The organism is Paenibacillus sp. P4_A9 (assembly GCF_056402415.1).
Map to the genome: position 1 here is coordinate 1 of NZ_JBFUHL010000045.1, position 44,669 is coordinate 44,669.

34 protein-coding genes and 1 pseudogene are annotated in these 44,669 nt (G+C 44.3%); 25 read left to right on the forward strand and 10 right to left on the reverse strand.

The genetic code is table 11. The features are described from left to right. The 6 genes from AC1DVJ_RS22745 to AC1DVJ_RS22770 all read left to right on the forward strand — a co-directional run. The coding region (locus tag AC1DVJ_RS22745) for an ABC transporter substrate-binding protein (protein ID WP_477593578.1) at positions 1-876 on the forward strand (876 nt) is incomplete at its 5' end. Between the two features lie 185 nt (positions 877-1,061). Then, complete coding sequence (locus AC1DVJ_RS22750; RefSeq protein ID WP_477593580.1) at positions 1,062-2,711, forward strand: S-layer homology domain-containing protein; 1,650 nt, start codon at positions 1,062-1,064, stop codon at positions 2,709-2,711. A 113-nt stretch (positions 2,712-2,824) separates the two neighbouring features. Further along, positions 2,825-3,694, forward strand: coding sequence for an AraC family transcriptional regulator (locus AC1DVJ_RS22755; protein WP_477593641.1), 870 nt, complete (start codon positions 2,825-2,827; stop codon positions 3,692-3,694). A 239-nt stretch (positions 3,695-3,933) separates the two neighbouring features. Then, positions 3,934-6,435 (forward strand): hypothetical protein, encoded by a 2,502-nt coding sequence (locus AC1DVJ_RS22760; RefSeq protein WP_477593582.1) that lies wholly within the window; start codon positions 3,934-3,936, stop codon positions 6,433-6,435. Positions 6,436-6,474: 39 nt separating this feature from the next. Then, positions 6,475-12,375, forward strand: coding sequence for an InlB B-repeat-containing protein (locus AC1DVJ_RS22765; protein ID WP_477593584.1), 5,901 nt, complete (start codon positions 6,475-6,477; stop codon positions 12,373-12,375). 279 nt (positions 12,376-12,654) lie between these two features. Then, entirely contained in the window at positions 12,655-13,545 is an 891-nt protein-coding gene (locus AC1DVJ_RS22770) for a helix-turn-helix domain-containing protein (protein WP_477593586.1), read from the forward strand. Here the strand turns inward: AC1DVJ_RS22770 and AC1DVJ_RS22775 are convergent. Genes AC1DVJ_RS22775 through AC1DVJ_RS22785 form a run of 3 tightly spaced genes read right to left on the reverse strand, consistent with a single transcriptional unit; the run spans position 13,542 to position 16,238 of the window. Beyond that, entirely contained in the window at positions 13,542-14,777 is a 1,236-nt protein-coding gene (locus AC1DVJ_RS22775) for an NAD(P)/FAD-dependent oxidoreductase (RefSeq protein WP_477593588.1), read from the reverse strand. The genes AC1DVJ_RS22770 and AC1DVJ_RS22775 overlap by 4 nt on opposite strands. A gap of 9 nt (positions 14,778-14,786) precedes the next feature. After that, positions 14,787-15,113, reverse strand: a complete 327-nt coding sequence (locus tag AC1DVJ_RS22780; RefSeq protein ID WP_477593590.1) for a MocE family 2Fe-2S type ferredoxin — start codon at positions 15,111-15,113, stop codon at positions 14,787-14,789. A gap of 21 nt (positions 15,114-15,134) precedes the next feature. Further along, entirely contained in the window at positions 15,135-16,238 is a 1,104-nt protein-coding gene (locus AC1DVJ_RS22785; RefSeq protein WP_477593592.1) for a fatty acid desaturase family protein, read from the reverse strand. A 273-nt stretch (positions 16,239-16,511) separates the two neighbouring features. Here AC1DVJ_RS22785 and AC1DVJ_RS22790 point away from each other — a divergent pair, with 273 nt between their 5' ends. Continuing rightward, on the forward strand, positions 16,512-17,411 hold the full coding sequence (locus tag AC1DVJ_RS22790) for a sugar phosphate isomerase/epimerase family protein (protein ID WP_477593594.1): 900 nt from the start codon (positions 16,512-16,514) through the stop codon (positions 17,409-17,411). A 50-nt stretch (positions 17,412-17,461) separates the two neighbouring features. After that, positions 17,462-18,679: a formaldehyde dehydrogenase, glutathione-independent gene (gene fdhA / locus AC1DVJ_RS22795; protein ID WP_477593596.1), complete on the forward strand. Its 1,218-nt coding sequence runs from the start codon at positions 17,462-17,464 to the stop codon at positions 18,677-18,679. Positions 18,680-18,760: 81 nt separating this feature from the next. Here fdhA and AC1DVJ_RS22800 read toward each other — a convergent pair whose 3' ends face one another. Together AC1DVJ_RS22800 and AC1DVJ_RS22805 are read right to left on the reverse strand one after the other, a co-directional pair. Further along, positions 18,761-19,552: a response regulator transcription factor gene (locus tag AC1DVJ_RS22800; protein ID WP_477593598.1), complete on the reverse strand. Its 792-nt coding sequence runs from the start codon at positions 19,550-19,552 to the stop codon at positions 18,761-18,763. After that, positions 19,549-21,369, reverse strand: coding sequence for a sensor histidine kinase (locus AC1DVJ_RS22805; protein ID WP_477593600.1), 1,821 nt, complete (start codon positions 21,367-21,369; stop codon positions 19,549-19,551). The genes AC1DVJ_RS22800 and AC1DVJ_RS22805 overlap by 4 nt, the downstream gene beginning before the upstream one ends. Before the next feature lie 143 nt (positions 21,370-21,512). Here AC1DVJ_RS22805 and AC1DVJ_RS22810 point away from each other — a divergent pair, with 143 nt between their 5' ends. The 9 genes from AC1DVJ_RS22810 to AC1DVJ_RS22850 all read left to right on the forward strand — a co-directional run bounded on the left by AC1DVJ_RS22810 (position 21,513) and on the right by AC1DVJ_RS22850 (position 31,021). Then, positions 21,513-22,805: an ABC transporter substrate-binding protein gene (locus AC1DVJ_RS22810; protein WP_477593602.1), complete on the forward strand. Its 1,293-nt coding sequence runs from the start codon at positions 21,513-21,515 to the stop codon at positions 22,803-22,805. A 105-nt stretch (positions 22,806-22,910) separates the two neighbouring features. Continuing rightward, positions 22,911-23,789 (forward strand): carbohydrate ABC transporter permease, encoded by an 879-nt coding sequence (locus AC1DVJ_RS22815; protein WP_477593604.1) that lies wholly within the window; start codon positions 22,911-22,913, stop codon positions 23,787-23,789. Continuing rightward, on the forward strand, positions 23,786-24,607 hold the full coding sequence (locus AC1DVJ_RS22820) for a carbohydrate ABC transporter permease (protein WP_477593606.1): 822 nt from the start codon (positions 23,786-23,788) through the stop codon (positions 24,605-24,607). Before AC1DVJ_RS22815 ends, AC1DVJ_RS22820 begins: the two co-directional genes overlap by 4 nt. A 222-nt stretch (positions 24,608-24,829) precedes the next feature. After that, the gene (locus AC1DVJ_RS22825) at positions 24,830-24,970 is read left to right on the forward strand and encodes a DUF3502 domain-containing protein (RefSeq protein ID WP_477593609.1); all 141 of its coding nucleotides are present in this window, start codon (positions 24,830-24,832) and stop codon (positions 24,968-24,970) included. A 289-nt stretch (positions 24,971-25,259) separates the two neighbouring features. Continuing rightward, complete coding sequence (locus AC1DVJ_RS22830) at positions 25,260-26,540, forward strand: Gfo/Idh/MocA family protein (protein ID WP_477593611.1); 1,281 nt, start codon at positions 25,260-25,262, stop codon at positions 26,538-26,540. Positions 26,541-26,582: 42 nt separating this feature from the next. Further along, positions 26,583-27,341 (forward strand): SDR family NAD(P)-dependent oxidoreductase, encoded by a 759-nt coding sequence (locus AC1DVJ_RS22835; RefSeq protein ID WP_477593613.1) that lies wholly within the window; start codon positions 26,583-26,585, stop codon positions 27,339-27,341. A gap of 4 nt (positions 27,342-27,345) precedes the next feature. Next, positions 27,346-28,338 (forward strand): ROK family protein, encoded by a 993-nt coding sequence (locus AC1DVJ_RS22840; protein ID WP_477593615.1) that lies wholly within the window; start codon positions 27,346-27,348, stop codon positions 28,336-28,338. Between the two features lie 22 nt (positions 28,339-28,360). After that, the gene (locus AC1DVJ_RS22845) at positions 28,361-29,092 is read left to right on the forward strand and encodes a sugar isomerase domain-containing protein (protein WP_477593617.1); all 732 of its coding nucleotides are present in this window, start codon (positions 28,361-28,363) and stop codon (positions 29,090-29,092) included. 12 nt (positions 29,093-29,104) lie between these two features. After that, positions 29,105-31,021 (forward strand): DUF8034 domain-containing protein, encoded by a 1,917-nt coding sequence (locus tag AC1DVJ_RS22850; protein ID WP_477593619.1) that lies wholly within the window; start codon positions 29,105-29,107, stop codon positions 31,019-31,021. 92 nt (positions 31,022-31,113) lie between these two features. Here the strand turns inward: AC1DVJ_RS22850 and AC1DVJ_RS22855 are convergent, their stop codons facing one another. After that, positions 31,114-31,359 carry a hypothetical protein gene (locus AC1DVJ_RS22855; RefSeq protein ID WP_477593621.1) on the reverse strand — a complete coding sequence of 82 codons (246 nt, stop codon included), beginning with the start codon at positions 31,357-31,359 and terminating at the stop codon, positions 31,114-31,116. A 143-nt stretch (positions 31,360-31,502) separates the two neighbouring features. Between AC1DVJ_RS22855 and AC1DVJ_RS22860 the strand changes: the two genes are divergently transcribed. Further along, a complete protein-coding gene (locus AC1DVJ_RS22860) occupies positions 31,503-31,721 on the forward strand; it encodes a hypothetical protein (RefSeq protein ID WP_477593623.1) in 219 nt (72 codons plus the stop codon). A gap of 94 nt (positions 31,722-31,815) precedes the next feature. Here AC1DVJ_RS22860 and AC1DVJ_RS22865 read toward each other — a convergent pair whose 3' ends face one another. The 3 genes from AC1DVJ_RS22865 to AC1DVJ_RS22875 form a co-directional block, all read right to left on the reverse strand. Next, positions 31,816-33,165: an MATE family efflux transporter gene (locus tag AC1DVJ_RS22865; protein ID WP_477593625.1), complete on the reverse strand. Its 1,350-nt coding sequence runs from the start codon at positions 33,163-33,165 to the stop codon at positions 31,816-31,818. Between the two features lie 259 nt (positions 33,166-33,424). Further along, positions 33,425-34,300, reverse strand: coding sequence for a sugar phosphate isomerase/epimerase family protein (locus AC1DVJ_RS22870; RefSeq protein ID WP_477593627.1), 876 nt, complete (start codon positions 34,298-34,300; stop codon positions 33,425-33,427). Between the two features lie 18 nt (positions 34,301-34,318). Beyond that, positions 34,319-35,062: a phytanoyl-CoA dioxygenase family protein gene (locus tag AC1DVJ_RS22875; RefSeq protein ID WP_477593629.1), complete on the reverse strand. Its 744-nt coding sequence runs from the start codon at positions 35,060-35,062 to the stop codon at positions 34,319-34,321. Between the two features lie 152 nt (positions 35,063-35,214). Here AC1DVJ_RS22875 and AC1DVJ_RS22880 point away from each other — a divergent pair, with 152 nt between their 5' ends. The 3 genes from AC1DVJ_RS22880 to AC1DVJ_RS22890 are packed head-to-tail and all read left to right on the forward strand — an operon-like array spanning position 35,215 to position 36,833. Beyond that, positions 35,215-36,036, forward strand: a complete 822-nt coding sequence (locus AC1DVJ_RS22880; protein WP_477593631.1) for a helix-turn-helix domain-containing protein — start codon at positions 35,215-35,217, stop codon at positions 36,034-36,036. A gap of 25 nt (positions 36,037-36,061) precedes the next feature. Next, positions 36,062-36,397, forward strand: a complete 336-nt coding sequence (locus AC1DVJ_RS22885) for a hypothetical protein (RefSeq protein ID WP_477593633.1) — start codon at positions 36,062-36,064, stop codon at positions 36,395-36,397. Beyond that, positions 36,390-36,833, forward strand: coding sequence for a hypothetical protein (locus AC1DVJ_RS22890; protein ID WP_477593635.1), 444 nt, complete (start codon positions 36,390-36,392; stop codon positions 36,831-36,833). The genes AC1DVJ_RS22885 and AC1DVJ_RS22890 overlap by 8 nt, the downstream gene beginning before the upstream one ends. 153 nt (positions 36,834-36,986) lie before the next feature. Here the strand turns inward: AC1DVJ_RS22890 and AC1DVJ_RS22895 are convergent, their stop codons facing one another. After that, a complete protein-coding gene (locus AC1DVJ_RS22895; protein WP_477593637.1) occupies positions 36,987-38,729 on the reverse strand; it encodes an S-layer homology domain-containing protein in 1,743 nt (580 codons plus the stop codon). A 140-nt stretch (positions 38,730-38,869) separates the two neighbouring features. On the opposite strand from AC1DVJ_RS22895, the gene AC1DVJ_RS22900 reads away from it, so the two are divergent. The 4 genes and pseudogenes from AC1DVJ_RS22900 to AC1DVJ_RS22915 form a co-directional block, all read left to right on the forward strand. Then, entirely contained in the window at positions 38,870-39,268 is a 399-nt protein-coding gene (locus AC1DVJ_RS22900; protein ID WP_477593638.1) for a hypothetical protein, read from the forward strand. A 340-nt stretch (positions 39,269-39,608) separates the two neighbouring features. Then, positions 39,609-39,947: pseudogene (locus AC1DVJ_RS22905) on the forward strand (fibronectin type III domain-containing protein); the annotation flags it as partial. 381 nt (positions 39,948-40,328) lie between these two features. Next, positions 40,329-43,769, forward strand: coding sequence for an S-layer homology domain-containing protein (locus tag AC1DVJ_RS22910; RefSeq protein ID WP_477593643.1), 3,441 nt, complete (start codon positions 40,329-40,331; stop codon positions 43,767-43,769). A 155-nt stretch (positions 43,770-43,924) separates the two neighbouring features. Next, positions 43,925-44,669 (forward strand): phosphotransferase (locus tag AC1DVJ_RS22915; RefSeq protein ID WP_477593639.1); only part of this gene is annotated, 745 nt, incomplete at its 3' end.

Below are 44,669 nucleotides of genomic sequence, written 5' to 3' on the forward strand. Positions count from 1 at the left end.
CCGATGTTCGGACTTGAAACATTAGGCGATTCGAAGACCCCGGGAGATTTGTATCTAAAAGATGGAAGTAAGGTTGTCAATCAATACGAAACGCCAGAATTCAAAGCGTATATTACAATGATGAGAGATTGGTTCAGTAAAGGATATTTACGGAAAGACGCAGCTACCTTGAAAGATACTACGGCCGATAGTAAAGCTGGAAAGAATGCCATAGCTTTAGGTCAGATCGATATTGATTCTGTCGCATTTACGCAAGCTGGCATGGATGCGCCAGGAAGGATGTCTTACGCAAATCCAGAAACAAAGTCTTACGACTTCCAATTCGTGAAGCCGCTTCTTACAACCGATAAAGCTGCAGCTACGATGACGGCTATCTCTGCAAATTCGCCAAACAAAGAAAGAGCCATGATGCTCCTCAATCTGCTTAACACTGACAAAGAAATTTACAACACACTTGTCTGGGGCGTTGAGGGTAAACATTACAAGAAAGTCGCGGATAACCGAATCGAAGCGATTAAAGACAGCGGCTTCCAAATGGGTTCCCCTTGGGAATTTGGCAATATGTCACTCTCTTATTTGTCAGATGGCGACCCAAAAGGAAACGATCAGAAGTTTACACAAATGTGGGTAGATCTCAATAAAAACGCAACACCATCCAATGCGCTAGGTTTCGTATTTGACTTTACACCGGTTAAAGCAGAGAAGGCTAATGTTGACGCTGCCATCGATGAACTATATTATGCAATCTCCACTGGTTCCGTAGACCCTGAGAAGTATTTGCCGCAATTCTTGGATAAGTTGAAAAAAGCAGGCTCCGACAAAATTATTGCTGAGAAGCAAAAACAATTAGATGCCTGGAAAGTGACTAGTAAGTAAAAGTACACCTTTGATTATCTGTTTTATCAATCCATCGCCCATAAACTTCGGAAAAAGTATTAAAAGACTTCACAAGTATTGTTATAATTCATTAAACTGATCGTTAATAATGGGGTGAACTCAAGTTCTCCCCATTATTAATTATGCTTGTTACCCAAGGGTATAAAGAAAGGATGACTTTTTCAATGATAAAAAAACTGCTCGCCTATATGCTGGCATTGCTTTTGATTGTGACTACATTTCCCCAAAATGTCATACATGCAGACGCAGGCCCGCAGTTTAAATTGACAATTTCAAACGAAAGCCCGAAGGCAGGAACCAAATTTCAAGTAACGGTGAATGGAAAACAGTTAAGTGATCTGTACGCGTATGAGGTTAATCTAACTTACGATTCGAGCAAGATAGAGTTTGTGAGTGGTGACAGCCAAAGCGGCGGCTTTGCTATAAAACCGATTGTGGACGGGAACAAAATTCAAATCGCACATACACAAATTGGTGATACACCAGGTCAAAACGGAAATGCACTATTAGCCACATTAACCTTTCGCGCAGTGAGTGAAGAAGCAACCGATATTGTGCTGAACACCGTGAAACTAGTGAATTCGCAGTTAGATTCTACACTTAAGTCAGTTGGCGAGAAGGTATCGGCAAATGGCAAAACGAAATCAAGTCGGATCACCCTCACACCTGTAGTGAAGGTCGACTCTGCAACAAACATTGCAACGTCAACCGTTGATGCGACTGCTTGGGAACAAGCTCAAAAGCAAGCCGAGTCTGATCCAAGCGGAAAAGGAACGATCAGCCTTGAATTTCCACAAACAACCGATGCAAAAACCTATTTGCAGCAGATACCTTCTTATTTAATGTCAGCCGATAAGAAACAATATCAAATTGAAATTAATACACCTATCGCCTCTATTGTTATTCCAAGCAATATGTTTCGAGAAGGTGAGTTGACTGATAGCCAGACCGAGCTGCTTATCTCTCGAGCAGATACCAGCAAGCTGGACGCAAGTGTACAGAATAAAGTCGGATCTCATCCAGTAATTGAGCTCTCCGTTCAATCCGGCGGCCAAACCATTGCCTTCAATAACCCGAAAGCCCCTGTAATCGTAAGCGTACCTTATTCTCCTACTACGGAGGAAGAGAATAATCCAGAGCATATCGTCGTCTGGTATATTGATGGAGAAGGCAACATTAATTCCGTAAAGAATGGAAAGTATAATTCTGCTACAGGGTTAGTAACTTTCTCGACTACACACTTCAGCACGTATGCAATTTCGTTCGTTCAAAAATCATTTGATGATATCTCTTCCGTGGACTGGGCCAAGCATGCCATTGAAGTTTTGGCATCCAAAGGAGTCATTAATGGTACGACAGATACTCAATTTAGTCCGTTGCAGCAAGTAACCCGAGCTGATTTCCTATTGCTGTTATTGCGTACGCTTGATTTGCAAGGGCCTTTGGGCGAACGATTTGCAGATGTTAACGAGGGCGAATATTATGACGAAGCAATAAGGATTGCCAGAGGCTTAGGAATTGCAAACGGAAGCGGTGATAACCAATTCAATCCTCAGGCCTCCATTACAAGAGAGGATATGATGGTGCTGACGGAAAAGGCGCTTAGAATAAGCGGTCAGCTGACAACCGATGCTTCGGAAGCCGATCTTGGCTCATTTACAGATACGCCAGAAATTTCGAGTTACGCTACAAACAGTATCGCTGCTCTTGTCGAGTCAGGGTTAATCAACGGCTACGACAACAAGCTTTACCCGAAAGGAACAACGACTCGCGCGGAGGCGGCGCAATTAATGTACAACATTTATAACTATTAAACSCRAATGAATAATACGGCAGAACGGAAAAAGGGATGGAGAGATTCATCCCTTTGTTCTCTGTTCTCGAACGCCTACTCGAGGGAATAACGAGGTGAATTAAATTGAAAAAAGTGAATAAAAGTGATTTGTTTAAGCAAGATCGAATAGAATTTACATTTAAGTCAGAAAACGGGCTGGTTGAATTTAAACTGGGCAGAATTAATCACCTTAAAGCTTCCAAGCCTATTGAAACTCATGTTCATAAAGGCTCGATTGAAGTTACTTACCTTGTAAAAGGAAGACAAATATATGAGGTAGAGAATAATGAGTATGAATTTAACAGTGGAGAGGTTTTAATTGTCTTTCCTGATGAAGTTCATAGCTCTGGGTCATATTTCGAGGATAAATCACTTTTTTATTATTTCGTGATAAATATAGAAGAAAGTAATAACTTCATGGGATTTTTTAATGAGGATGGGGAAAAATTACTAAATGCGTTAAAGGTAATTAAAAAAAGGCGGTTTCGTGCATGTTATAAGTTCGAAGAATTATTTGACAGAATAATTGAATTGTATTTCACTCAGAGTCCTTATAAGGATTTCCTGATTCGGTGCTGGATTGCTGAATTTATTATTAAGTTGTCAGAAAGTGAAAAGTCTATAAATTGTAGAGAACAGGATGACTTGAAGCCGGTACTGGGATACATACAAAAAAATATTTTCAATACAATAATGATTTCTGATTTAGCAGATATCATGCATATGTCAGAATCATATTTTGCAAAGTTATTTAAAGAAAAAACCGGGATTTCTCCACATGAATACATTTTGAGAAATAAAATAGAAATATCAAAGAACTTAATTTTAAAGAATGATTATGGTGTAACGCATATAGCACATATGCTGGGATTTTCTTCAAGTCAGTATTTTTCTACGGTTTTCAAGAGATTTACAGGTGTTAGTCCGAGCACATTCAGGAATGAAAGGGTTAAACTGATATAAACTGAAACCTATGTTTGATCGCTAACAGTAGATGATTCCTGTATTGCACAGGGGTCATCTATTTTTATTGTCCCTGCAATTCGTATTCTAGCATATAAAAAAGGTAAACTTGTTTGAATTTCTATTAAGTTAAAAATTAAACGCAACATCTCTTCAAATCAGTTTTAATTAGTACATAACATAATATTTGGATAGTGCTTAGCTAATTGAATTGGCATGCAGGCACACGGAGGGTGAACATGAATCTGGGAGGAATTAACAGGCAATCGATGATGGACACTTCCGTTGAAGACGGTAACCGTGAATGGTGCTATCTTGCAAAGTCAACAACAACGATCGGGGTACCATTTCAGCCTGATGTAACACAGGTGACCTTCGATGGAGCTTTGTTTACAAAGCATGCAGAATTATGCTTCTTTTACGGTAAACCGCTAAAACCTCTTTTTGCAAGACAAAAAACCTTTCTTGAAGGTTGGATTCCGGTAGTGCTATATGACTGGACTGAGGGCAATGTGCGTTATGACATCGAGATGTTTGCAGATCAGCTGGATGGTGAGGACGAGAGCAACACGATAAATTTTGTCAAAGTAATGATTAAGAATAAGGGGGCAGATCGAACAAAAGCAGCATTTTCTTCTGCAAGCCGTAACACAGGAAAAGACTATAGATTTCAAGGCTTGGATTATGTCACTAACGAGTACATAAAGATGGATTTTTCGGAAGAATGGATATACAAAATCCATGATAATAAGGCTATACGTGATAATAAAATTGTATATATTTTTTCCCAGTGCTCTTATAACGAGGCAATACCGGGAGAACTATATTCAGGAGAGTTTTGCGGCAAGGAATTTGATGTTAAAGAGGAGTCAGCCGTATGTCTTGCACATTATGAAAAAGAGCTTGATCCAGGCGAAATAATTACACTGATTTTTAAGATGCCAAGAGTTCMTGTGGAACTATCAGATGTGGAATTTATCGAGAAAATGGATAAGGCTGATTACGAATTCTATCGAAAAAAAACCATTTGTTATTGGGAAAACTTGATGCAGCAAGGCGGTAGCTTTTCGTTTCCGGAAAAACGTGTTCAGGAGGCTCAGCTTGCGAGCCTTGTCCACCTGTTGCTAGCAACTAGAACAAGAAATGGAGAACGCTTTCAGACAAGTGGGCTGCCTTATCCGAATTTTTTTATGATTGACTTTATCGACATGAGATTAGCCTTTGACCTTAAAGGATGGAATGGGCTGGCGAGAACGAGTTTTGATCAAATTTTTAAAAGGCAATTGGAAGACGGATTGTTTTGTGATACAAGCTTATCGCACGGAAAAAAACTTTGGTCTTCTCACGGACATATGCTCTATACATTAGCACATCATTGTTTGATAACTAGGGATTTTAATTATGCAAAAGAAATATATCAAAGAATTAAAGATGCTGTTAAATGGATCGAGATGGCTAGGAAAGAAAATGAGTATGGCTTAATGCCACCGGCATATCCCTATGATGCAGAGATGATAAATGGCCATTATACCTCTCATAACCTCCTCTCTATACTTGGGCTCAGGGCTGCTATCTCCCTTGCAAGAGCGTTGGAAATGGAAGAAGATTCGATTGCGTGGAACAAACTTCATTATGAGTATTTATCTTCGTTACTAAATGCTATTCAAGCATCCTGCGGCGATGATGGTTATGTACCACCTGGACTTTATCCATATTTAACAGGGAAAGCTGCTTCAGAAAATTTTGAGGAATACCAAACAAATTGTGATTGGGAAAATATTCTATTGGTATATCCAACTGAGATACTTGAACCTGGCGACAAGCGGGTGCAGGCAACATTAGACAAGATGAGAATGGGTTATGCAGAAGGCGTAATGACTTATAGACATGGTCTGTATTTGCACCAATATATTACAACAAATCTGATTGAACAGTATATTGTTCTGGGTGAATCAGAAAAGGCTTTGATTGACTTATATCATGTATTAGTTCACTGCGGATCAACCCACGAGGGTTTCGAAAATTTGGTATTTCCATGGACGGACCGCCATGTAGAACCAAAATGCCCTACACCTCATGCCTGGGCTGCGGCCAAAGTTGCTCTGGTGCTTCGTAATATGCTGGTCATGGAGCATGGCGGGGCTGCAGGGCTGGAACCAAATAAAAGAAATTTATACTTATTTAGCGTTATATCTCCTGAATGGGCAAAGGCCAATCAAGAAGTTTCATTTGAAAACGCACCTACGGAGATGGGGATTGTTTCTGGAAAAATGGTTTTTAACCATATAGGGGCCCATATAGAAATACACAATGAATTTCATACGCTGCCGGCAAGCATTAAAATCAGAATCCCATATTTCAAGGAATTTATTGATTGCAGGACGGATGCAGAAGTTTGGGAATTAAAGGACAACTGCATTTCTCTCAGTCCGGATGTGTCTTTTGTTGACGTTGTTTGGAAAGAAAAAGAGGGAGCAGGTTTAAATACCTTTGAAGAATTACTTGTAGCTTACCGTTCATCTAACAGCTTTGCAGGAGTGGACGACAATGGCTACCCGATAATAAAAGAAGGGGAACCGTTTATTACCGATGATGAGAAAAGGGAGGATGTACAAATTCTAAACTTTAATCTTGTACTAGAAGCATTTGAGCATGAATATCGCAGAAGGTGTAATGAATTTTTGAGTAACGGGGGAGCTCTCAAAAAAGTAGAAGCACCGGGTATGTTAACTGGTGATTAATATGGGGCAGTTTTGATATACAAATAGGAGGTAATCAAAATGAAAACAAGAAAGTCGATACTTTCATTACTCATCGCAGGTTGCATGCTTGTTACATCGCTTGTTCCATTAACAGCTGCCAGTGCTGCAACTCAAACGCCGGCCGGTAATCTTGCATATGGAATAACACCTACATTCGGCAATTTCAGCGGTACTCTTTCAACCTCCAACTTCCAGCAAGCAAACAATATACCGCAATTGACATCCGGTTCGCTCAACAGCGATAACTGGGTTTCAACGGCAACCACAACACACGGTCCTGCTTACATGCAGATCGACCTTAGTAGCGTTAAAGCGGTTAACGACATTAAAACATGGCAGTATTATAAAAGTGCACCTCCTCATGCGAGGGATTTTTATCAGGCTGTCCAGATTTCAACCGATGCCACAAGCTGGACAACAGTTTATAACAATGACTCAACCAATGCGGGGGGTATAAAATCGCTCGGCACAAATCTCAGCGGCGGTTACAACACCATCACTTATGAAACTGTGAACGGCAATGACATCCCGATTCCTATGACAAATGTGCGGTATGTTCGTTTTTGGTCGGCCGGATTTATATGGGACGACACCAGGGCCGTCGCAGGAGATCAGCCACTTTGGGTTCAACTTGAGGTGTTCAGCAACTTAAACGTAACCATTGACCCGAACTATGCAGGCAGCACAACATCGACAGTATCCGTTCCTTCTGGTACTACCGTCTCAGTTCCTGCAACACCGGTTAATCCAAATCCAGGTTATGTGTTTGCCGGCTGGACATTAAATGGCGGTCCATATAATTTCACCACTCCGGTAACATCGAATATCACATTACAAGCCAGCTGGAATAATGTTGGCACCAGCAATGTTACATTCAACTATAACGATGACGTTACAGCTCCGTCTGTCGTTCAGGTTACCAACGGCAATACAGTAACCATGGCTCAGAATCCTACAAGAAGCGGTTACAACTTTGCCGGCTGGAAATTGAACGGCGTACCCTATAACTCTACAACTCCAATYACTTCTGATATTACTCTTACAGCAACATGGGTTCCGACTCAAACTGCTGATGCATTTAAAATCAACATGGGTGCGGTAAATATGTACCTCAATGGCCAAGGGCAAATTACTAATATTGTCAGCACAATCAACGGACAAGATTATGTTCCTGTCGGACATGGTGACTCCTATCTTATTTCTTTGATTGCAAACAGTGCATCTCAGAAACCAACTTCTCTGACATATGACAGTGCAACAAGTACATTGAAATTCACCTTTGCAACAATCAATACGCAAGTAGATGTTAAGGTTGTAGACAAAGGTGATTACTCAACATTTACGGTATCTAATCTTATTGCTCCGCCAAGTGTTAATATGGAAACATTGCTGTGGGGCCCTCTTAAAACAACCATTTCAAGTGTCGTGGGTGAATCTCTCGGAGTCGTGTATGACCACAACTTTGCAATCGGTATTCACGACCTCAATGACAAAACCATTGGCGGCTGGCCGCAGGAATGGGCAAGCCTAACATATCCGCCAGGATACACACATCAAGATAATACATACCTAAGTGGCATGTCCTGGCAAACTCAGGCAGCAGTGGTTGCTCCTTTTGGAAGTTTTCTGCAGTCTTTCACAAACGATTACACACATCCAACAGATCGTATTGTAGGCGGTTACGCATGGGTTAATAATGATAAAGTTAACCAAACTGACTTCACAATGAATTCATTTGGTGTAATTGCCAAAGAGCGTGTTCCTGCACTTACCAATTCCGCTTATCCGCAGGATGCCAGCATTGTCGGTTCTTCAATTGCTCTGTTTGGCAGTAAGTCAACAAATATCCTGAATACAATCGAGGATATTGAGCTTAGCGAAGGCTTGCCTCATCCTACAGTTAACGGACAGTGGCAAAAAACCGCTTCTGCTGTGCTGGGTTCCGAAATAAGTACCGGTAGCCTTAATACCTCTAATGTAGATACAGTCACTAAAGCCGCATATGCTGCGGGTATAAATTACGTCTATAACATTGTTGGCGCAGTCGGTCCGTATGATCACAACGGTTCTTATAGATTTAATAACAGCTGGGGTCATTCCGATCAAAATGCTAAAGCTCAGATGTCTGATGTTGCCGCCAAATATGGTGTGTACCTAGGCTCACACACGATGGCGGATTACATCGGAAATGGCGGCGATAATGATACGCAATATTTGACCACATACGGTGCAAATCCCGACCTTGCATACGCACAAACAACAGTGCTGACACGTCCGGTATCAGCTTCCGACACAACGATTTACGTTGCAGACGCTACGTTGTTTGGAAACATTGTTAGAGATGCTCCTGGAAAGTACATGCGCGTTGGATCGGAAATTGTCCAATATACGGGGGCTACTCGGATCGCTCCAAACGAGTGGGAAATTACCGGGTCCACACGCGGTGCACGAGGAACAGGTGCATATGTTTCTTCCTACTCCGCAGGCGCAACTGTAGCAAGGCTTTGGCTTTCACAATATAGTGCTTTCTTGGGCGGCGAAAGTATTTCAAAACAAATTGCTATGCGTGCAGCACAAGCATTTAATGACTCCGGCATCAGAGATATATCTGCCGATGGTCTCGAGGATATTTACAAAAACGGATATATGCAATTGGCATTAAATCAGTTTTATTCCACTCTTTACAAAAATTTAATCAACAAGGACAATTTCTACCTCGTTAACAGTATAATGACTGCAAACGCGTGGGATATCATCGCCCGCGAGGGTTGGAACGGCTCAGTAACCGTTAACATCCCGAATTTCAATTTATCCGCACCATCCGACCAAGCAGATCCTGTTACAGACTCCAGAGCTTACATGATGCAACGCAACCTGTTGAATCAAAAGTACGGAGTTGGTATCGGAAGCATACAACAAACAGGCAGAGAACTTTCACTCGTAGCAGCACTTGATGCCGGCTTTGGCATGGGTTCAGTAGCAAGTCTCACACCGGCACATTTGGCGAGCATCAAAGCCTGGAAAGACGCAATGGTTAACCACGCATTCAGCGAACAACAAAAACAAAACTTCCTAAGCGCATACTATGCTAATAATACGAACTCATGGCTGATGACCACCGTAACACCAGGCAAAGAGTGGACATTGCAGCAAACAAACAGCAGCGGTACTGCTATTGGTTCGCCGATTACCTTAAATGCAGGTGGCAATATCAACATCGCAAGCGGTTCAAACGGTAATGTTGCAACAAATGTTTCCACAGCAAACGTAACTGGTATTAACCCAGCTTACACGAATAAATTGGCAGCATCCTTCGCGGGTGAAACAATTTCCGCAGCACAACCAGGCGAGACAGTAATCGTTAGTCCACAAGCTAATGATGGATATGTTCTTAGCTCTTTGACTGTAAAAGATGCAAGCGATAACAATGTTCCTGTAACCTTATCCGATGCAACATTTGGCAACTACTCCTTCGTGATGCCTATCGGCAATGTTACTATTGCGCCTGTATTCACACGTACAACAACTTTCAATGTAATCGCTGACAGCAGCGTAAGCAATGGCACAATCACAACGGATTTGACAAGTGCATCAAATGGACAAATCGTTAGTGTTATTACAACTCCGGCTGCAGGCTACAAACTCGTTCCAGGTTCAGTCGTTGTAAAGGATACTTCAAACAACACAGTTACAACAGATACTGTAAACCAGTTCGTTATGCCAGCAAGCGATGTAACAGTAACAGCACAGTTTGCCCCTGTATCGTCATTCAACATCACAATCGATACAGGTATTCAAAATGGCTCAATTAGCGTGGCACCATCTGCTAAAGAAGGTGATAAGGTCACAGTTACTGCAACACCGAACGCTAATTATAAGTTCCAACAAGTTACTGTATACAATGCAAGCGGCGATGTGATTATCGTTGATAACCATGCAAACGATGCTACATTCATAATGCCTGCTAGCAACGTAACCGTTACAGCTTCTTTCATTCCGACAAATACTGTAATTATTGCCTCTGGTATCACAAACGGCGCTCTCACCATCAACAAGGCAAACGCAGCAAACGGCGACAATGTTGTTGTCTCCATTACACCTGCCCAAGGCTATAAAATGGTTCCGGGTTCACTGATTGCTCTTGATGCAAACGGCGCAGGCGTTCCATTAACCGTTACTGCCGATCAGTCAAAGTATGATTTCACAATGCCTGCTTCCGCAGTGACAGTTACAGCACAGTTTATTGCATCGGCAAGTCGCACTCTCACAACTGCTGTGTCAAACGGAACAGTTACACTGACCAAGACAACTGCAAACGTAAATGATCCTGTTTCCTTCACGGTAACACCGAATGCGGGCTATCAAATCACTTCTGTCTATGTGCTTGACTCAGCAGGTGACCCTGTTGCACTGACAGATAACAGTGCATTCCAGAACAATAGCTACTTGGTCGCAAATCCCTCTGCCCTTTCTGTAAGCGGCACATTTACAATGCCGGACGCTAGTGTTTCGGTAAATGCATATACAGTGGCCATGCAGATTCCGACCATTACAGCAAACAACATGACAAAAGCATACAATGGCTCAGCAATTGACCTTACACCAATGTTCACAATTGACACGAATGCGGGAGCCCCAACCTACTCAATCGGTTCAGGCTCAACAGGCGCCGGTTCAATCARCGGCAGTATGCTGACCGTTACAAAAGCCGGAACATTCACAATCAATCTTACAACAGCGGCAACAGGTACTTATTTAGAGGGTTCTGCAACAGCTACCTTAGTGGTAAGTCCTGCAACTCTTACTGGAATAACAGCGCCGGCATCCATCAACGGGGTTGCAAACGGAACGGCGAAGACGGCAGCAGCTCTTGGCTTGCCAGCGACTGTGGAACTGGTAACCGATACGGCAGGAAGCCTGAACGCCAATGTGGCATGGGATGTGAATGCATCATCCTATGATCCATCATCACAAGCTGGGCAGACGTTTACCGTGAACGGAACGGTAACTTTGCCTGACGTAGTTGCAAATCCGAACAACGTGTCACTGACAACAAGTATCAGCGTGACAGTATTACAAGGGTCAGTATCGCCTCAGGTTACTCTATCCAGTGGGCAGCAGGTAATAACTGGGGAAGCATTGGATCTGACGATGGGATTGAGCGGCGTTACACAAAGTGAATTCCAGCTTATCAATGCTCAAGAGCTGACTCTGAATTATGATGCGGTGAATATGCAGCTGGGTACGGTAACATCTCTTGTTTACGGATTGCAAATCATTGACCAGAAAGAGACAGTTCCGGGACATGTTCGAATTATTATTGCAAGCACAGAACCTGATGGATTTACTTCACAAGGAGCTTTACTGAAATTTAGCTTTACCGCCAAAGCGGTAACCCAAGTTACGGATACAGCCTTTAGTGTAAGCGCAATGACAATTGCCAACGGTCTAGGTGACGAAATGCAAATTAACGGAGCCTCTTCCAGCACACAAATTATTTTACCTGCAGTACCGGTGGATAAGACATCACTGAATGCGTTAATTTCAAGTGCTCAAGCTAAGCATGACGCTGCAGTAGAAGGAAATATGGATGGTCAGTATTTGCCAGGATCAATGGCAATCCTTCAGTCGGCCATCGGTGCAGCGAGTGTAATAGCTAATAACCCGAATGCTACTCAGATTCAGGTGGATAATGCCAAAGCTGATCTTGCAGTGGCAGTTCAGGCATTTGAGTACAGCAAAATAACAGCAGATGTCAATGGAAATGGCATTATTTCTATTGGGGACTTGGCTATTGTTTCCTCAAGCTATGGCAAACAAGATGGTCAGTTAGGCTGGAATGCCAATGCGGATGTCAATAAAGACGGTAAGGTAGATATATTAGACTTGGCAATCGTGGCCAAAGCTATCATTCATTAAAAAGGATCATTGAATGAGAGGGGGGGAACTCAGGTTCTTCCCCCTTTTCTGCAACATTATTTGGCGTGGTTCGCTACTTAGACAGCAAGGAGTATGAGAACACAACGTCGAATCTCATGTGTATTCGCTTCAATAGCAATTAAGAAAACCGTCAGGGGGATCAATTTCACCCTGACGGTCCTTTTGATTTTGGCGGATTTCATGATAATCTACTTCTGCAAACCCAGATTTTAGTGGTAGAATAAGGGTGATCTAAGCTTAAGTACAATGGGAGGCAACATGCAGAACAAGCTGTACACACTTGATCCATCTGAAACGCTGGAAAATCTGAAGGAAAGCTATTTCCCACCCTATATAACGCTAGCACATTTGTTTCATGCTCCTGAGGGGTGGTCCTTGAATCCGCGTGTTTTGAAGCAATTTCAGCTGCAATACGTCATAGAAGGTTCGGCGAACTGCCAGATTGAGGGTATTGATTACACGACGAAGAAGGGTGATCTTCTTTTCTATGTCCCAGAAGAACTCCATCAAATAAAGACGTTGCCAGGAAAAAATTATGTTTGTGTATCAATTGTGTTCCACTTTGGGAATACGGAATTTCCAGTTCTTGATTTGATTGGATTCAGGCGGGAGGGGATAGACAATCCGCATTATATGGGGAACTTCTCAGAGCGCTCGATCGAAAATCAATTTTTGGAATTGATCCATCATTATCGTCAGCCTGGCATCTATCACCAACAGCGGTGTCAACATTTGCTGATGGGCATTTTACTGTCACTAGCTGATGCGAACAATCGAAAAGCAGCGGCATCTGTTATAGAAGAATCTGCAGGAACCGCGAAGCTGATCTTAATCCGCAATTTCATTGACAGCCGCCTCCGTGAAGGGTTTCGACATGAAGAATTAGAACAGCTAAGCGGTTGGAGCAGAAACTATATCATTTTGCAATTCAGGAATTCCTTTGGCATGTCGCCGCTGCAATATTTGGTCTGGATTCGACTAGAAAAAGCGAAAGAATTAGCATTGCAGTCGGGCATGTCATTTGGAAGTATCGCAACGGAAGTGGGTTACTCGGATATTCATTCGTTCGGAAAAATATTTAAGCGAAAGGTTGGCCTTAGCCTTAGCCAATTCGTTGCTACCTTATACAAGGATACGCCGGATCGTTAAGGGTTCAAAAGCGATTTTAGTTTGACATCCGCCCGTGCCAATTGCTCGGGATCAAGCTTGATTTGCTTCTCAATGAGCATTTCAGCTAGACGGATTTCCTTGCCAATTTGAGGGCCAATCCCGCTTGCAGCCGCTAATGTACCGTTAGCCGCAAGATGGAAGAATAGATGATTGCCCCCATTGCTTTCGCGCTTCACAGTCGCTACACCGCTGTCGGTTAATCCAGCTACCTGCAGGGTTTGGTCATATTGATCGGACCAGAACCAAGGTACAGCTTGGTAAGGCTCGGCAGCGCCTAGCATGTTCTGCGCAGCATGAATGCCTTGATCTTGCGCATTGCGCCAGGCTTCAAGCCGAATGCGCCGTCCGGCATACAGACCATGAGGGAAAGAGCAACAATCCCCTGCCGCATAAATATCTGGATCACTCGTGGCCAGATGTTCATCCACGCAAATCCCGTTTTCTGTATGTAACCCACATGCAACAGCCAGCGAAGTCTCAGGGATTGCGCCGATCCCGATTATGAGTGTATCACAATGGATGATGCTGCCATCCGCAAGCGTAATGCATTGTTTGTCGTCAGAAGTGTTGTCGATACTCGTAATGCCTATGCCTAGCTTAAACGCTACTCCGGCATCACGGTGCCTTGCTTCCACTAAGTTGGCTATTTCTTCTGGAACGCCTCTCATCAAGATGCGTGGCGCTACTTCGATTAACGTCACCGAACAACCCCTAGTTCTTGCGCTCGCCGCAATCTCAAGCCCAATGAATCCCCCGCCAATAATGGCAATGTGCTTGCCTTCTTGTAATTGGGAACGAATGGCAAGTGCGTCAGAGAAAGTTCTTAAATAGTAGGCTTTCGATGTATCGGAGCCTTCCATCACAAGCTTACGAGGGCTGGCTCCAGTAGCCAGCAGCAGACGTTTGTATGGGATTTGTTCTCCGTTTTCTAAGTGAACAACATGGTTCGGCCTATCGATTTGCACAACATGGCTTTCTGACAAGTATTGAATGTTAAGCTGAGCAAGCTTTTCAGTATCTAAAATAGATGTGGGTGACGGGTCGCTTTCTGACGTCATGACGCTTTTGGAAAGAGGAGGACGCTCGTAGGGCGTCCGATTTTCTTTGCCGATGAGTGTGATGGGGCCTTCCCACCCTTGATTTCTGAGTTCCAAAGCTGCATTAGAGCCTGCTTCTCCAGCGCCGATGATAACCATTCCGATTTGTGACATGGGAGTCTCCTATTCGTTTATTTTGATAAAAACAGTGCCTGAATCGATGTGAATGGGATATGTTTTCAGGTCAACGCAAACGGGGGCTTTTTTACCCTGTCCAGTTGTATAATCAAATCGGCCGTTATGTTTGGGGCACTCGATGATATGTCCCATGACGAATCCGCCGGATAAGTGGACCTTCTCGTGGGTACAAAATCCATCGGTTGCATAATATTTGTCCTTGTCTGAACGATAGATAGCAAACGATCGATCGCCATGATCGAATCGAATTACATCTTCCTCATCAATATCATCTACGCCGCAAACTTCAATCCAACCTTCAAGTTGACTCATGTTGTTTTCCTCCTAAATATATCATGAATTTACAGCATTTGGGACGAGGGGGGCACCTGCAATATCCAAGCCATATCTGTACGGGGTAGCCGTACTAGGCAAATGACGTGCAATTGTATACATCGGATCTTTTTGCTGTCTGTGAATCGCGTGGAACACTTCTTTGTTCGCTGCCCACAAACTTGGACATGCTGGAGGGCAGTCGGCTTTCATTTCTTCATGCAAGGCAGGAAGCATATGGTAAGGAACCATGGGGAACATATGATGCTCAATATGATAGTTCATATTCCAGTATAGGAATCTAAAAAATGGGTTCATATACACAGTCCGAGAATTCAACCGGTGATCAAGAACATCCTCATTCAGGCCGATATGCTGCGTGATTCCAAAAGATAACGCAAGGAGCGCGCCATAGAAAGTGGGCAATACGACGAACATAGCTGGCATGAAGCTTCCCGTGTACAAGCACACAGCTATTACGGCAGCGAAAATAAGCAAATAGATGCGGGCTTCCCAGAACGTTTTTCTATATTCAGATTGCGGGATATATTCGCTTTCTTCTTTCTCGATATGGCCGAAGGCATGCATGAACATCTTCTTGATATCGGCTGGTCCCGAAACTAGTCGTGCATATTCCATCAAAAGGACACGCCACACGGGTGGTCTTTCCGTTGCAATTTCAGGATCGCGTCCAACGATATACGTATCGCTATGATGACGCGTGTGACTCCAGCGCCAAGGCGTTGCTGGTCTTAAACTCATGAACGATGCGAACTGATAGATGACATCGTTCATCCAAGGGGTTTTGAAAGCTGTCCCATGACTGCATTCATGCCAGCGGGAATCGGCAGGAGTCGCATAGAAGATCCCGTAAAGTAAAAATGCCGGTATCGCCCACCAAGTTCCCCATGACCAGTAAGCAAGAGTGCCAGAACCTATAAGCAAGGCAAACCAGAAAAAGGTATCGCGAATGGCGGGACCGTCGCTTCGTTGCATTAACTCTTTCATTCTCTTTCGTGGAATAGGACTCGAATACCACTCGGCTTCCGTCAATCCTTTATCTTGTGCGGCCTTGTTCTCGGGTCCTGTGAGTCGATAATCCCTCTTTTTAAATTCATTATTCATTGAATTCCCTCCGTTGACTGTAATCCCTTTCATTAGGGTATATGACTGAATTATAAACGGTACGAGGCAAGAAGTATTTAGCCTAAAATAGTAAAGATGTAACCAAAATCACTATCGTTATAATCCTGAATCAATTCCACTAACGCCTAAATATGCATGGTGTGAGTTTGGTTACAAGATTGTAGATTCTGGTTGAATACATGTGCGCTGATAAGAATTAAAATGGAAATAAGAACGACGTTTTCAAAAGGGATATGAGAAGAGGTGGGCACATTGAGTCAATGGAATCGCGTATCAAGCGGGACCCTAGAACGGCCTAAATTGGATATTCAGCAATCCTGGTGGGCCATGTGGGAACTTGGAGAGAACGGGAAAGAATGGACGATGGAACAAAAGTTCGAGAAAATTGCTGAAGCTGGATTTACGGGGATCAGCGGATTTCTTCCAGTGCCGGAGGAGATGGATGTTTGGCACCGCTTACTGGATCGCTATAAGCTGACCTTCAGTGGACTGGCTTACCCAGCTAACGTGGAAGATATGATGGCATCCATCAAGCTTGCGAAACAGTTCGGCCGTGTCCAATTTCTCAATTCACAGGTGAAGGATTCATTCGTGATCGATGCAGCAGCCATTCGACTATTAGACGAGCTGCTCAAAGTATCGGAAGAAGCGAAAATGCCCAATTTTATCGAAACACATCGAGGTATGATAACGCAGGATTTGATCCGTACGGCTGGGTATGCAGACGCGCTTCCGGATCTTCGTTTTACCATCGATCTGTCGCATTACGTGGTGGCGGGGGAAATGAATGATACCAGTGAACAAACGGAAGCGTATTTTGACCGAATTCTGAAGCGTACTGCCGGGATGCATGCCCGTATTTCAAATGGTGAACAAGTTCAGATCGATATCGGCGCAAATGGCGATCATCCGGCAGTAAAGAACTTTACCCGTTGGTGGTGTAAGGGGATGGCGTATTGGTTGGAGCAAGCGCAACCTGGGGATGTATTGCCACTGTGCTGCGAGCTGGGTCCACCACACTACTATTCGATTACACGGCGCACTGAGCATGGACAAGAGATTGAAATTTCGGACCGTTGGCAGCAAACGCTTTTGTTTAAACGCATTCTTGAAGAGCAATGGGAGAAAGCGAAATTGATTGTTCACAGTTAAGTAAGCGCTTAGCTGAGTCAATATGATCTAAAAACGAGAGGAAGATGGACATGTCAGGCAACAGAGCAGTCGTTTATTCGAAACCAGGAAGTGTTGAAATTCGAGATACGAATTATCCAGATCTTATCTTACGAGATGGTCCTGGCGTTAACCCTTTAAATGTAGGGCGCAAATGTGAACACGGTGTTATTCTGAAAGTCGTCACGACGAATATTTGCGGCAGCGACCAGCATATGGTTAGGGGCCGGACAACGGCGCCGTCAGGACTCATTTTAGGCCATGAAATTACAGGTGAAGTGATAGAGGTAGGGCGCGATGTAGAGTTTATAAAAAAAGGAGATTTAGTTTCCGTACCGTTCAATATTGCCTGTGGACGCTGCCGTAGCTGTAAAGAACGCAACACGAATGTTTGTCTTAATGTGAATCCGGATCGTCCTGGTTCTGCCTATGGGTATGTAGATATGGGCGGATGGGTTGGGGGACAATCGGAATACGTGATGGTTCCTTACGCGGATTTCCAGCTTTTGAAGTTCCMGGATAAAGAGCAGGCTATGGATAAAATTCTTGAATTGACCATGCTTTCCGATATTTTCCCAACAGGCTATCATGGGGCAGTAAGCGCGGGCGTACGTCCAGGCTCAACCGTTTACGTTGCAGGCGCTGGTCCGGTCGGACTTGCTGCAGCGCATTCTGCTCAGCTGCTCGGCGCAGCTGTTGTCATCGTTGGCGACCTGAACGCGGAGCGCCTTGCACAAGCCAAAAGCTTTGGCTGTGAGACCGTCAATCTTCGTGAGCACAGCAATTTAGCGGAACAAATCGAGCAAATCTTGGGGACACCGGAAGTGGATTGCGCGATCGACTGTGTAGGCTTCGAAGCGCATGGTCATGGCAAATCTCATGGAGAAGCACCGGCTACCGTCTTAAACTCGATTATGGAAGTAACGCGTGCAGGCGGGAGCTTAGGCATTCCAGGACTTTATGTAACAGGAGATCCGGGTGCTGTAGACGAGGATTCCAAAATCGGGACGTTGAAAATCCGATTTGGTTTAGGTTGGGCGAAATCCCATACATTTGTTACTGGACAGACGCCGGTGATGAAATATCACCGCGATCTTATGATGGCGATATTGAGCGGCAGAGCGCAAATTGCGAAAGCGGTTAATGCAACGCTTATTACGTTAAACGATGCTCCGAACGCGTATCAAGAGTTCGACCGTGGCGTTTCCCGTAAATTCGTGATTGATCCGCACGGTTTAGTGAAGAAATAACGGATTTTGTGAATGAGAAAGAGCTTGGCGTTTCAAGCGCGCCTACTGGGCGGCTGCGATGGCCAAGCTCTTTTTGTGCTTCTAGGGGGGATTTCTCATTCCGGCTCGATATTCGGAAGGACTAATGCCAGTTGTGCTTTTAAATAGACGGCTAAAATAATGAGAATCGGTATAACCGACCCGTTCCGCAATTTGTTTGAAATCAAGCTCCGGACGGACTGTCATCAGTCGTTTCGCTTCGTTCATACGCAGTGTAATGATATACTGAGTCGGCGTAACTTCCTTGTACTTTTTGAATAGACGGATGAAGTACGAAGGATTAAAGTTGAATTTCTGAGCAATAGATTCCAAGGTAATCGGCGTTGAAAAATGTTCATTCATATAGACTTCTATGGTTTCGATTAAATCTACTGGCGTCTCTGTTGAAGTATCGCCCTCCATAGGAGGGGAGAGCGCCGCTTTGTTCACCTCAGGCATGGCTGACTCCAACGCATTCCTGATTCTAAGCAGAGTTTCTTGCAGTTCCTTGGATTTAAGAGGTTTTAGCAAATAATCAGCGATGCCGTAACGCATCGCTTGTTGGGCATATGTGAACTCGCTGTACCCGCTTAAAATCACGATATACACATTCGGATATTGATTTCTAACCGACTTAATGAGTTCCAACCCGTCCATCATCGGCATGCGGATGTCAGTCAATAGTACATGGGGCAGCTGGCGGCTCATGGATGCCAGCGCTTCTAAACCGTTCTGTACGCGATCGATGACGATAAATGCAGGGTCCGCCGCTTCTACCTTGCGGCTAATGTGCTCCAGAATGACAGGTTCATCTTCTGCAATGAGTACATGGATAGGAATATTGGAGTTGATCATGGATGCAGGTCTCCTTTCGCGTAAGTTACCCCAATTGTCACGCATGCGCCGCCTTCAGGATGATTGTACACCTCGAAGATAGAATGGTTATTATGAAACAATCGCATCCTGTAAGCAATATTGGCGAGTCCGATTTCTTGCGCCTTGTCAGCGTGCTCGCTATCATAGGAAACATTATTTATTATTTTGGCTCGCAGCGTTTGAAGCGCTTCCTCCGTGAAGCCTTTGCCGTTATCGCGCACGGTAATCGTCCATTTATCAGAGCTAAAGGCTCCGACTATGGAGAAAGCCCATGGCGGAGGTACGTGTATCCCGTATTTGAAGCAGTTTTCTATTAACGGTTGAATCGTTAACTTCGGGATTAACAATTGCAGCATTTCTTCAGGAATATCCACAGTGCAATGAAACTGATTTAAATACCTTTTTTTCATGAGATCCAAATAACTTGCTGTATGCGTAAGTTCGTCGGCAATGGTAACAGGAGAAGAAGAATCGCTGACAATGTATCGAAGCATGTCTGAAAGATCTTCGCACATTTTGACAATTTCGGTCTGGTTATTTTTCTCAGCAGTGATACTGATAATGGTTAGCGTGTTATACAAGAAATGCGGATTCATTTGAGATTGCAGCRCATGCATACGGGCTTGTATTTCATGGGAACGTGATGAAACGACGGTTTCGAGAGAACTCTTTAATCTTTCGCACATATCCATGAAAGACTGATTGAGCACTTCAAGTTCATTTAGGTTGCTGCGAAATTTCAAAGGCGATTTCTGTGATAAGGAATCCAGATTTAGTCTGTTGATCGAATGATAAATTTTCTTAATCGGGATGGTTAGGCCTTTAGAAACGTAATAGGAAAATAAGAGCGTGAGCAATAGGATCAACAGCCCGCCGAGGAGTGTATAATTACGAAATGTAATCACTGGTTTGAGTAGTTGATTTTCTGATTCGGCTACAAATACTGTCCAACCCGAAAACTCGGAGTTGAAATACGCAACAATTTCTTTGTTATGGTTATAGGAATTATTGACAGTGAAGCTGTTTGTACTTGATTGAAGCGACCTCATTTTGGCTGCGTAAAGCGCTATGATTCCTTTCGTGTTATCATCATCTTGGCCTGAACTTTCCGAATAGGGGTAAATGATGTTGCTCTGCTGATCTATTATATAGGTGGTCTTTGAGGGCATAGACTTTTCAACAATGGCTGCGATTCTGTCATAATTTTGCTGTATTTCAATAATGCTATTGACTTCCTGACCGTAAGATTCGGAAAATGCCCTGTTTAAGGAGATGACTATTTTTTTGGACAATCCCCAATCATCCACATGCGGTAAGGTAATGAATTTGCTTCCGTCATAATCAAGTGTACTTCTAATCCAGGAAATCGAATTCAAATTATTGGGCGGGATGAAATTGGAAATAAAATAACTTCCAAACCCAAAGGAGCTTCCGTTCATTTTAAATATATTGATCTGGTGAACTGGAACAACTGGACCTGTAATGGACAGGAGGATCTCGTTAAGGCGTTTTTGATTATAAAAAAGAGACGTTTCTTCGGTAGCGTTTTCAAAAAATAATTCACGCAGGGGAATAGAAGCCATAATTTTTAGCGATATTGTATTCATACTCATCAGTTCGGCGTCCAATTGTGTGGAAATGTACTCGGCGTTCTTTTGAATAGCGGTAGAAGTACCTTTCTTAAATGCATTTGCCGTATAAAAATAAAAAGATGTTATGAGAGTGATCACGATAACGGTAATTAAAATCGAATAGCTTGAAAATAGCTTTGCTTGGATGGATTTGGACTTCAACACGATGCGAACCTCCAAAAGTAGATTTAATCCACGCCGACAAGTAGATATCCTGCATTTATTAAAAGAATCTAGAAGATTATAATAAATTCAAAGTTGACTGGCCAGTCACACTTATTAAACCAATCAATCAGGGGGAAAGCAAGATGAAAAATAAGAGTTCAATAAAACGTTTTTCCATAATATTGATTTCACTGCTCACTATGATTATTTTTCTAGCCGCTTGCGGAACGGACAACGCAACAGGGGCTAAATCAAGTAAAGCGGTTACACTCAACATCGCGTCTATTGGCGACTGGGTTAAAGATGTTGATCGAAAGCTTGCTGAATCCTTTACGAAGGAAACGGGAATTAAAATTGACTTTCAAGTCATGGCTGAAGACCAATATGCAAACGTTCTCAAAACTAGACTTGCAGCAGGCGAAGGTCCTGACATCTTCTTTACTTGGGGAGCGGCTAACGCCTTTCAATTCCTCCCTGATAAAAACTTTGCGGATTTGTCGGGTGAGCCTTGGGTCAAAAATTTAGATGAGATGGCTAAACTTGGCGTCAACTATGAAGGCAAAATTTTGGCTTGGCCCACTGGCGTTGGTCAAAAGGGTTGGGGCATGATGTATAATACAGAAATTTTCGATAAATTAGGCTTAAAAGTACCGAAAACCTATGAGGAATTTATTGCTGTATGCGAAAAACTCAAAGCTAGCGGAATTAATCCAATCTATGAACCGCTCAAAGATAACTGGCATCCAGGGTTATGGTTCGCCGTCATCGGACCATTGGCTAACAACAATACACCAGGCCTATATGATAAATTGAATAGTAATCAAGCTAAATTTGCCGATGTCAAAGAATTCGAAACGTACCTTACACAATTAAAACAAGTGTATGACAAAGGCTATTTCGGTAAAGATTCCTTGTCGGATACTTGGGATAAAGCGCCTGATGCTCTGAAATCCGGGAAATACGGGATGTTCTTCTCCTTTGCTATCTGGGACGGTTACATCAAAGAGAAAGATCCGCAAGGCGATTATTCCAAATGGAGCATGTTCCCTGTACCGTTTGCAGGCAATAACATGTATGCGCCTACAGTCGAGCTAATGCGAGTTGTGAATAAGAATAGCAAAAATCTCGATGCTGCCAAACAGTATCTTCAGTTTATTAGCAAAGAAGATAACTTAAAGACGTACTATGATGCCCGTAAAGATGTTCTTCCAGGAATGAAGCCGTTCCCATCAGCGGAATCGGAAAAATCGAAGCAATTAACTGCAAATTCAAATGGTAAATTTAATATGTCCATGGAGAATGGCATTAAATTCTGGGATAACACGACGGAAGGAAAATACGTCATTGATATGTTATTAGGCGGGAAGACTCCTAAACAATTACTGGAAGCCTTTGATGCAGATCGCCAAAAACTTTTTAATGCAAATGCCAAATAAAGATTAAATACAGCGCACTTGAGTAGAACAGAGGCCTGTTAGATGAAGAGCTAGCCAAAATTGTTCTCATCTAACAGGATCTTTTTATAAAGAGGGGACATTCCTATGAGAAACATTAAAGTGTATTCCGGGGGTTTTTTAGTGCCGGGGCTGCTAATCTATATAATCTTGTTTTTACTGCCGTGCATCATGGGCTTGTATTACTCGTTTACGAATTGGAATTCCATGAGCGATACGATGAAATTTATTGGCTTAGATAATTACAAACAAATTTGGTCTGCGGGCACGGGCACGCTGAAAGTTTTTAATAGCACGATACTTTATGCATTTGGAACGACGGTGTTTAAAATTATTTTGGGGTTGATTCTTGCCTTATTGTTAAATGAGGGAATCCGATCTAAAAATGTGTTGCGTATGATTTTCTTCATGCCCATTACGCTTTCACCGCTCATCATCGGTATCATTTTTGCGCAAATATTTCATCCGACCGGCGTACTTAACGACTTTCTTTTGTTGGTTGGTCTTGATTCATTGGCACATGCTTGGATTGCCGAGCCCAAATTAGCGTTATGGTCGAGTATGTCTGTAGAGATTTGGAAGGCTAGCKGGTTTTCAATGGCGATATTTCTGGCAGGTTTGCAGATGATCCCGAAATCCTTGTATGAAGCAGCAGACATCGACGGGGCAAATCTCTGGGGTAAATTCAAGCATATCACCCTGCCGCTGCTCATGCCTTCGATTTCCATTAATTCCGTTCTCGGTGTCATTTCTGGACTTAAGGTATTCGATATGATTTATCCATTGACGAATGGCGGACCAGGCAGAGCAACTGAGGTTATCAACATCACGGTATTTAATGAGTTTTCAAAAGGGGATTACGGTTACGCTACCGCGCTTGGCGTTGTTATGTTTGTATTCATTACGATCATTTCATTTGCGGTATTAGGAGCATTTACGAAAGCAAATGAGGTGGAAATTTCATGAGATCATCAACCATAACCTATCTCTCGAAAGAAGTTTTGATGTGGATATTAACGCTGCTCGTCTTGGTTCCTGTATTTTTGGTGCTCCTTAATTCCTTTAAGCCCACTGTCGAAGCAAATTCTATGAATTTCGCTTGGCCGAGTTCATTTCACTTAGATAACTATGTTAAAGTGATTCAAGGTAGCCATTTATTCCGCAGTTTCTTAAATAGTATGCTCATTTCAACCTCAACGGTGATATTGACATCATTGACTTCTTCTATGTCTGCATTCGTACTTTCCAGGAACAGAACTCGTTTGAACAAAGCGATCTATTATATTGTTTTATTAGGATTAGTAGCCCCGATGAACATGGTAGCAACGTTTAAAATCATGCAATTGCTCCATCTTCTGAACACAATGCCCGGCATCATTTTATTGTACTCTGCTATGTTCATGCCTTTTAGTGTGTTTTTATACTATGGATTTATTCACGGGGTTCCTCGGGCACTGGATGAAGCTGCAATTATTGACGGTTGTAGTGGACGTCAGCTCTTTGGAAAGGTGATCCTGCCACTATTAAAGCCAGTGACCTCCACGGTGCTTATCATTAATTTTCTAACGAGCTGGAACGATTTCGTTATTCCCCTGTACTATTTGAACTCTTCGACAAAGTGGGGAATGATTATGGCCATGTACAATTATTATGGTTCCTTCTACTCACAATGGAACAATATGTGCGTAGTTATCGTACTGACGATTGTGCCTATTCTCATCGTATATTTACTGGGTCAGAAATATATCATCGCGGGGATGACTTCAGGAGCCGTGAAAGGCTGAATGGAGTTAAACTCTATCGATCAAGCTGTAAGAATCATTGTACATGGGAAAAATAGCCCGATATGAGTTATGGGACTCGTATCGGGCTATTTGTGCGTTTAGCAGAGACGGAATACCTGAGGATATTTTTCATAGAAAGTTTATCTGCGAATTCGCCAAACAAAGARAGAGCCATGATGCTCCTTAATCTGCTAAACACCGACAAAGAAATTTACAACACACTTGTCTGGGGCGTCGAGGGCAAGCATTACAAGAAAGTCGCACCAATGCGGTTCCGTAGACCCTGAGAAGTATTTGCCGCAATTCTTGGGAAATTTGAAAAAAGCAGGCTCAGACAAAATTATTGCTGAGAAACAAAAGTAATTGGATGCTTGGAAAGCTGCTAAATAAGTAACTGAAGCTAAAGTACTAACGTGTGTTAGTAATTGGGGAACTATGCATGTAATCCTACTTGTAGTGATTACATGCAAGGTTCCTTTAATTTTTCTTTTGACCAAGCTTTAATTACTAATTTATTAAAAATCATTTTTTTGGAGCTTATTTTCGCTATAAATCGAAGAAATTTCGTTTTTTTATTGTTTTCGAATGTTAAGCCAACATGTATGATCAGGTCTATAAAGTTGACTTATCGTTAAAAGGAGAGAATTTCAAAATGACAACTATGACTGCGGTATTAATTGGAGCGGGACAAAGAGGCGCTGATGCTTACGCTTCCTATGCACTCGACTACCCTGATGAAGTGAAATTTGTAGCGGTTGCCGAGATTGATCCCATCAGAAGGACGCGTTTCCAACAGGCTCACGCTATTGAGGATGCAAATGTATTCGAAAGCTGGGAGCGGCTGTTTGAAGGGCCGAAAATCGCTGATGCGGTATTGATTTGCACGCAGGACCAAATGCATTTTGAGCCGGCGATTCGGGCCTTGGAGAAAGGGTATCATGTTCTACTCGAAAAGCCGATGTCACCAAGTCCGACCGAATGTGTCCAGATGGGCGAGTATGCCGAAAAATATAAACGCGTGTTTTCCATCTGCCATGTGCTGAGGTATACCGAGTTCTATAAGAAGCTAAAGCAATTGCTCGTCGATGGAGCGATTGGCAGACTCATTTCGATCCAGCATACCGAAAATGTGGAACACCGCCATCAGGCGCACAGTTTCGTGCGAGGGAACTGGCGAAACTCCGAAACTTCGAGTCCGATGATTTTAGCGAAGAGCTGTCATGACATGGATATTTTATTGTGGCTAGCGGATGCCGAGTGTACGAAGGTGTCGTCATTCGGATCACTAACGCATTTTCGTTCCGAAAGTGCCCCAGAAGGTGCGCCAATGTACTGTTTGGATGGTTGTCCTGTCCAGAATGAATGTCCTTATTATGCGCCTAAAATGTATTTGGAAAGAGAGGACTGGGTAGGTTCTGTGCTGCGAAAAGTTGTCAGTAATGATGATAGTAAAGAAGGAGTCCTCCAAGCTTTGCGAAATGGGCCATACGGCAGATGCGTATATCACTGCGATAATAATGTGGTCGATCATCAGGTCGTCAATCTCGAGTTCGCGAACGAGGTTACCGTCGCCTTTACAATGTGTGCCTTCACCAAAGAAGGAGGCAGATCCATGAAGCTGATGGGAACACGAGGTCAGATCAGAGCCGACATGGAGAAAAACGTCATCGAAGTAAGCAGCTTTATTACAGGCGAGACTGAAACGATTGAGATTAAGGCTCCCTTGGAAGGGCATGGCGGTGGCGACCACGGCATCATGCGAGACTTCATTCGACTAGTGAGCCGAGATGGGGAAGAAGCTGGACTTACTGGCGCACGGGCTTCTGTGCAGAGTCATCTGATGGCGTTTGCCGCTGAGAAGTCGCGATTGGAGAGTCAGGTTATAAGGATCGGCGATTATTTCAAGGAGTTGAAAGAAAGTACTCATAATTAAATTCGGGAGTGGATATCACTCTATCTATAAGAGGTGATTTGTGTGAAAGATCTGAAAGGCAAAATAGCACTCGTAACCGGATCAACGAGCGGCATTGGCAAAGCAGCGGCAATTGAGCTGGCTTCCCATGGTGCCAAAGTAACCGTGCATGGGATGAACGAAGAACGCGGACGTCAAGTGGTGGACGAGATCCACTCACTTGGAGGAGAAGCCATTTTTGTGCAGATGGATTTGTCTTCTCTGGAAGCACCAAGGCAGATCATTGAACAAACGACGCAGCACTGGGGGGCACTGGATATCCTTGTCAACAATGCGGCGCTCATCTGCAACAAACCGCTTGAAAGTATCGAACACGCAGACTGGGATTCACTGTTTGCTGTGAATGTGAAGACGCCGTTTTTCCTTGTTAAGGAAGCACTTCCGTGGCTTAAAGAAAGCAGCAGCGGTGTCGTTATCAATGTCAGCTCGATCAACCGGCTTGTGAACAGCCGTAACAATCTCGTCTACGACGCGATGAAAGCTGCTTTAAACCATATGACACGCGGACTTTCGCTCGATTTGCGCGAGTCAGGTATTCGTGTGAATGCCGTCATGCCGGGAGGAACAGCAACACCGCTGTTGAACAAATGGTTAGATATGACGAACCACACGCAGGAACAAGCGGAACATCTTTTAAAGACGGCGCCCAACATTACTAGCCCGGAACAAATCGCACATGTGATCGCCTTTTTGGCCAGCAGCCAATCTGCTTGGATCAACGGTGCTGAAATTCCATTGGACGGCGGTTATTTCATCGGTTAATGGGATGGGAAACAGGGGGCGGATCGATTGGAAAGAAGGCGGACGTATGAGTGAAATGTTTTCCAAAAAGAGCCTGGCGATCGGCGTCGATATCGGCGGTACCCATCTCAAGATGGGACTAATCAATGAACAAGGCGAAGTCATCGACCATTATTCCGTGAATTTGCACCGAGACGAAACGAAGATAGCAGATATCACATTCATTACCCAAGAAGTTGCAGGGTTTATTGAAAGGTTGAATGTCAGGAATCAACTTGCGGGCGTAGGTGTCTCTTGTCCGGGCATTCTGGATACCAACCTCGGCATTGTAAAATTTGCAGTCAATCTGGGCTGGACTGATATTCCGCTTGTCGAAATGATGCAGCATCAGCTGAGGCTACCTGTTAAATTGGAATGCGATGCAACAGCTGGCGCCATAGGTGAATGGCGATATGGCGCGGGAATCAATCAATCCTCTTTTCTATATATTTGTTTAGGCACCGGAGTTGGCGCAAGTCTTGTGGTTGATCAGCAAATCTATCATGGGGATTGTGGACCGGCTATCAATATCGGACATACAAGTGTTATTCCTGACGGAAAACCTTGTATATGCGGAAATAGAGGCTGCCTGGAGACATACGTTTCGGCTACTGCGATTTTGGATCGAGTTCGGATGGAACTTGGATCAGTAAATTCAATCTTGTCAGCGTGGGTACAGTCGCGAACCTTGAACTCATTGCTTGTTTATGAAGCTGCTATTCAAGGTGATCATTATGCCAATGAAGTATTTCAGGATGCTGGGAAGCTTCTCGGTGTCAGCTTGGTCAATTGTATTCATCTTTTCGGCGTGGGGACGATCATTATCGGCGGCGGGTTCAGTCAATCTGGCGATCTGCTGTTGGAATCTACAAGAAACACGGTGAGAGAAAGGTTTATTAATGGAAATGTAAGTATTTTACAATCAAAATTACCGACAACTGCTGGCATTTTAGGGGCGGCGGCGAACTTTTTTAAATAAAAATGACAGAAGGTGATTGTATATGTTGCTCGATCAATATATCAGAAACATTCAAGAGCAAATCTCCAGCATTCAATCGACGCAAAAAAATGCCCTTATTGAGGTCGCCAGCAAAATTGCGGATTCGATAGAGCAGGGTGGCATTATGCACGTTTTTGGAAGCGGCCACTCTCATATGATTGCGGAAGAAGTTTTTCATCGCGCTGGCGGACTTGCTTGCGTGAATGCGATGCTTGAACCGTCGTTGATGGAGCTTAATGTAGGCCGGGCCACAATGCTGGAGAGGTTGCCTGGCTATGCGGAAGTATTGCTAACGGGTTACGACTTGCGACCGGGAGAAGTCATTGTGATCGTCTCCAATTCAGGCATTAACGCCGTCCCGATCGAGGTTGCACTGGAAAGCAAAAAGCGGGGATTGTTCGTCGTTACGGTAACAAATATGGATCATTCCTTGAAGACGGCATCGCGTCATCCGAGCGGAAAAAAACTGTACGAAGCTGGCGATATTGTATTGGATACTTGCGGGGTGCACGGTGATGCCACCTTGTCTTACGACGACACTTTGAATAAAATAGGGCCGACTTCAACGATTGGCGGCATTGTAATGATTCAAGCTTTAACGGTGGCGATCGTTGATGAATTGACGCAAAGAGGAACTGTTCCTCCKGTATTGGTTAGTGCCAATCGGGACGGAGGAGACGGACATAACAGAGAATTAATTGATCGATATCGGCAACGGGTCAGGTATTTATAAGGAGGATAAAGAATGAAGAGCTTAATTGCAAGTATCACCGCCTCTGAACGTGTAGTCCCGCCGCAGTGGGCGCTACAGGAGCAGTTACTATTTGACACGTTGAACAAAGCGGCAAAAGAATTCGTCGCCCGCTATACACGTCCGGAAGGAACGCTCATTTGGTTTGATCATTGGCCGGGAATGGACGGTTCGGATGATCCTTATGAGGGGTTTATGAATTTGGCGCTTCTATACATGCTTGGGGGTAGCAGCGAGCTGCATGAAATATCGCGCCGAATTTTCGACGGCATCACTTGGCAATGGACGCAGTACGGCCAAATTCACCGGGATTTTGACGCTTATTATGACTGGATGCACCACGGCGAAGGCTACCTATATTTGTACTTTCTCGGGTTAGCGGGGCCGGCAACGCTGAAAGACCGCCAGCGAGCAACGACCTTCGCGAAGATGTACACGGGTGATGACCCTGAAGCGCCCAATTATGACAAGGAGCGGAAGCTGATCCGTTCGCCGCTCAACGGCAGCCGCGGTCCGCGGTTTGTTGTGAATGAGGAGGATTGGAGCACACACCGGGGCATTTTGGATGATTATCTTGCGCCGTATGAAGATATCCCCGGGGTTGATTTCGCCAGTGGCAAATGCGCTTGGTCTAACGATGAGGTGTATAAACACCTAATCTCCATGATGAACGAACGTATGAACCGAGGTGACGTTCCGCTGAACTTGAACGCGACCGGTCTGGTCACGCATGCGTTCATGCAAAACGGCGATGAAAACTTGCGAGATTTGGTTGTCGCTTATCTGGAAGCCTGGCAGGAGCGAAGCAATCGCAATGGCGGCATTATTCCCGATAACGTCGGACTAACAGATCAAATCGGGGAGTACAACGAGGGTAAATGGTGGGGCGGCTATTACGGCTGGCGCTGGCCGCACGGGTTCATGACGATTATCGAGCCGTTGACGAACGCATGTATGAACGCAGCGATGCTGAGCGGAGATCTGAATAAGCTTCAGCTTGCGAGAGAACAGCTTGATCGGAACTGGGAATTACGCAAGGAGCAGGATGGCAAGTGGCTCGTACCGTACAAGCATTTTGACAGCGGCTGGACAGATTACCGCGAAGCGCAACCGAAATATCCGATTTACTTATGGTCGATGTCGATGACTGATGAAGATATGGATCGAATTGAGCGCATCCCGAAAGACCACAATTGGAACGAAGTGATCGTACCTCAATTTTCAGGCCGCGATCCGAAAACAGGTAGGGAAACGAAGCATTACATCGGCAACACTCAGCCGTGGTATCAGTATATTCGCGGGCTGAATCCTGGCTATCCAGAGCAGATCTTAAGCGCCAACTACGAAATGATTGGCAACCAATTAGCTAAAATGCGTGCGCCTGATGGCGATCCGTACACCTGGACGGAGCATTATAATGAAGGCATGTATTCCGCCATTCATATTTGGCAAGAAATGTGTCCTGTCTACTTTGAAGGTCTCGTGCAGTTGACGCTAGGGGGACCGATGCATATTTCGCACGGAGGTCTGCAGCACGGCCGTGTTCGCTATTTCGATGCGGTTCTGAAGCGGCCAGGGTTGCCGCAAGGCGTTTCAGCATTAGTCGAAAAATTGACGCAAGACTCCGTTACAATCCAGCTCGTGAACACGAGCTTGTTCGATAAACGCGAGCTCATTATTCAAGCTGGCGTGTTCGGCGAGCATCAGTTTAAAAACGGCGAAATCATCGGACGTAACGGTGAAATCACTGGGACGACGACGGTGAACGGAAAGTGGCTCCATGTGGTATTGCCGGAGGGGACGGGCATTACGCTTTGCCTAGGCATGAAGCGATTCGCGAATACGCCAACCTATGCTATGCCTTGGCCGGAAAATGACAAGCAGCTTATTCAGGGTCGGGCAGATTCATGATTTCGATCGAAAAGAGACCAGATATTGAAATCCGAGGCACCCACAATGCGGGGTGCTTTTTTGTTTGACGCCGGAATTTATAAGTATATGGATTAAATAGAATAAATGGAGCTGGAATTTCCAGCTTGAATGCCGAGCGGCAAGCTGAATTGACACGCTGAAGCTGGATTTTCCAGCTTCAATATCGATCCGCAAGCTGAATTGACACACTGTAGCTGGATTTTCCAGCTTGAATGCCGAGCGGCAAGCTGAATTGACACGCTGTAGCTGGATTTTCCAGCTTCAATATCGATCCGCAAGGTGAATTGACACGCTGTAGCTGGAATTTCCAGCTTCAATGTCGAGCAGCAAGCTGAATTGACACGCTGTAGCTGGAATTTCCAGCTTCAATGTCGAGCAGCTAGCAGAATTGACACGCTGTAGCTGGAATTTCCAGCTTGAATGTCGAGCAGCTAGCTGAATTGACACGCTGTAGCTGGAAATGGCGCTGTTAACGAATGAGCCAAGAGCGGCGACTGCTCTAATAGCAGTTACTAAACAAGGCTCGAAGGAAGCGAAAGCGCCAATGGCCGAGTATGAATTGTGCTGGCCACAAGCAGTCTTGCAGCTGGCCGACCAAGCGGATGTGTACACCCCCAGATTCTCGTATTCGTGGTACTATTATCCACTGATCCATTTTTCTTCGCATATCAATCGCTGACGTATATGACGGCTAACTATAGCTCGGAGGGGAATGTTCATACAGACCATAAAAAGACAGCCGATATCGGCTGTCTTTGCCACGCTAACCAAAACTAGCGCATCTCCTCACTGCTCACCAACACTTTTTTCTCCCAAGCTCTGCTTCTCCAGCGGAATAATAGCACAATTCCTCTAATTGCTTCGTCCATGATGAACACGCACCACATCCCTATCAACCCGTACCCCAAATGCACGCCGAACCAATATGTAAGCGGGACACACAGCCCTAATATGGCACACATGCCCATTAAGACTATAAATCGCGCGTCACCCGCAGCTCGAAGAGATTCACCGATTACAATATTCAAACAACGTACTGGCTCTAAAAGGAAACCAAGCGTCAGTAATAATGCTCCCAATGCAATAATTTCGGTGTTGTCCGTAAATAGGCCGATCAACTGTTTTCTGAACACAACGGTCAGAGTAACTGCGGCAAGTGAAAGTAATAAGCTAAGCAGTAAACTACGAAACAACTGCTTGTAAGCTTCCTCCTTTTCACCTGCACCCACCAGTCGACCAATGATGATTTGAGTCCCCCGTCCCAAGGAAATGGCCAGCACTATGATGAACGTCATGATATTTTGAGTATAAATCCGAGTGGAAAGCATCTCAGCACCCAGCTGAGTGATAAAATAGGTCGTCATAAGTTGGCTTACCGAATAGACAAGTTGCCCCCCAGCTGTTGGAACCCCAATTGACAATATTTTTTTCATATCTGCGAATTTCGCTTTGTAAAAGTCGCTGAAGGATAAGTTCAATCGAACGATTTTTCTTAAAAGCATGCTATAGGCAACCAGTCCGAGTAATTGGCTGAATACGGCCGATATGGCGACACCTGGTACGCCGAGCTTTGGAAAGCCGAGAGGACCGAAAATAAATAAAATACTGCCGGCCAAATTGACGAGATTAATTCCCAAGCTGACGATCATTGTATATCTGGTATAACCATGCACCTGTGTTATAGCCGCAATGGTCAGATTGATGGCTTGAATAAATAAGGCGCTGCCAACGATCGATAGGAATATGCGCGCCTGTTCGAGTGTCTCTGGTTCCAAGCCGAAGGGCTGAAGCAGCTGTTTGCTGAAGCAAACGATACAAATGCTGATCAATAAGCCGAATAGGCTATTAAGCGAGATGGCTCCAGCGGCAAATTTCTTGACATCTTTCATTTTATTCGCACCTATATATTGAGAAATGACAATGGCCGTACCGGTTGAAATCACTTGCAGCAGCAAGAATAAGAAGATGATGAGCTGATTGCTGACGCCCACCGCTGCAACGGCTTCATCCGACACATGACTCACGATGAACGTATCCGAGGTCCGCATGAACACAAGAAGTGACGATTCAATAAATAAAGGCCATGTAATGGCAAACAAACCTAGCTTCTTCGGATTCGTCATGGGGAGGAACTCCTTCGATACTGCTCGTTATGGATCTCCTCTTTATCTTGGGGGATGACGAAACCGTTTTCATTGCAAAACTTGAGCAAATGATTGCTTATATTGACTAGGCATCCAAGAACGCAATCACACTAGAAGAGTTCGGTCGTATGACAACGATACAGATGCAATAGTAAGAAGGAAATTCAGCATAAATAGGAGCATAATAAGCAAGAATCAAGTAAAACTGCCACAGGCAAATGCCTGTGGCAGTTTTTGTCTACTTATTCGCAGTGGACACTTCCAACGTTACTTCCTTCCATATGGTTTCAGCTATGGATTTGAATAAAAGTGCTTGCTGCCAACGATCGGAGGCCTCTATCTCTCGCCCAGAGGCATCCCGATAAGTCATGGCATAGTTACCGATAGGTCCCAGCTCTGTTACGAAAGGTAAAGCAGATCCCGGGCTGGCGTTGGAGAGCCAGTTCTGCATCGCCTTTCGCCACCATCGCTTGAAATGGCCGAGCATCGGGTGATCGCCTTCAGCGCCAACATCGATTTGTACTTTCTCGCCATCGGATACTCTGGCATGAATGCAAGACGTCTGCATGAGCAGGCGATCGAATAGTGCCTCGACGTTATCGGAACTGCTGTTTATTTCGCCTGCAACGACATAATGTGAAAGATCGATAGTCAGCGGCAAATGGGGGATCGAATTGCAATAACCGACCGTACGAATCAAATCCTGTGTGACGGTCCCACGGTGTGTCTCGATATAAACAGGCATGGTAGCCTTTTCAGAAGCAACTAAAATCCCCTCGAGCAACCGAACGGCTTCGTTATCAACAACGAATGCGTCCATAACTTGTGCGTTGATATAAGAAACACGGCCAAAGGCTGCTGCAGCATCAAGTGTATCTCGGATATCCTTTACTGTACGCGGAAAGGCTAAAGCGCTAAACCCTAGCTTGTAGTTATCCAGAAGCCGATGCCACGTGTCCATGTCTGGTTTGGCAGGAATCCAACCGCATATGCTTGTATAACCGGCTTCTGCGATTTTCTCGAATCGCTCTTCTGTCGACCATTCTTTGCCATTGGCGCCTAGTCCGCCCATCGCCCACCAGGACTGCTGCATATCCAAACGGAAATTATTCATCTTTAATTTCTCCTTTTACTAGTACAACGGGTATTTTTGACGCAGATCCTCGCGGAACAGGATATTGGAATCTTCTCGAATATAGTGACACACATAGGATCGGCGCCAGCGCTCCTTACTGCGGTTCTTCGTGGAGGAATGAATGAGCAGCTCGCTGAAAAATAAAATGTCGCCTTTTTCCATGATAACTGGAATCTGGTTACTGGTATCGATCCCCTCAGTTTCCTCGGTCCAATGTTCGTGTTCTTCGAGATTTTTGACGGCACCATGCGGCAGCAGGCCTAGTTTATGCGTACCGGGCAACACCCATAAGCAGCCATTCTCTTTGTCCACGCTTTCTTCCATGGCCGTCCAAGCTGCAATCATCGTCATGGGATCGTTCTTAATATAATAGTAGTCCTGATGAGCTGCTTGTCCTGGCGATCCAGGCTCTTTATAAAAGTACATACTTTGAACACATACCGCTTCCTTGCCCATCAGCTGGGCTAATACGCCGCGAACGATGGTGTGTTTCATTAATTGACGGGAAAAACTGTCATGTTTATGCGGATTGAACAAGCGAAGCGAGAACTTCTTACTTTCTTCACAGTCGGCCCATTGGGGAACAGACTCTTGATGACGGATGTCGTAGATGTGTCCGTTAAAGGCATCAACTAAATCGTCACTCATACCTTTTTTGAATAGGAAATATCCGTTTTCTTTGAAAAATTCAATTTGATCATGAGTAAGCGGTGTTAATGGGGATGTGAATGTCTTATTCATGGCGTACACTCCTTATGTTTCATACTGTATGTTCCTTCTCCTTTAGATTACGATRAATTGGATTTATCGACAATGGCTGAGGTTAGCATATATGTGTCTGTAATTGATATTTAATGATTAAAGGGTATACTATATGGAAAGGGGGGATTCATATGAGGGAAACGGATAGCACAATCATCTCACTTAATATGATAGAGTCTGTAAATGCTGGATCCATTGTATATCCGCCTGGAGGTCGATTTGGTCCGCGCATCCAGCCGGATATTCAGCTTGTCATGCTATATTCCGGTGAAATGGATGTATCCATAGGTGATCGAACGATTCATGTTAAACCTGGACATCTCATTATGTTAATGCCTGGGCATGAGGAATATTTTACATTTTCCAAAACAGAGGATACCTGGCATCGATGGATCGCTGTTCATGTGCCCGATTTGGACAGTAAAGTCCTTGAGCAGCTTTCCGCACTGCCTGAGTGTCTCCCATTGTCAGAGAATATGAATCGTCTCTTGGATCTTATGCTGCGGATTGTGCAGGATACAGCTGCTACAGACCCTTTGCTAATCAGCTTGGGACTTGCCGCACTACAGTTGTACCCCTCAGAATCCAAAGCTGCATTACAAAAGCAAGAAAAGCATCCTGCGGTATATGCTGCGATTTCCTGGATATCTGAGCATTTCGCGAATGAGTTTACACTGAATGAATTGGCCGAGGTTGTAGGCGTATCATCCGAGCACTTAGTTCGCCTGTTCAGACAACACGAGCAAACGACGCCGATTCAGTACGTTTGGAATTATCGTGTGAACCAAGCCGTGGCGCTGCTTACCAATACGGGCCTCAGCATTACCGAGATTGCGTATCGGTGCGGCTTCAAGACATCACATCACTTCGCCCGTCTAGTAAAAAAGACGACAGGGCAAACCGCATCGGAGCTTAGGCAGTTGTCTTGGAGTGGGCTTCGGGGCAGGTCGTGACGGGCTTTTGGAGGGGAGATGGAGTATGAAAATAACGAAGCTCATTGGTTTACTAGCTTCAATTGGTTCAATGATACTTTGGATTGTATGTATTTTTATTAATCCATACACGCATGAGCGTGCTGAAAATGACGTTTTGTTAATAACATTATTTACGCTTTTTGTTCCAGCTTGTGTAGCATTGATAGGGTCTGTTATAAACAAGACATCCCTTATGTTTATTGCATTTGTCTGGTCGGTTCCTATAAGTCTGTATATGGCCATGACCCCGAGTATTTTTAAATTGTTTGGAATTACTTCTGTTCTGTATCTTGTATCGGGTATTTTGATGATTAGGAAAAAGGGGTCTCGAGGTGGCTAATCTGCGAATTTGGTTATATTTTATTATTTTATCTATCTGTGTATTTGGAATTACATCAACTACGAAAGCAACAACGTATCCATCAGATCGCGTGTTGTGGAACGATAACATATACGACACTTTGAAAGAAATCATTACTGTGGATCAAATTGGGCAACAAATCGGAGAAGTAAAACGCAATGTGAATCCAATGCCGAAAAGAAACGGTGATTCGAATACCATTCCAGTTGGAACGAAATTATTTGAGATAAAAGGGATAAGTACGAAAGAAGCGATTGCAGTTCAAAGAGGTGGAGAATATAACAAAGCGTTAAATCATGGGGAATTTACAAGTGATGAGACTTCTGTAACCATGAGGTATTTAAATATTCTACTTACGGTTTTGGCTATACTAGGTTTGGTTTCTTTTATGATTCGTAGGTTTCGTAAAAGGTAAACCATTTAGTAGTGACATCGTTGCGTGGTTCACATGGGTCGCTTCAATCGTCATAGCCGAGATCTTACGCCGCGGCAATTTATTAATAAAAGGCTGCCATAAATCGGCAGCCTCTTCGCGTTAGCATGAATTCAACACAGTCATCCTAATACATTATTCTTCCTTAACATTGTTCAATAACTCAGGAATAACCCAACCTTGAACCAAGTCCAGCATATCCTGTTTAGCGCTGTCCTTCTGCCCGATTACAATCCCGCTCAGCGTATACTCGATTCTGGTGTCTGGCTCTCCTGACATTGGCCGGAGTAGGGTGACCTCATAAGTCGTATGCTGCTTGCGTTCGGGATCATCCACAAATGTAAACTGTCTCTCCACCATTGAAGCGGGTCCGTGCGGAGTTGTGATCGTCTCCTTCGAGACCTCAATGTCATCCGGTTGCCGTATAATTACTGCGCCTTTTCTTTCAATGGACATGTAGGCTTGCAGGGATACATTTTTGTAGGTTGCGGGCTTACCGTCTTCCAGAAGATATTTTCCTTCCGGGGTGACAACATATTGGGTTTGTTTTGCGTTGGGATCGGCTTTGGTAATAAAATTCACTTGAATGCCTGATATCGACGTATGGATATAAACGTCCATCGATGAAAGTGAGAGATGGCTCGATCTGTTGTAATCAAGTTCGGGATCCCCCCACCTAAGGTCCCAATCTTGTACTTGGGCTTGGTCCTGTACGAGAATCTTCATCTCGTCCACTAAGGAGTTACTGACCAGCAGACCTTCATTCTCACCTAGAACACTGATCAAGGAGTTTCGAAGTTTGTTGATGTAATAGTCATCGAATTGCGTGGTCTTCATCTGGTTGCCCCATAAGCGGGAAATGTACAACTTCATCGTATTATTCTGGGAATGATCCAGCTCCTCGAAAACCTCAAATTCGAAAGGTTTGTTGAAATAGGGCAGCCCCGTTGACTGTAAACTCATATCGTACGTACCTAACGTGATTGAGACCGCAGCATTTCCTTTTCGACTATAGCTCAAGTTCAATTTCTCTCGATCTGGATCATACAAGCTGTTCGCGATGGCATAGACATACTCATTTATATGCGGATTGTATTTCTCCTTAAGGCGGACTCGATAAGCCGGATCATCGGGACCCATTGTATTATTGGTGAACACCACATTTCCGTTCTCAACCTCGTATGTAAAATAAAGGACGGGACCAGACTGTCCTTTGTTTGTCTGATATCCCTTCAGCTTCTCGCCTGGGAGGCTGGTTAGCTCTGATGGATCCGAAGGGGTCTTTGGTCGTACTTTCACCGTTGTCCAACCTTTTTCTTGAAGTCCTTTAACGAAAGTCAACGCTTCAGCCCGGGTCAAATTCTCATCCCCTCGATACGCATACACCGTCTTCCCAGAGTAATCTTCATTGATTTTCCCTTGAGCATAGCCCTTCTGGAGCAAATACCTTACGGCATCTGGACCTGTGTAATTTTTGCCATCAGCACCCGACACCAACTCGGCTACCTTTGTCCTGCTGATTGGCTTGTCCCGCTCTTCAATCTGATTGGCTCCTCTAACAGGTAAGTTATAACTCTGTGCAGTCTCGTAGTAGGGAGAGGACCATGCTACCTCGGGATCAATGTTCTGCTGCGCACCAAAGCTTCTAAGAAACAAAGTCACAAACTCTGCTTCCGACATAGTCCGGTCAGGCTGGAACGTCATGTCGTCGTAACCGTCTATTAATGCTCGCTCTGCTCCCCACCTAATGGCTGTTTCTGCCCAATGACCTGCAGTATCCGTAAACTCGGCATTAGCTTCACCAGAGTTCATTCCAGATGAAACGATTAGGCAAAGTCCAAATCCTAGAGTTAATCGAAGTGCTGTTCTCTTACTCATCACAATCCATCCTTAGTAAATTTATAGTAAATAAAGGGAAAAATAAGCTACTTAAACTTTATTTCATTATAATAACGAAATAAAGAACTATTTTAAACTCTTGACTGTAAAGTAACTACTATTCCTTTAGAGGTGAGATCATGAATTCGAAGTTTTTCTACATTGTATTGACTTTAATAATAATCTTTTCAGGTTGTTCTTCAGCTCCACAAACCGAGAGTCGTAAAAATGAATTGGAGTACGGTAAAACAGTACGTGTAACTTTGGCTTGGAATGACATTATTTATGAGTTGGTTACCGAGTCTGTACCAATCGATAAGATTGATAAAGAAATAGGGGTAGTGAATAATCAAGTAAGTCCGTACCCAACCAATAATGGTGAGGTGGGTAGAAATACACCTGAAGGACCTATGATAATCCGTAATGGTGGAGGCAAATTATACGCAATAAAAGGTGTAAGTCAGCAAAAACAAATAGCTATTGAACTCTCAAAAGGTGAATACAAAAAATGCACCTTTTTCACTAAGTTACCAGAATAGGAATAATTATGTGAAAGTCAATCAAGAGCATCTTAACCGGGACCCGATTCTGGTGGATGCTCTTTTATTTGTAATCATAGGTGTCTTTATATTGGATTCTGCACAAATTGCCCTATTATACAGGCTTTATTACAAAAATGTTAAGAAATGATTATATCTGTTATTCACCGAAATTGATTTAATGTAGCTATACATATTAGCACTATGCATTAGGTTTTAACAACAGGAGGAAATCTAAATGAAGAAGAAAGCTAACATTATTTACAGTTTCATGCTCTCACTGGCTCTGCTGGTTGGATTATTTCCAGCAATGCCTGTTCATGCGGCTGGCGGCTATTCTATGGCGCCACAAAACTTATCCGTACCTCCATTAGCATTTGATGAATCAAAAATTGTTCTTAGCTGGGAGAAGCCGGACGACTATTACGAGAGTACAGAAAAAATCGTGGACTATGAGGTATTCCAGGATGAAATCAGCCTCGGACTTGCAAGCGATAATTTTAAAAAGAATTATTCCTATGTTAGTGCGTATATGGACGCATTTTACGAGAAATTAGACGCGAATCATCATCGGATCAGCAACCTTTCCTTTATGGCGACCGGTCTGGAACCCGAGACGATGTATGAATTTAAGGTGCGGGCCGTTTACGCCGACACTACAACGTCTGCTTTTAGTGCGCCGCTTAGCTTTTCAACTGCGTCTATACCTATCGTCATAGACGCCGCCGACCATGGCGCAACCTATATTATTAATAAGTCTGGTGACTATACAATTCGGCGCGCAAACAATAATGCAACGGTTATAAAAGAAATCGAAGACAACACCGCCGCGATTCAGGCTGCGATCGACGCCACCCCTGCGGGCGGCAAGGCTGTATTAAAGGGAAGCGGAAACAATGCGGCACCTTGGTATTATACAAGCGGATCACTGTTTCTGCACAGCAATATGACCTTCGAAATTGAAGAGGGGGCTGTGCTGCTCGGCTCTCCTGTTTTTGACCACTATCCGCGCAGCCTTCTGGTCTATCCTTATTCACAGGATATCCGGACATATGGCCTGTTGAATGCTGTATCCTGGGACAATGGCTCCTTGGAGAACATCCGCATCGTCGGTAAGGGCGCAATTGACGGTAACGGTTGGAAGAATACCACCACCGGAAGCGGCTTACAGACCAAAAGGGCGGTGGATCCATCTCCAGGCCCAAGCCTCGTCGATCCTACTGGGAATAAATGGAATCTACCGAACTACCAGGCAGGCAGCAGCGCCACTGTTGATGATAATAATAAACCAAACGATTCCGCCGCGGTAAGAGGCATCCTCGCTGCTGATGCGATGTGGCAGTCGCGTCAGGATCAAACACCGAATGCCGGTACCCCGCAATTCTACAATGCCCGACCCAACCTGACGGTAGCGCGCGGCGTGCATGGCCTGTATTACGAGGGGCTGACCTTCTATAATCCAGCATTCCACGGAATCGTCAATTATCAGTCCGAGCAGATTGCTGTGAACGGCGTTGTTACGATGATGTTCGACGCCAACAATGGCGACGGTGTCGAGTTTGGCGACTGCCTTGATCTTATGGTCATGAACAGCTTTTGGGATACCGGCGATGACGCCATCAACTTTGCAGCCGGTCAGGGCACGGTTGTACGCAATTTGACCGACAAAGTGGCAAGCGGAGAGGGCCGCATTTTCAATAACTTTGTACGTAACGGCCATGGCGGCCTGTTGGCAATGGGCAGCCATACCGGCGGCTGGATCGGCGATATGGTCGCGGAAGAGAATGTCTATAATACGGGCGAAGCAGGAAGTAATGGCGTCTTGCGTATGAAATCCGGCGCTACCACCGGAGGCGGTATCCGCAATATTATCGTGCGCGACAATGCGGTCAATTATATGGTCGGTGGAAACAACGGTACGATTGTGATTGACACATCCTACAGCGATGGCAACGCCAGCACAGCCTTCGGTCCGGAAAGCGAGCTGCCCCTGACCTTCGAAAATGTTTTAGTACGCAATATGACGGTGTCAAACTCTCTCGTACCGCTGATTAACACAGCGGCACCCGGCAGCTCCGCCTATGCTAAAAGCCCAGTGCTGCGCAATTTCACGTTCGAGGATATCAAGATCTTTTCTTACTTAGGAACAAATGCTGGTACGATTACGATAAATGGCATGTCGGATGTTACCTTCCGCAACATTACAGGTCTTCAAAGAGACATTACCGCCACCAACAGCAAGAACGTCACGATCGAGAATTGCTTTGGGACCACAATCCGCAGGCCGGATGCGCTGAATGGGAGTGGCGCACTCACCGTGACGGCCAATACTTATAAGGTCACTTTAGATTGGCCCGCCATCGATAATGCGACGCAGTACGCCGTGTTGGTTGATATGCAGGATGGTCATGGCTATCAGCAAAAAGAGATTGTAATGAGTTCTGGATCGGGGTCGGAATCCACGGAAATCGCGCTGCGCCCAAAAACCTCCTACAAAGTTGCGGTCCGACCGGAGACGACAGGTGCAAATGCTTCCTATGGGGAACTGCTGGAGACGTTGGTAACTACGAATGATGCAACGCTTGGGGCAACCACGACGATCTCGACTGCATCGCCGGATTTTAGAGTTAAAGCTGCAAACATTACGGGCATCTCCTGGCAGGATTTCGCTTGGTATGACGTTACCGATGCTGTCTACGGCGTCCATTATTACGATTTAACGGCTACGCCGCAAGATCCCAAATATGCTACCCACACATTCAAAGCCTATTTTGACAATGACGACCGGATAGGTTACTCGCTGTGGGGGTTGGATGATGGCGTGACATATGATGTTACGATGAAGGCCGTCAACTGGATTGGACAGGAAGGGCCTGTGGCAGGTCCGATTACGATCACCACCGTTCCCGGCACCTTAATGCAGCTTCCGCAGTGGGCTCCCGATAGCAAGCTTACCGTCAGCGGCGGCAGGTGGATTGGGGAGGATATGACCCTCACATGGAACGAAAACGACGTAACGGATTATTCCAATGGCGATACCGCGCGATTTGCCGGCTACCGCATCATGATTAACGGCGTGCCGGTGGACGGTGGAGCAGTTCAAACAAACGCGAAACCAACCGTTCAACCGGGTCAAAATACTTATGTGCTTTCAACTGCCGGATTTCTTCCCAATATTCCTTATACAATATCTGTGGAAGCGGGAAGCGAGATTCTGAAATATGCGTCCGGCGCAGGCGGACTTGGCGGCTCCACAGGCTTTACCGGTAAAAATAATACCGAACTACCTCGGAACCAGGTGACCATTGGAAAATGGACCGGGCACGGGCCGAGCGTAACGCACACATTATTATCGGGGCCAGCCTCTGATGCCAGTGTTACAAGTGTAACTGTCGCTGGAGTAGCGGCCACCGTTTCTGGCAGCGATAATACTGTCTATAACGTAGTACTTCCGCACGATACAGTATTAGCGAACCTTACAGCCTCTGATATCGTGGTAACTACCAATGATGTTCATACAACTGTAGGTACTGCCACGACAATCGATGCAGGTAAAACCTGGAATGTAGTAGTAACCGCAGAAGACGATACAACTGAAGTATCCTATACCATCAACGTATCGGTAGAAGCAACACCGGTAGCTCCACCTATCGGAAGTAGCAGTACCTCTACAAGTTATTCCGTGTCGATGGGTGCCAAGGCGGAAAACGGTTCGGTCTCTTATGACAAAACCCAAGCAACTGCCGGAACCAAGATTGCCATTACCGTTACACCCGATAAGGGCTATAAGTTGGATGATATTAAGGTATTCGATCAAAATGGTAAGGAAGTAAAAATCACTGAAAATGCAGACGGCACCTATAGCTTCATCATGCCTGTAGGCGGGGCTAAAGTTGAGCCTACATTTATTAAGGAAAAAGAAGTGGAAATTCCGGGGACTGCAGAATCTATCAAAAAATTCATCGATATAAAAGAAGATGATTGGTTCTATGAAGGTATAAAATTTGTGAGCGAAAAAGGGCTTATGATAGGAACATCCGAGAACAGCTTCAGCCCAAATCAAAATACCAGCAGAGCCGTGATAGTAACGATTCTTTATAGACTGGAAGGAAATCCGTCAGCTTTAGAAAGCAGCTTTACAGATGTTAAGACAGACACATGGTTTAGTGACGCCGTTGCATGGGCTTCATCAAACAATGTTATAAGTGGCTATGGAAATGGGCTCTTCGGACCGAATGATGACATAACAAGAGAACAACTATGCACTATACTATACAATTATGCAAAGCATAAAGGATATGACATTTCTAGTGTCAAGAACGTGGATGCCTTTACTGACGGAAATAAAGTATCAAGTTGGGCTAAAGAACCCATGGAATGGGCAATAGGCTCAGGGTTAATCAACGGCTATGGAGATAATATTCTTGCTCCGACAGATACAGCAACCAGAGCGCAATTATCCATTATCATCCAAAGGTTCATTGAAAAGGTTGTAAAATAAAATATAAAAAAATAAAAATAAGCAGCTGACTTTGAGGAGTCAGCTGCTTATTACCAGTTGGTTCCATACAGTGAATATTCCTTAAATCCCCTCATTGTGATACTCTGTTTTGAGTATCCATTTTAAAAAGAATGGATGCTGGATCGGGGGATAATATGCAAGAAAAAATTGATGTGATCGTTCGTAAATACTTTGAGGATTCTACATACAATATCGATCCAGTGCCATTCGGTCTGACTAACCTAACGAAAATTTTAACAATGAATGATCAAAAATATGTCATTCGAATCTACAATCGTCATACTAAAAATGTAGAAAGCATTAAATTTGAAGATCAATTAACAATGTATTTGAGTAAACAGAATCTTTCATTTGTCGTGCCCGTATTTTTGAATACGAATGAGAGCGAACAGTACGTACACTTCTCCGATGGAACATTAGGTGCGATCGTTTCGTTTGTTGAAGGGGTAGTTCCGGAGATATCCAATGTTCAGCAAGCCACAGAGTTTGGTTCTGTTGTAGGTGAAATCAGTTCAGCACTTAGTCAATGCTCAGCAGAGTTTAAATTTGAAGGGGTTCCTTTCACAGAAATTTATAGTCTGCATCCATTAGCCGGTTATGATGCTATTACATCTTTTATCAAGGCTCCACCTTTTGAAATTCCTCAAACAGCACTTAACTTTTATAAAGAAACGATCTACTTTGTGGAACAAAATAAAAATGAATTAATACAATTGCCGAAGCAATTAGTTCATCATGATGTATTAATCTACAACTTACTCTCAAAAGAGAACAAAATTAACGGTGTTTTGGATTTTGATTTTACTTCACTTGATATTAGCTTTATGGAATTTACCATTTCCCTTAATCACATCATACAATTGACAAACGGATCATGGG

Coding starts and splice junctions, on each gene's coding strand:
- AC1DVJ_RS22750 (WP_477593580.1), top strand. CDS start 1,062: ATGATAAAAAAACTGCTCGCCTATATGCTGGCATTGCTTTTGATTGTG.
- AC1DVJ_RS22770 (WP_477593586.1), top strand. CDS start 12,655: ATGCAGAACAAGCTGTACACACTTGATCCATCTGAAACGCTGGAAAAT.
- AC1DVJ_RS22775 (WP_477593588.1), bottom strand. CDS start 14,777: ATGTCACAAATCGGAATGGTTATCATCGGCGCTGGAGAAGCAGGCTCT.
- AC1DVJ_RS22780 (WP_477593590.1), bottom strand. CDS start 15,113: ATGAGTCAACTTGAAGGTTGGATTGAAGTTTGCGGCGTAGATGATATT.
- AC1DVJ_RS22785 (WP_477593592.1), bottom strand. CDS start 16,238: ATGAATAATGAATTTAAAAAGAGGGATTATCGACTCACAGGACCCGAG.
- AC1DVJ_RS22800 (WP_477593598.1), bottom strand. CDS start 19,552: ATGATCAACTCCAATATTCCTATCCATGTACTCATTGCAGAAGATGAA.
- AC1DVJ_RS22810 (WP_477593602.1), top strand. CDS start 21,513: ATGAAAAATAAGAGTTCAATAAAACGTTTTTCCATAATATTGATTTCA.
- AC1DVJ_RS22820 (WP_477593606.1), top strand. CDS start 23,786: ATGAGATCATCAACCATAACCTATCTCTCGAAAGAAGTTTTGATGTGG.
- AC1DVJ_RS22830 (WP_477593611.1), top strand. CDS start 25,260: ATGACAACTATGACTGCGGTATTAATTGGAGCGGGACAAAGAGGCGCT.
- AC1DVJ_RS22840 (WP_477593615.1), top strand. CDS start 27,346: ATGGGAAACAGGGGGCGGATCGATTGGAAAGAAGGCGGACGTATGAGT.
- AC1DVJ_RS22850 (WP_477593619.1), top strand. CDS start 29,105: ATGAAGAGCTTAATTGCAAGTATCACCGCCTCTGAACGTGTAGTCCCG.
- AC1DVJ_RS22860 (WP_477593623.1), top strand. CDS start 31,503: ATGGCGCTGTTAACGAATGAGCCAAGAGCGGCGACTGCTCTAATAGCA.
- AC1DVJ_RS22865 (WP_477593625.1), bottom strand. CDS start 33,165: ATGACGAATCCGAAGAAGCTAGGTTTGTTTGCCATTACATGGCCTTTA.
- AC1DVJ_RS22870 (WP_477593627.1), bottom strand. CDS start 34,300: ATGAATAATTTCCGTTTGGATATGCAGCAGTCCTGGTGGGCGATGGGC.
- AC1DVJ_RS22875 (WP_477593629.1), bottom strand. CDS start 35,062: ATGAATAAGACATTCACATCCCCATTAACACCGCTTACTCATGATCAA.
- AC1DVJ_RS22880 (WP_477593631.1), top strand. CDS start 35,215: ATGAGGGAAACGGATAGCACAATCATCTCACTTAATATGATAGAGTCT.
- AC1DVJ_RS22885 (WP_477593633.1), top strand. CDS start 36,062: ATGAAAATAACGAAGCTCATTGGTTTACTAGCTTCAATTGGTTCAATG.
- AC1DVJ_RS22895 (WP_477593637.1), bottom strand. CDS start 38,729: ATGAGTAAGAGAACAGCACTTCGATTAACTCTAGGATTTGGACTTTGC.
- AC1DVJ_RS22900 (WP_477593638.1), top strand. CDS start 38,870: ATGAATTCGAAGTTTTTCTACATTGTATTGACTTTAATAATAATCTTT.